Source organism: Nitrospira sp. ND1 (assembly GCF_900170025.1).
Lineage (GTDB): Bacteria > Nitrospirota > Nitrospiria > Nitrospirales > Nitrospiraceae > Nitrospira_A.
Window position 1 is genome coordinate 1025924 of sequence record NZ_FWEX01000006.1, and the last position, 57671, is coordinate 1083594.

At 56.7% G+C, this 57671-nt stretch carries 45 protein-coding genes, 2 tRNA genes and 1 pseudogene (2 of these 48 running past the window's edge); 10 read left to right on the forward strand and 38 right to left on the reverse strand.

All coding sequences use genetic code 11. The annotated features are described in order from the left end of the window. From NSND_RS09545 to NSND_RS09555, 3 genes are all read left to right on the forward strand, one after another. Positions 1-464: the 3' portion of an outer membrane protein gene (locus NSND_RS09545; RefSeq protein ID WP_080878790.1), read on the forward strand. It extends 163 nt beyond the left edge of the window; the window shows 464 of its 627 coding nt (coding positions 164-627); its start codon lies beyond the left edge, outside the window; the stop codon is at positions 462-464. 328 nt (positions 465-792) lie between these two features. After that, on the forward strand, positions 793-1563 hold the full coding sequence (locus NSND_RS09550) for an IS5 family transposase (RefSeq protein WP_080878791.1): 771 nt from the start codon (positions 793-795) through the stop codon (positions 1561-1563). Between the two features lie 272 nt (positions 1564-1835). Further along, on the forward strand, positions 1836-2324 hold the full coding sequence (locus NSND_RS09555; protein ID WP_080878792.1) for a hypothetical protein: 489 nt from the start codon (positions 1836-1838) through the stop codon (positions 2322-2324). Positions 2325-2514: 190 nt separating this feature from the next. Here NSND_RS09555 and NSND_RS09560 read toward each other — a convergent pair whose 3' ends face one another. The 8 genes from NSND_RS09560 to NSND_RS09600 form a co-directional block, all read right to left on the reverse strand. Then, entirely contained in the window at positions 2515-4260 is a 1746-nt protein-coding gene (locus tag NSND_RS09560) for a cation:proton antiporter (protein WP_080878793.1), read from the reverse strand. A gap of 544 nt (positions 4261-4804) precedes the next feature. Then, positions 4805-4890: transfer RNA gene (locus tag NSND_RS21255), tRNA-OTHER, on the reverse strand. A 202-nt stretch (positions 4891-5092) separates the two neighbouring features. Next, the gene (locus NSND_RS09565) at positions 5093-6322 is read right to left on the reverse strand and encodes a hypothetical protein (protein WP_080878794.1); all 1230 of its coding nucleotides are present in this window, start codon (positions 6320-6322) and stop codon (positions 5093-5095) included. Between the two features lie 597 nt (positions 6323-6919). After that, a complete protein-coding gene (locus NSND_RS09575) occupies positions 6920-7714 on the reverse strand; it encodes a chlorite dismutase family protein (protein WP_159450723.1) in 795 nt (264 codons plus the stop codon). Between the two features lie 151 nt (positions 7715-7865). Then, a complete protein-coding gene (locus NSND_RS09580) occupies positions 7866-9344 on the reverse strand; it encodes a sensor histidine kinase (RefSeq protein WP_080878797.1) in 1479 nt (492 codons plus the stop codon). Positions 9345-9346: 2 nt separating this feature from the next. Next, the gene (locus NSND_RS09585) at positions 9347-10066 is read right to left on the reverse strand and encodes a response regulator transcription factor (RefSeq protein ID WP_200810517.1); all 720 of its coding nucleotides are present in this window, start codon (positions 10064-10066) and stop codon (positions 9347-9349) included. Between the two features lie 432 nt (positions 10067-10498). After that, complete coding sequence (locus tag NSND_RS09595; protein WP_080878800.1) at positions 10499-11212, reverse strand: hypothetical protein; 714 nt, start codon at positions 11210-11212, stop codon at positions 10499-10501. Next, positions 11209-11418, reverse strand: a complete 210-nt coding sequence (locus NSND_RS09600) for a helix-turn-helix transcriptional regulator (protein ID WP_159450724.1) — start codon at positions 11416-11418, stop codon at positions 11209-11211. Before NSND_RS09600 ends, NSND_RS09595 begins: the two co-directional genes overlap by 4 nt. A 205-nt stretch (positions 11419-11623) precedes the next feature. On the opposite strand from NSND_RS09600, the gene NSND_RS09605 reads away from it, so the two are divergent. Next, complete coding sequence (locus NSND_RS09605) at positions 11624-12340, forward strand: hypothetical protein (protein WP_080878802.1); 717 nt, start codon at positions 11624-11626, stop codon at positions 12338-12340. A 331-nt stretch (positions 12341-12671) separates the two neighbouring features. Next, positions 12672-13298 (forward strand): annotated as a pseudogene (locus NSND_RS22120) (tyrosine-type recombinase/integrase); the annotation flags it as partial. Between the two features lie 167 nt (positions 13299-13465). Here NSND_RS22120 and NSND_RS09615 read toward each other — a convergent pair. From NSND_RS09615 to ispH, 13 genes are all read right to left on the reverse strand, one after another. Further along, positions 13466-13541 (reverse strand) — tRNA-Cys (locus tag NSND_RS09615). 105 nt (positions 13542-13646) lie between these two features. Beyond that, a complete protein-coding gene (ispG, locus tag NSND_RS09620; protein WP_080878803.1) occupies positions 13647-14852 on the reverse strand; it encodes a flavodoxin-dependent (E)-4-hydroxy-3-methylbut-2-enyl-diphosphate synthase in 1206 nt (401 codons plus the stop codon). A 44-nt stretch (positions 14853-14896) separates the two neighbouring features. Continuing rightward, on the reverse strand, positions 14897-16843 hold the full coding sequence (gene dxs / locus NSND_RS09625) for a 1-deoxy-D-xylulose-5-phosphate synthase (protein ID WP_080878804.1): 1947 nt from the start codon (positions 16841-16843) through the stop codon (positions 14897-14899). Positions 16844-17026: 183 nt separating this feature from the next. After that, on the reverse strand, positions 17027-18055 hold the full coding sequence (locus tag NSND_RS09630) for a DUF3187 family protein (RefSeq protein WP_080878805.1): 1029 nt from the start codon (positions 18053-18055) through the stop codon (positions 17027-17029). After that, positions 18056-19261, reverse strand: a complete 1206-nt coding sequence (locus NSND_RS09635; protein ID WP_080878806.1) for a BamA/TamA family outer membrane protein — start codon at positions 19259-19261, stop codon at positions 18056-18058. A gap of 34 nt (positions 19262-19295) precedes the next feature. Beyond that, complete coding sequence (locus NSND_RS09640; RefSeq protein WP_080878807.1) at positions 19296-19910, reverse strand: MlaC/ttg2D family ABC transporter substrate-binding protein; 615 nt, start codon at positions 19908-19910, stop codon at positions 19296-19298. 87 nt (positions 19911-19997) lie between these two features. Next, positions 19998-20441, reverse strand: coding sequence for an outer membrane lipid asymmetry maintenance protein MlaD (gene mlaD, locus NSND_RS09645; protein ID WP_080878808.1), 444 nt, complete (start codon positions 20439-20441; stop codon positions 19998-20000). Positions 20442-20452: 11 nt separating this feature from the next. Beyond that, entirely contained in the window at positions 20453-21214 is a 762-nt protein-coding gene (locus tag NSND_RS09650; RefSeq protein WP_080878809.1) for an ABC transporter ATP-binding protein, read from the reverse strand. Between the two features lie 75 nt (positions 21215-21289). Beyond that, positions 21290-22057, reverse strand: a complete 768-nt coding sequence (locus NSND_RS09655) for an MlaE family ABC transporter permease (protein WP_080878810.1) — start codon at positions 22055-22057, stop codon at positions 21290-21292. Between the two features lie 60 nt (positions 22058-22117). Then, positions 22118-22873, reverse strand: a complete 756-nt coding sequence (locus NSND_RS09660; RefSeq protein ID WP_159450725.1) for a 5'-methylthioadenosine/S-adenosylhomocysteine nucleosidase family protein — start codon at positions 22871-22873, stop codon at positions 22118-22120. A 54-nt stretch (positions 22874-22927) separates the two neighbouring features. Then, positions 22928-25105: a squalene--hopene cyclase gene (gene shc, locus NSND_RS09665; protein WP_080878812.1), complete on the reverse strand. Its 2178-nt coding sequence runs from the start codon at positions 25103-25105 to the stop codon at positions 22928-22930. Positions 25106-25328: 223 nt separating this feature from the next. After that, positions 25329-29009, reverse strand: a complete 3681-nt coding sequence (gene smc, locus NSND_RS09670; RefSeq protein ID WP_080878813.1) for a chromosome segregation protein SMC — start codon at positions 29007-29009, stop codon at positions 25329-25331. 189 nt (positions 29010-29198) lie between these two features. Then, complete coding sequence (ispH, locus tag NSND_RS09675; protein ID WP_080878814.1) at positions 29199-30161, reverse strand: 4-hydroxy-3-methylbut-2-enyl diphosphate reductase; 963 nt, start codon at positions 30159-30161, stop codon at positions 29199-29201. Positions 30162-30334: 173 nt separating this feature from the next. Here ispH and NSND_RS09680 point away from each other — a divergent pair, with 173 nt between their 5' ends. Together NSND_RS09680 and pnpS are read left to right on the forward strand one after the other, a co-directional pair. Continuing rightward, positions 30335-31051, forward strand: a complete 717-nt coding sequence (locus NSND_RS09680) for a response regulator transcription factor (RefSeq protein ID WP_080878815.1) — start codon at positions 30335-30337, stop codon at positions 31049-31051. Continuing rightward, entirely contained in the window at positions 31048-32907 is a 1860-nt protein-coding gene (gene pnpS / locus NSND_RS09685; RefSeq protein ID WP_080878816.1) for a two-component system histidine kinase PnpS, read from the forward strand. The genes NSND_RS09680 and pnpS overlap by 4 nt, the downstream gene beginning before the upstream one ends. Here the strand turns inward: pnpS and NSND_RS09690 are convergent. The 3 genes from NSND_RS09690 to NSND_RS09700 all read right to left on the reverse strand — a co-directional run bounded on the left by NSND_RS09690 (position 32873) and on the right by NSND_RS09700 (position 35564). Beyond that, complete coding sequence (locus tag NSND_RS09690; RefSeq protein ID WP_080878817.1) at positions 32873-33865, reverse strand: inorganic phosphate transporter; 993 nt, start codon at positions 33863-33865, stop codon at positions 32873-32875. The two genes, pnpS and NSND_RS09690, sit on opposite strands and share 35 nt — an antisense overlap. Positions 33866-33929: 64 nt before the next feature. Further along, entirely contained in the window at positions 33930-34547 is a 618-nt protein-coding gene (locus NSND_RS09695) for a DUF47 domain-containing protein (protein WP_013247447.1), read from the reverse strand. A 24-nt stretch (positions 34548-34571) separates the two neighbouring features. After that, entirely contained in the window at positions 34572-35564 is a 993-nt protein-coding gene (locus NSND_RS09700) for a 3-oxoacyl-ACP synthase III family protein (protein WP_080878818.1), read from the reverse strand. Between the two features lie 205 nt (positions 35565-35769). Here NSND_RS09700 and NSND_RS09705 point away from each other — a divergent pair, with 205 nt between their 5' ends. Next, the gene (locus NSND_RS09705; RefSeq protein WP_080878819.1) at positions 35770-36690 is read left to right on the forward strand and encodes an outer membrane protein assembly factor BamD; all 921 of its coding nucleotides are present in this window, start codon (positions 35770-35772) and stop codon (positions 36688-36690) included. A 178-nt stretch (positions 36691-36868) separates the two neighbouring features. On the opposite strand, the gene NSND_RS09710 is transcribed toward NSND_RS09705, so the two are convergent. The 6 genes from NSND_RS09710 to NSND_RS09735 form a co-directional block, all read right to left on the reverse strand. After that, positions 36869-38077, reverse strand: a complete 1209-nt coding sequence (locus NSND_RS09710) for a geranylgeranyl reductase family protein (protein ID WP_080878820.1) — start codon at positions 38075-38077, stop codon at positions 36869-36871. Positions 38078-38196: 119 nt separating this feature from the next. Beyond that, on the reverse strand, positions 38197-38943 hold the full coding sequence (locus NSND_RS09715) for a cytochrome c biogenesis CcdA family protein (RefSeq protein ID WP_013247443.1): 747 nt from the start codon (positions 38941-38943) through the stop codon (positions 38197-38199). A gap of 2 nt (positions 38944-38945) precedes the next feature. Further along, positions 38946-39467: a peroxiredoxin family protein gene (locus tag NSND_RS09720; protein WP_235000217.1), complete on the reverse strand. Its 522-nt coding sequence runs from the start codon at positions 39465-39467 to the stop codon at positions 38946-38948. A gap of 47 nt (positions 39468-39514) precedes the next feature. Continuing rightward, on the reverse strand, positions 39515-40138 hold the full coding sequence (locus tag NSND_RS09725) for a TlpA disulfide reductase family protein (RefSeq protein ID WP_080878822.1): 624 nt from the start codon (positions 40136-40138) through the stop codon (positions 39515-39517). A 3-nt stretch (positions 40139-40141) separates the two neighbouring features. Then, the gene (gene ccsB / locus NSND_RS09730; protein WP_080878823.1) at positions 40142-41056 is read right to left on the reverse strand and encodes a c-type cytochrome biogenesis protein CcsB; all 915 of its coding nucleotides are present in this window, start codon (positions 41054-41056) and stop codon (positions 40142-40144) included. Between the two features lie 83 nt (positions 41057-41139). After that, positions 41140-42570, reverse strand: coding sequence for a cytochrome c biogenesis protein ResB (locus tag NSND_RS09735; RefSeq protein ID WP_080878824.1), 1431 nt, complete (start codon positions 42568-42570; stop codon positions 41140-41142). A 399-nt stretch (positions 42571-42969) separates the two neighbouring features. Between NSND_RS09735 and metK the strand changes: the two genes are divergently transcribed. Further along, positions 42970-44118, forward strand: a complete 1149-nt coding sequence (gene metK, locus NSND_RS09740) for a methionine adenosyltransferase (protein WP_080878825.1) — start codon at positions 42970-42972, stop codon at positions 44116-44118. A 107-nt stretch (positions 44119-44225) separates the two neighbouring features. Then, positions 44226-45482 (forward strand): adenosylhomocysteinase, encoded by a 1257-nt coding sequence (gene ahcY, locus NSND_RS09745; RefSeq protein WP_080878826.1) that lies wholly within the window; start codon positions 44226-44228, stop codon positions 45480-45482. Positions 45483-45806: 324 nt separating this feature from the next. Here the strand turns inward: ahcY and NSND_RS09750 are convergent, their stop codons facing one another. From NSND_RS09750 to NSND_RS09785, 8 genes are all read right to left on the reverse strand, one after another. Then, positions 45807-47441, reverse strand: coding sequence for a B12-binding domain-containing radical SAM protein (locus NSND_RS09750; protein WP_080878827.1), 1635 nt, complete (start codon positions 47439-47441; stop codon positions 45807-45809). 289 nt (positions 47442-47730) lie between these two features. Continuing rightward, on the reverse strand, positions 47731-48603 hold the full coding sequence (sucD, locus tag NSND_RS09755; protein WP_080878828.1) for a succinate--CoA ligase subunit alpha: 873 nt from the start codon (positions 48601-48603) through the stop codon (positions 47731-47733). Between the two features lie 11 nt (positions 48604-48614). Beyond that, positions 48615-49793: an ADP-forming succinate--CoA ligase subunit beta gene (gene sucC / locus NSND_RS09760; protein WP_080878829.1), complete on the reverse strand. Its 1179-nt coding sequence runs from the start codon at positions 49791-49793 to the stop codon at positions 48615-48617. An 85-nt stretch (positions 49794-49878) separates the two neighbouring features. After that, on the reverse strand, positions 49879-51480 hold the full coding sequence (locus NSND_RS09765; RefSeq protein WP_080878830.1) for an FAD-binding protein: 1602 nt from the start codon (positions 51478-51480) through the stop codon (positions 49879-49881). 69 nt (positions 51481-51549) lie between these two features. Beyond that, a complete protein-coding gene (locus NSND_RS09770; RefSeq protein WP_080878831.1) occupies positions 51550-52260 on the reverse strand; it encodes a 2Fe-2S iron-sulfur cluster-binding protein in 711 nt (236 codons plus the stop codon). Positions 52261-52344: 84 nt separating this feature from the next. Beyond that, positions 52345-54576: an NADP-dependent isocitrate dehydrogenase gene (locus NSND_RS09775; RefSeq protein ID WP_080878832.1), complete on the reverse strand. Its 2232-nt coding sequence runs from the start codon at positions 54574-54576 to the stop codon at positions 52345-52347. A gap of 25 nt (positions 54577-54601) precedes the next feature. Then, positions 54602-56848: an aconitate hydratase gene (locus NSND_RS09780; protein ID WP_080878833.1), complete on the reverse strand. Its 2247-nt coding sequence runs from the start codon at positions 56846-56848 to the stop codon at positions 54602-54604. 114 nt (positions 56849-56962) lie between these two features. Continuing rightward, on the reverse strand, positions 56963-57671 hold the 3' end of the coding sequence (locus NSND_RS09785; RefSeq protein ID WP_080878834.1) for a citrate/2-methylcitrate synthase. 1112 nt of this gene lie beyond the right edge of the window; only the last 709 of its 1821 coding nucleotides appear in the window; its start codon lies off the right edge, out of view; its stop codon occupies positions 56963-56965.

A 57671-nucleotide genomic window follows, 5' to 3' on the forward strand; every position in this document is an offset into this window, starting at 1 on the left:
GCGCGAAATTCGGCCACTATTTCGACGATCGCGGCTTCAATTGGTTCGGCCTCGAAGTCGACATGTATCGATCGGCGCCCGACGTTAAACAGCAAAACATCCCCGCCTCCACCAATCGCTTCCTGTCGCAAAAAGTCGTCGGCGCTGACCTCTTGGTGCATTCGCTCGCGTTTAACGCACTCGTCCGCGTCACCGGCTATCAATACAAAGTTGAGCCCTATGCAGGTCTCGGCATCGGCCTCAACATGGGGAATCTTTCGGATGGAAACTTCAGGCCGGAAGCGTCGTTCGCCCCGAGCTTTAACGTGCTAGCCGGCATCAAATATTTCGTGACACCGAAGATCGCGCCCTTCATTGAATACAAGTACAATTTCGCCCATTTCAGCTTCAGTCGCAGCAACATCACGGCTGACTACCGCGCCAACCTCTTCATGTTCGGCGTTGCCTTCCATTTCGGACGATAGCCCTAGTGACTTGCCCGGTAAAACGACTCCTCCAATCTCCGGCTCGGGCATGGACCTCCACCTAACAGCCTAAGTCCAACGTGCCCTCCCACAGCACCACGCGCACAGTGGCAGACTCTGGGTCACAGCCGATCTTTGCTATTGCCGGCTAGAAGGCGTAAGGTCACAGCTGGCTATCCCCCACACTCTGCCCCCACTGCCTGCGGCCTGCCACCGCCGACAACGCTCGAAAGGCGGCTCCCCGTGTTGACGCGTCCACACAAAATCCCGGGCTAGAACCTATCTCAAAATCATTGACAGGGTGAACAGACGTCCGTATACGTGCACCATGCTGCAGTTGCGCGACGATCAATGGGAGCGAATTCGGGACCAGTTTCCTGAAGAACACATCCCGGACACTCGCCCCGGCCGCAAACCGATCCCCACCCGGGCCGTCCTGGACGCGGTGCTCTGGATTCTGAACACCGGGGCGCAATGGCACCTGCTCCCGCAGTGCTATCCCAACTACAAGACGGTGCATCGCCGGTTCCAACAGTGGTGCCAACGGGAGGTCTTGCGAGAGGTCCTCACCCAGCTGGCGAATACGTTGCGTGACGAAGGAGCCCTGGATGAACGCGAAAGTTTCATCGATGCCACATTTGCGGCGGCCAAGGGCGGCGGCGAGGCCATCGGGCTCACGAAACGCGGCAAGGGTGTGAAAATCCTGGCACTTGTGGATCGGCACGGACTGCCCCTTTCCGTGAGCACGCATGCGGCGAATCATCATGAAGTCACCCTGGTGCAACTCAGTTTCGACTTCTACATGCTCGAGGCCAAGCCCGAGCATCTCATCGGAGATCGGGCGTATGACAGCGATGGCCTCGATGCCGCCCTCCGCCACGACGGTGTGAACCTGATCGCCCCGCATCGCTCCACTCGCAAACTCAAGACCCAGGATGGGCGGCACCTACGCCGGTACCAACGCCGCTGGCTCGTGGAACGGTTCTTTGCCTGGCTCCAGTGGAAACGCCGACTCCTCATTCGCTGGGAGTACTACGCGGCCAATTTTCTCGGATTTGTGCAACTCGCCTGCATCACGATGCTCCTCAAACGATTTTGAGATAGGTTCTACTCAGGTGCCGCAACTGTCCTATTGTCATCCCCTCGAATTCAGCCACCGTTGCATCGAGTCTTTCCTTAGAGACCACCGGGCAATCTGAGCCAGACATCCGCGCCAAGCGGGACTCAGCCTGCAAGTCCTTTACATCGAATGTTGGGACTCGCCGGGCTAGCAGCGCAAAGTGGAACGCGGACAGGCTAGCCGGCGATCACCCGGCAGAACCAATGGCAAGTACACAGGCTGTCGATCCGATTACTACCTGGAGGTATCGTATGAATGGAAGAAACGTTGCGCACAGTTCACTCTGGGTACTGCTCATCAGCGGTTTCTTTGGTTGTGCCGGCGCGGGGCCGTTTGTCACGCTGCCGAGTAGCGCCTTTTTTGAGACCGACGTAAAGGAGCGAGAGGCATTGCAGGTGGTGAGCCGAACCCAGGAAGCGCGGCGGGCGAATTGCCAACAGAACGCCAGCTGTGAAGAGGTGACGTACCTCAGGGGCCTAGTCGCGCTATTCGAAAACCGCGAGGATGCGATCCACGCATTCCAAGAATTACGCACCACCGTGCCAAACGGCCGCTATGCCGCCTCCAGCACTCGCTGGCTCACCCTGCTGCAAGGCGGTCAGCCGGCATCCGTCAGGCACGAGCCGCTGTTCATGCAACTGAGACAGGAGATTCTCCATGGCCTGCTGGATCCGGACACCCTTGCCGCAAGTCGGAAACTAAAAGAACAAGAACGGCGAATTGCCGAGGTGAGCCGCTGAACGCCGGTATCAGCACGGGCTGCCGGCAGGCAGAAACAGAATGAACGAGAAGGTGATAACTAGGTTATCCCGGCACCAAGAACAATCGTAAAGGCTCCGGGTCGAGCAAGCTCTGTTTGGAAGCGCCGGGCGGGTTCGACCCACGGCATCGCAGTAAGAGATTGGATGACGCCGCAGTTAATTCAGACTTTCACGTACTTCGCCCAACACCGGCCTTCCCGGCCTCCACGTTCCCTGAATCAGGTCCCTCACCGGACGATCGAAACGCTTGGCAGGACTTAAGATAATCGAGGATGCTCGACTTCGAGACCTTCAAGGCCTGGAAGGCGTGTCGGATCAAGGTATGTGCCCCCTCGACCTCAGGCAGGATAACTTCCGTCGCTCCCACGTCCTTCAGGTCCTCAGCCTCCCTAAAGCCATGCGCTCGGGCGAGAAGGGGAGTTTTTTCGTTCAGCCCCCGGAATCGTCGAACGGTAAGCGACGTCTCGTGAATGACCGGAAGCGCCACGATCACTAACGCCGCATGTTGGGCACCGGCCGCTTTCAACAGCTCAGTTTGCGAGGCATCCCCGTAGACGCAGGAAATTCCGCGTCGGCGCAACTGTCGAACGATGTCCGGGTCGCGCTCAATCACGGTATACGGCAGTTCAAAATGATCGAGGGCGAGTCCCACCGCACTGCCCATGCGACCGAACCCACACAGCACCACATGCCCGGCTTGCTCGTCAGAAATCCCGCCTTGAATGGGCAAGGACACTCGTCCCATTTTAAAATGTAATGCAGCGATCCACCCAGGCGCATACCGAACGAGGGGCGCGTTAAGGAGAATGCTCAGCAGCGAAGCGGCCAGGGTGGCATTATACACATCCTCGCTCACATGTCCCGCCGTTTTAGCGACCTGAACCAACACGAAAGAAAATTCGCCAATCTGCGTGAGACCGACGCCCACGAGCAGGGCGGTGCCCCAAGCATAACGAAACAGCCTCACGACCAGCGTCCAAATGACGAATTTCCCCACGATAATCAATCCGAGCATGAGACCGAGCAACGGGAGATTGGCCCACACCACGCGCGGATCGATAAGGGCACCGATCGTCACAAAAAACAGGGCCACAAACGCGTCACGGAGCGACAGAAGCCGGGCTAAGGTTTCGTGACCATATTCTGAACCGCTGATGATCAATCCGGCCAGAAACGCGCCAAGCGCCAGGGACAGCCCTGCCATCTGTGTGACGGCTGCCGTGCCGATTCCCAGGGACAACGCGACCAGGAGAAAGAGTTCGGCATTTTGTGCCTTCGCAATGCGTGTCAACAACGGCGGAATGGCCTTCGCCGCGAGATAGGCGAAGGGAAGCAGAATGAGGACCGCGAGCCACAAGGCCTTTCCAATCGTGGCAAAGCGGCCTGGTTCCAGAGCACCGAGCGCCGGAAGCAGGACGGTGAGCACCACCACCGCCAGGTCTTCCACGAGTGTGATCCCGATCATCACCCGGCCATGCTTGGCACGCAAATCTCCACTGTCCAGCAGCAAGCGCGCCAGAACCATCGTGCTCGCCACGGACACCACCGACCCGATCACCACGCTTTGAATCCAACTCCATCCCACCACATGGCCCAGACCGACAGCGAGGAGAATGGAGAGGAAAATGCCGAGTGGCCCTCCCAGCAGGGCGACCCACCGGACTCGTAACAAGTCATTCAGGGAAAATTCGATCCCGATGCAGAACATCAAGAGGATCACGCCGATCTCGGCGAACAATTCGAAACTATGGACATCCGAAATGGAGGGACCGGGGGTAAACGGGCTGATCAGAATGCCGCCGAAGACATATCCCAGAATCAACGGTTGACGAAGCAGAAAGGCGGAGGCCCCGCCTATGACCGCAGCGACAAAGACATATGCGAGATCTCTGAAAAAAATCGGATCAGGGGTCATGAGTCCTCTCAGACAGAAGGTCGTCTGCTATGCTGCAGACTAGCATGAACCAACGCTGGTTGCCGCGATAAGTAAAATGCTAAAGGACTGTTTGATAAGGACGCACGTATTACATGTTCGGCAGGTGTCGGCTACGAGCGATGTGATATTGCGAAGGTTCTCCTGTTTTTATTTTCCAATAGTGCAGTTTTGCAGCTTGGCCTAGGGCTCTACGACCGATGACGGCGAAGAACGACGGATAGAGAGGTCGGCCAGACAATCAATGATCTACCGCTCGCGATTGCACCCTACTGCGACTGTCTAGGATATCGAAACGAGAGCAACACTGGGAGTGGGATCGGACGCATCACCGCCTTGTACATAAGTTGGAACGGGATCGCAGCGACAAGTCCGAACGGAACCGGCAGTAAAACCGGGAGTAGTCGGATGCAAAGGGAATGACGAGGGGCGAGGCCTAGTCAGGAGAAATTACCCAGAATGCCCTGGAGGAGTTATCCCGTCGCTAAGAACAATCGTAAGGGATCCGGGTCGAGCAAGCTTTGCTTGGAGGCGCCGGGCGGGTTCGAACCGCCGCATCGCAGTTTTGCAGCTTGCCCGAGGGCTCTACGACCCATGAAGATCAACAGCGACAGACAGAGAGTAAGGCCATTAAATAACAAGGTGTTACGACATTTTATTGGTGCCCATTTACGACTAAAGAGGACTCCCAACCGGGAGCAAAATCGGGAGTGGAACCGGGACTAAAACCGGGATCAGGGTTTGTACGTTGCCGTAGATTGGTGGGAAGCGAATCAGTTCCCAATAACACTGCCCGTCAAAACCAACATACTAATTAATTATTAATTTGCCGTAGATCCTCAATAAAATACTTCGGGTTTCGTTTCCGCACAAGATCTACAAGAAAGCTGTCTGCGATGGAGGTTACCAAGCCCAGAGCGGGGTCATACACTCCCGCCATTGTCGTAGCCAAAAGACGCAAAGTCTTGCCTTTGTGAGTCGAAACAAATGGAATATCATGCATTAATCTCCCGTATTCCTTGGCAATTACGTGAGGACTGTCACGACACTTTTCATGAAACCACGCTCTAAATTGAACAGCATCTCTAGTCCCTCGCTTAATCAAAATGTCATGCAGGCGTGCTGGTCTATCTGGAATCGAAGCATCTATTACATAACTCGCGATATCGGGAACTTCTGTAATTTCTTTCAGGGATCCAAATCTCTCAAAAGGACTAGATCTAGCACTGCCTCGCTGCTGTTTCGCCTTCAATACGTGACCAACAGGCGTTCCAGTAGCTGTATCCGTGCAACCAGTCTGTAATGCAAGCAACATTTCTAGATTGGCGCGGGCGATTCTAAGAACGGAATCAATTTCATCTCGCTCTTCGAAAGTCTGAATTTCCCCACACCTAAATTGATTGGGCTCAACACCAAACAAATGATCAAGACTGGTATTCCTGAGGCTAAAAGCAGTCCTTAAATATGGGCCATCTAAAATATCCTTGTAGGACTCCTCGCGGATCAGAGAAACCATCTTCTCCATCGGGAATGTTTGGGTGTTCTCAAGGATCATCCTACTTAAGTTCACCCTTCTCGGCTTCGTACTGAGCCCATTCAGGGCCCACTCCAAGGTTGAATCATCATCCGCAAATTGATCTACAGGGCGAGTTTGGTCGTGAAGAATGTCGTATGATGCAAGGCCACCCCCGTTCCCTATGTACGCAAGTGCCCCTTTCACACGTACAAAACTAACTGCATTATTTTCAATCAGCTCTGCAACGCCATCTTCTCCAAAAACACTTATCAAAATAACAACCGACATGAAGTCATGAGTTGGGACAATAACCTTGTCATACAGAAGCATGCTATCCAAAAAGGTCGATAGAGGATGCCGGCCCTTCCGTATGAAATTTTCATATCTTTCATTTGGAGATCCAGGATCGAAGTAACTCCACATGTTTCCAGCAAACAGTGCCATCGGATTAATCGGAGCGGGCTCACCTAAGAAACTAAGTTTCCACTTGAACCACTGAGGCGTCCCTTTTTTTAGTTTAATTCTCATGGATCCTTTTTTCGTTCAGCCTTTGCCTTTCCGGCACCCCTCTGCATTAAAGATTATCGAAATATAACCTCATTAGATCGACATTTCGAGGTTCCTCAGAGGCTCGCGCAAAATCTTTAGGCAATCGGCGAGCGCTTCCTTGAAACTGAATCCTCCCGCCCAAAAGTTAGGCTTCCGCCTGAGAACCCAAAGGAAGGGTCGTCCTACTTTGACCATATAGATCAAGTGAAGCGGGGGCTGCGCCCCCGAGCCCCCCGGCCGTCCGGCCCCGGCAGTCCGGAGCGGCCGGCGGGCCTTCGTGGTCAGCATATTTCGCGTCTAGTTGATAATCCTGGGCAGACAAAGTCTTCATCTCAACTCTGCATGGCCACTAATTCACCAAGGGGACGGCCAAGCTAGCGCATCGCCGTCACCACTTGAAAATAACCCTGCATTTCCTCCCTCTCACCCCCTGAGAAGCCAACAGGTGGTGACAGGGTGGGGCGGATATAGAGCCTATAACTAAGTATTAGAAGTAAAGATTTGTGAGTACCAGCATAGAAGTGACCACCTGTTCCCAGGTGGTCACCGTGTTCTGGAACGCGCGAGCGAAATAGACTAGCGACTGAGAATATCGAGGATTTCATCCAATGGTCGAATGGTCCCCAACAGGAGAGGATCACCGAAACGCCTATTATGACGGTTCTCCTTGACCTTGAGCAATCCAGTCACAAGATTGTTGAAATCATCCAGCTTGGATGTTTCAAAGTAGGTAATAAAATCCCAATCATCCAACCCGCTGGAGTGATAGAGCTTCCGTTTCACCGTCTTCAAGTATGCGACCGTCGCATCCGTGTGTTCCTTCATCAGGCCTGTTCGGGTGTCTTGTCCAGAAATCCACCATTCTGCGTCCTTGCGTATAGGAACCACTATAACGTATGGGCTGCCCTGAGGTGGCGGTGTCTTCAACTCCCCCTTCAGTTCTTCTGGGAAGCTAGGGACATAATTTAGGGTTTTGGTGATGCCATTGAAGGTGTCAGTATTTTTCATATCCATCCCCATAGTGGTCCCCATGAGGTCTAACAAGAAGTTCTGATTATGAACCATCTCTTTCGAGTGAATCCTGACAAGTACATCAGCTCTCTCAGACAGACCACGAAGCAAATGCGTATCGACTATTAACTTATCGGCGTGCTTTTCGAACACCTTTTTCATTTCGGAGGCCGCCTTGACACGCGCTTCATGATCCATCTGCCACCAGTGCTCCCCCATCTTGAACACAGCAAACGTTGCGTAGACACCAGGATCCTTTAAGAGCTTGTCGTGATCCATGGCCGCCTCACTCACTACAGACAACATGGGAAGGAAGCATAATAGAAGCGCAACCATCGAAATCTGACTGATTCTCTTCATAAGTCCGTTCTCCTTTTCGGTTAAAAGGGCTGGTACAACCCAATGCATGGTCAAGCATAGCCCTGCCCCTTCACATCGATCTCACGAAATTGTCACATTTTTATCACGCCTGATGTGGCGAGCGGCCCGTAACGGTCGAGAACAATAGAGACTAGAAGTGCACGGTGGGCAGTTCAAAGCTGATGATGGTTCCGATGTTAGGTATACTCTCTGCTCGAATTGTACTTCCATGTAGCTCTAGGATTCGCTTAGTAATGGCCAGCCCGAGCCCAGCTCCTCCAGGCTGATTTTGTCGATTCGCCCTATAAAAACGATCAAAAATATAAGGCAAGTCGTGATCAGCGATACCACAGCCAGTATCAGAAATTCGTATCATAACCGAGCCGGATTCGTGGCTTAACGAAATCGCAATGGTCCCTCCGCTCGGTGTATAGCGAGTAGCATTATTGATTATGTTTTCTAGCGCCCGCTCGATGAGGCCGATATCAGCCTCCACAAATGGCAGATCATCTGTAAAACTGCTCTTTAGGGCTATCCCCCTATTTGCGACGGTGAGTTGAAACTTTTGACACACATCCTGGACAAGCTCGGCTAAAGAAAATTGTTCGCATTGAATGCGAGCTTCACGCGAATCTAAGCGAGCCAATTCAAAGAGTTCCCCCACAAGCTCCCTAAGCCGTTGGCTTTGCTTGAGGGCAATGTCGAGAAACGTCCGGTATTCCTCTCGTGTAAGCGTCCCTTCTTTCATCAGTAACGTTTCCAGATACCCATGCAAGGATGCCAGGGGGGTACGCAAATCATGGGACACATTGGCCACCAACTCACGCCGAAGGATGTCCGTCTGCTTCAAAGTGGCCACTTGCTGAAGAATTCGTTCTACCATCCGATTGAATGTGGACCGGAGCCGATCAATTTCATCACTATTCCGCTCAGGAATGAAATCCTGAGGATGCAGCTCGAGCGCCTCTGAAAAATCGCTCTTTGCGAACGTTTCCATCGTCGATGCTAGTTTGGTTAACCTTCTGGTGAGCATGTTGAATAGAAAGAGACCGCCCAAAAGAGCGAACAGTAAGCCGGTAAGTGCTGCCCAGAGACTCAGCCGGAAGATGTAGCTCCGATTCAGCATATCGGCGACGGAGTCATACTCCTCTCCGCCAAGGACAATGTACAGATATCCTGTTGGTTGTCCGTGTAAGGGTATGGCTGAAACAGAAAAGACCTTCTGGCGAGTCGCATCACGGGGATCGTCACCAAGAATAGGAAATGCGTCCGCCTCGGTGAGAAAACGATGTATTGGTTCTAACGAGACAGCCGAGCGCTTGACCTTCTCAGTGGGAGCGGAGAAGTTGACTATGCCCCCATTCTCATCAAGCAAGTACATCTCAATGCTCGGATTGATAACCATAAGTAGGTGAAACAGTTCTTTCAGAGCGTACGGACTCACCTCTCCTTGGCTGCTTAGTAACTGGTCAGCAACAATGTTTCTGGCCAGAGCACGGTTCAGCTTCTGATTCACTTCCTGCTGATACATGCGCGTCGTGAAGACCGTTAGGAGAGTGTATAGAACCCCAACCGCACAAAACAGGAAGAGCAACACAAGGGCGAGTTTGCCGTAGAGTGACCGCGACATGGTCAGTCCTTTAAGCCGGATCCTTCTAGTTCACAGAATTTGTATCCGACGCCCCACACAGTCAGAATAAAGTCGGGCTTGGCCGAATCCTTTTCAATCTTGGCGCGCAATCTGTTGATATGGGAATTTACCGTGTGTTCATAGCCGTCGTGACCGTAACCCCAGACCGAATCGAGAAGCTGACTGCGCGTATAAACTCGGCCTGGATGGGATGCAAACTGCAGGAGCAAATCGAACTCTTTGGCCGTGAGATCCCTCAAGCTGCCTCTCACTGTGACCTTCCGTTTTTCAACATCGATGAAGAGGCCCTTTGCGCGGATAGTTTTCTGAAGGTCCTGCGTCTTATCTCTAAATGCTTCAGAACGGCGGAAGAGGGCCTTTACACGTGCGAGCAGTTCTCGAACACTAAATGGTTTAGTAACATAGTCGTCAGCACCAACTTCCAGCCCAAGGACCCGGTCTATTTCTGAGGATTTCGCAGTCAACATGAGGATGGGTGTATAGGTGGGGAGCGATCGAAGCTGCCGACATATCTCTAACCCGTCGATGCCAGGCAGCATCACGTCAAGAATAATAAGGTCATATCTCTTCGAGAGCACACATTGAAGGCCATCCTCTCCGGTTTTGGCGATCTCTACGGCATATGCGGTGTCGGTCAGGTGCATCTCCAAGAGCCGACCAATATCTAAGTCGTCTTCTACGACAAGAATTTGTTTAGCCATAAAAACCATATATTCGAGGCAGCAGGAATGCCTTTAGCATAGCGTCCGTCACAAATTCATCACAGCCATAGATTATAGACCCAACTGAAAAAATCCTGGCATGCTGAGGAAATGTCCGCTTTCAATGCCAAGGCCTGGTTTAATCGAGCGAATATTCCATGTGGCGGTAGCCGAGAATTTTAAGAATCGAGACTACGAGTGGTCAGCCCGCACAGTCGATACAGAGCCAGATTTCGCATGTGACGTCATGCTCCCTATAACAAAACCGCACCCACGCCCGTTCAAATTGGCAAAACTCGCAGAGCCGTTCCTTCGTATGCTCAGAACAGAGACAGGCTTTGCGCGCACGATCATACGTGGTGGCTTCCCGTCTGCAACCTGCCGGCCCAAATAGACTCGGCAGCTTCAGATCGCATCGATGCCAGATCATCCTCACACCTCCTGATAGACAAGCCCCTTCCCCAGCACGAGTTGCAGAATGGTGCCGCTAAACCAAATGGGATGCCCTGACAGCAGATCCTCCCAGGTCTTGATGAAAACGATCCTCGGGATTTCAATCTCGCCTCTGATCCGTCGGTAGGCATTCCTGGTCGACCATTGATGCCGCATCTCCTCCCACAGTCGGCTGATGGGAAAGCCCAGCGACCGCTTCCAGGACCAACACATATTCACGTAGCCACATTGATCCTGGACGTACTGGCTGATGACATAGCGGCTGAGACGGTTTCGTGAACGATGGCTAGGCTGATAGGCCTTGATCCAGACCACCGGAGCCCCGTGGAGGGCTTGCCACTGGGAGGAAAGCCATTCCTGAGAGATCCAGAAGCGGCGGGCGCGCTCCCCGTCCGGCACCCGCCAGGCCCAGAAGATATGGAGGACGCCATGCCCTTCCTCAGTCCGGACCTGGTAATACTCCAACCCCTGAAAGCCGAGCTGGCGTTCGATCCGCTGACGCAGTTGTTTATGATGGTAGGTCAGCTTCTCCGCATCCCCGCCTTCTGCCGTGGAGAGCGTGACCCAGAGCACCTGGAACTGGTGGCATTCCCAGAACCAAAGCAGCGACCGGACGCGGTGATAGCCTCGTTTCTGCTTTCGCGTCCATTCCCCGGCGACGGGCTCCCGCCGGAACTCCTTCCAGCGGCTCATCGGGCACCTTCCGCTTGAGGGATGGCAGGTCTGAGGCCGGCAGACAGAATCCGTTCGAGTTCTTCGATGGGAATCCGTACGGCGCGCACCGACGGCTTCACATAGGCGATCTGCCGTTTCAGGATGTATTTCCTGATCGTGCTTTCCTTGAGCCCTAACCGATTTGCCGCTTCTCGAATGGTGATCAATTTTGTACTCGGGACCATCGGGCACCTCCTTGGTAATGAGTGAATCATTTCTGTTATGCCTAATACTTATTAGGCATAACGCTCATTGACATGCATTACCATTGACGAGGTACACTCCCCAAGAGTTTTCAGTCCCAAGGTGCCTCGTTCACCTCCAGTTTTTTCATATGAAATGGGGTGGAGTGATGAAGCTGCCGAAGCCAGCTACAGAAGGAGAGGTCAGATGACCATAGACCGTGCCGCAATTTTTGAGCAGTTCTACGGCGAGATGAAGAAGGCCAGAGAGCGGATTCTCACCACAGCAGACGGCGAAGTCGGCTGGCTCTTGAAGTTTATCCAGACCGACCTAGAAGCTCTCACGCCAAGTGAATGGATGGTCCTGGCTTTCGAGGTGGCCAGCTTTGTGGATGACGTCGCGAATCGCCATGGGGAGGAAATCGCGACAGAAGGAGGGTGGAGCGTCCAATCTATCCCAGGAGAGAGGTTTCGTGGCACTATTCCAAGCAGCGCAGAGGCCAAGGAGGTTCAGACCATGGTCCTCCACAGCCTGGAAAACTTATGGGAAAAGGCAGTGACTGCCTTCACGTTCCCTCAATTCACCATCATTGTCACACTGCCTGGCGCGGACCACGAACGAAAAGGGAATGTGTTTGTTGCCACAAAGCGAAAAGTGAAGGAGTTTGAATATCGGTTCGCCCATTTATTGGTCGACTATTCCGGGCGAATTCGCCGTTGCCCAGAATGCCAACGGATTTACTTAGCGATTCGGTTTGATCAAACATACTGCGGTCCTCGGTGCCAGACACGAGTGGCCACTCGTAAATGGCGAGAGAAACATCTACCGAAGAAACAAAAAGCCTCAGTAGGTAGGACTGGCACAACGGCGGATTCCGACATGAAAAACCGAAAGGGAAAGCCCGATGGCAAGGCGAAACGGTAAAGACCGTGGGGTGGTGTTTAAGCAAGGCGGTTGGTGGGTCCGCCTGTATGTGAATGGCCGGGAGAAATGGTTCCGGGCGGACTCCAAGAGCCAAGCCAAGACACTGTACGGTCGGTTGCGGTCCGAGGCTCGCGAAAATCGCTACTTTCCCGAGAAGTATGCCGTCTCCAAGGAATTGACCCTCCGGGCATGGATTGCGCGGTATCTGGAAGGCGTGACTTCACCAGGTCTTCGGAATGTGCATCGCTATGGAAAGTTCTGGTCGAAGCTCCTAGGACGGAAGCTTCTGACCGAGATTACCGCCGACGACTTACGGCATATCCAAGCCAAAATGAAGCACAAGGGCACACGAACCGCCCGAACGATTAACCGCTACTTTGGAGCCCTGCGACGCATCCTGAACTTGGCGATTGCCGATGGTTTGCTTTCGGCCAATCCAGTCAAAGGCGTGAAGTTCTTTTCAGAACCAGCCGGGCGACTACGGTTCCTTAGTGATAGAGAAATCTCCAGCCTGCGCGATACCTTGCCTCCAGAGCACTGGTTGATTGTGGCCTTCGCTCTCGAAACAGGGTTACGCCTCACCGAGCAGTTTCATTCGCGCTGGGACTGCCTGAACACCGAACAGGGCATCTTGACCATTCCATTGAGTAAGTCCGGCAAGACCCGCCACGTCATTCTGACGGATGCCGCGCTGGACATCGTCAAGGGTCTCACCTCGTGGATGCACAGCCCATTCCTGTTCCCGAGTCCTCTTACCTCCGCACAACCGATGCAGGGGCGCAACTTTGTGGTGAAGATCTACGAGCCAGCCTTGAAGCGAGCTAAAATCGAAGATGTCACCTGGCACACCTTACGGCATACCTTCGCGTCTCGGGCTGTCATGGCAGGAGTGGATATCAGGACAGTGCAGGAACTGATGGGCCATTCCACGATCACGATGACAATGCGCTACGCCCATCTCTCCCCGGCCCATCTGCGAACGGCGGTAAATCGAGCGAGTTTAGGAGCGATTGCGTCGAAAAGTGCGAGTGGAACCGGGAGTAAAACCGGGAGTAACGAAAATCAGCGGGTGGAACAGGGTCCGGTCAGAATCACCGAACCCTCTGAGATATCTGCAGGAATGATTGGAGGCGCCGGGCGGGTTCGAACCGCCGCATCGCAGTTTTGCAGACTGCTCCCTTAGCCACTTGGGTACGGCGCCACGGATCGGATTATAGAAGGGGGAGCTTCAGGAACTCAACCGCGAAGAGCAGAGAAATGGAGGAATGTTCAAAACATAGTCCAACTGAGGGGGATCCGCTTCTGATCAGCGTTTCGTCGGCAAAACAGGAATATCGCGAACGATGGTGGAATGCTCATCCGGCGCATGACCGATCAATTCCCACCCAGGCTCCGCCTGCCCATCTGACGATGCTGCCGTTTCGTGAGTCCCTCCGGCGGCCTCGGCTTCTTTTTCCTTGGCCAGCAACTCGACCTCGTGGATCAGCGTGTCCATGAGTTCTTCAAGCGGCACTTTCCGCATCAATTTGCCCTTCTTGAAGAGAATCCCTTTGCCTTCACCGCCGGCGATGCCGATATCCGCTTCCTTGCCTTCCCCGATGCCGTTCACGACACAGCCGAGCACGGAGACGTTCAGCGGCGTCTTGATATGGCCGAGCTTCTTTTCCAGTTCATTCGCCATGCGCACCACATCGATCTCAACCCGGCCGCAGGTCGGACAGGCAATCACATTGATGCCACGATGGCGCAACTCCAGCGACTTGAGAATCTCGAACCCGACTTTGACTTCCTCCACCGGATCAGCCGCCAACGAGACTCGAAGGGTATCCCCGATGCCCTGCGAGAGCAGCCAACCGAGGCCGATTGCGGACTTGACCGCACCCGTCATCGCCGTGCCCGCTTCCGTAATTCCGATATGCAGGGGATAATTCGACTGGGTGGAGAACAAATAATAGGCATCGATGGCATGGTGCACGTCGGAAGCCTTGAGCGACACCTTCATATTGGTGAAGCCCTCGTCTTCCAAGGCATGGACGGCATTTAAAGCCGACTCAGACAGGGCTTCGGGAGAAGGCCAACCATACTTGTCCAACAACGGACGTTCGAGCGAGCCGCCGTTCACGCCCACGCGCAGGGGAATGCCCCGCTCATTGACGGCCTTAATGACTTCCTGCACCTTCCACCAAGCGCCGATGTTGCCTGGATTGATGCGGACGCAATCCACCACTTCCGCCGCCTTGAGGGCTAAGCGATGGTCGAAGTGAATGTCGGCGATCAGCGGAACCGTCATCGCGGCTTTGATCTGAGGAAGCGCAGCTGCCGCCGCCTCATCAGGGACGGCGACACGAATGATTTCACACCCGGCCTCTTCCAGCTGACGGATCTGAGCCACCGTGGCGTTCACATCGCGTGTATCCGTCGAGCACATCGACTGGACTGAAATCGGCGCATCTCCGCCGATCTTGACCGATCCCGCCTGAATCTGTCGCGTCTTTTTTCTCGTGATATGCATCAGCTTCTCAGCGTATGTCCTGTTTTGGTGCGCCCCGACGTCAACTAACTGCCCTGCTCATCGCCGTGCGGCAAACTCCCCACCAGCGACGCCAACCGGGCGGCATCATCCGTGGCCACACTGGCCCCGAACAAGGCCTTCACGCTGTTGTAAATTCCGTCTGCCGTCAGGCCATACCGTTCGCGAAGCAGGTCTTGCGGACCCTGCTCGATGTACCAATCAGGCAGGCCGATCATCTTCGTTCTCAAGTTCGTGATACCTTCTTCGGACAAAGCTTCCAAGACCGCGGAACCGAATCCACCCATCTTGCAGCCTTCTTCGACAGTCACCAGGCAGCGCACGTTCTTCGCCGTCTTGATGATCAATTCCGTATCCAGGGGTTTCACGAAACGGGCGTTGACCACCGCAGCGGAGATCCCCTCCTGCGCCAACCGTTCAGCCGCCTTCATGGCGGGCCAGACGGTGACTCCGATCGCCACAATCGCCACATCCGTGCCTTCCCGCAACAACTCGCCCTTGCCGATCGGCAACGCCGTCGGTTCTGGATCCATCGGCACCCCGAGACTCACGCCGCGCGCGTACCGCACCGAGGCGGGCCCGTCATGCGTCACACAGGTCTTCATCATGTGTTGCAGCTCGTTTTCGTCCTTCGGTGCTGCCACCACCATATTCGGCACATGGCGCAGGAAGGCAAAATCGAACGCGCCGTGGTGCGTCGTACCATCCTCGGCCACCAGACCGCCCCGGTCGATGCAGAAGGTCACCGGCAGGTTCTGAGTAGCCACATCGTGCACCACCTGGTCATAGGCCCGCTGCAAGAATGTGGAATAGAGCGCGACCACCGGCTTCATGCCCTGCGCAGCCATACCGGCGGCGAAGGTGACAGCATGTTGCTCGGCGATACCCACGTCATAAATCCGATCCGGGAACACCTTCTCGAACGCATTGAGGCCCGTGCCCTCGCACATGGCGGCGGTAACAGCCACGATCCGCTTGTCCTGATGAGCGACTTTGATCAGCGCATCAATCGCCATACTCGTATAGCTGGGGCGCGATGCTTTCTTGGCCGGCACACCCGTTTCACGCACAAAGGGCGGACAGGCATGGAACCAGACCGGATTATCCATGGCCGCCTGATAGCCCAAGCCCTTCTTCGTAATCACGTGCAGCAGGACCGGGCCCTTCATTTTCAGCACGTTCTCCAAGGTCGGCAGCAGGTGCTCGAAATTATGTCCATCGATCGGTCCGGCATACTGGAAGCCCAATTCCTCAAACAACAGACCGGGAAGAATCGCCCCCTTGGCCAATTCCTCAGCCCGTCGGGCGATTTTCTGCACCTCAAGGCCGATGTGGGGAATCTTCCGCAACAGTTGGCCGGTTTCCTCCCGCATACGCGCGTAGAATTCGCCGGTGAAGGTCCGGTTCAGGTAGGCCGAAATCGCCCCGACATTCTTCGAGATGGACATCTGGTTGTCGTTCAGGACGACGATGAAATCCTTGTTGGTGCCGCCGGCATGGTGCAACCCTTCGAGGGTCATCCCGGCCGTCATGGCGCCGTCACCCACCACGCAGACAACTTTGTGTTTTTCGTTCCGCTGCTCGCGCGCCTCCACCATGCCGAATGCGGCGGAGACTCCGGTGCCGGCATGCCCGGCATTGAAGGTATCATAGACACTCTCCTCGCGCTTACAGAACCCGCTCAACCCGCCGTACTGCCGGAGCGTGTGGAACTGCTCCCGTCGTCCGGTGAGCAGTTTGTGGGTATAGGCCTGATTGCTGGTATCCCACACGATTTTGTCTTTCGGCGTATCCAGGAGATATTGCAGCGCGACCGTGAGCTCCACCACACCCAGATTGGAGGCCAGGTGCCCCCCGACATTCGAAACCACCGTAAGGATCTGCTCACGGATCTCCTGGCACAGTTCCGGAAACTGCTCAGGGGAGAGGCGTTTCAAATCAGCGGGACTGTGGATATTTTTCAGCAGAGACATTGCACAATCTCCTTGTCAAATGATGACAATTGGGCGCAGGTATTCATTCAGTGGGAACAAGCCGTATAGAGAAGGTCGCGACGAAGCAGCGAAGCAGTTTCGTATAATCGGCTCATCCTCACATATGGCACTGCCTGTGTCAAGATTTCGCCTTCCCCTGCACCAAAAACTTCGCCCTCGCGACTACGACCGGAACCGGTAGGTGAGGACGGTGGAGAGGGTAAAATCCGCCGCGCTCCCGGTGATGAAATCCAGATTCTCCACTCCATACAGCTGCCAGAGCAGACCGGGAAGGATTCGATAACTCACCCCCAGCACCGACTCCGTCACGCCCTTATCCAGGACTCGCGTGCCTGTCCCGTGAAACGGCGGGGAATAATAATCGAACTGGGCTGTGATGGAAAAGTTCTCCGTCCAGAGGTATTCCACGGCGACCAACCCGCTCACCACCGGTTGAAGTCCCAACCCGGCAATCCGTCCCGTGGGAAACACTCCGTTGAGATTCGCGTACAGGATCCAGTTATCGGCGAACTTCTTATCCAGCGCCAAGCCGATGCCGGCATCAGGATGCCCGCTACCGAACACTTCGCCGGTGTCTCCGGTCGGAGCCTTGACCCCGACCCGGACTGACAGGGCTGGAAGGCTCGAGGTTTCTTTGAGAATCTGGTACTTGCCGTAGAATGAGATATCGCCCAATCCCGTCGCGCCGTCGTTTCCTTGAAACAACGTGCGGGAGCCGTTTGAAATATTGAAGGCATACCCGGTCTCCCGCAGGGCCTTGCGCGGTGGCGCCACGCCGGTCGTGCCTCGTTCCACCCCGATGATCGCCCCCTCCATGAAGCCCCGGTACCGATGATAGCCGGGAATCTCCGCGCCGAGCTCCAATCGATCGGTGAGACCATACCGGAGAAAAAGGCCGGCCCGGACCGTTTCAAACTTCATCGCCACCTCGGCCTGCGCCTCACTGTCCCTGGCGATGCTGGCCGTATTCGCCGCTTCCAGCCGCACATCGAAATCGCCCTTACGAAGCACCGTCGCCCGCTCGCCCGGCATGGCCAGGACCAATTGGTCCAGCGCTTGAAAGTTTCTGACTGGAAACGGGCCGAAACCTTCCGCTCCGGCAGCACACGGAAGGACACTCAGAAGTGCAAGGAGGCAGAAACAATGAATGGTGTACCGCAAGAGCAACCCCGGCCGTTCACTCAGTGGCACTTAGTAGGGAAAGTCTAACCCTGCGAAGACCGCTCCGCCCTCGCGACTGTAGCCGTAATCGACCCGGCCGACTACATTGGGACGAACGATGGCGCGAAACCCCAACCCCGGCGTCATCCGATAATCTTGAAAGCTGACGTCTTTGAATGAATTGAAGACCTGCCCCGTGTCGAGAAACGGCGCCACCTCGAAATCCGCGGTCACCCCGGCCAGTTTCGTCCTTAAGATATGAATTCTCTCTTCGATACTAAAGGCAATCAGATGTTTGTCGATGTACCGGTCCAAGCCGAATCCGCGCAGATTGTTCTGCCCCCCGAGCGAAGACTGTTCGAAAAACGGCACCTGAGATCCGATCGTCGCCTGCAGGTCGGCGCGAACCACCAGAATGGCGCGCTTGGACTCGCTGGGGAATAATTTTTTGACTTCGAGTTCATACCGCGAATAGACCGGGTGGTCGCCGTTTTTCACATTTTGATTCAGTTCGGCATAGGCGGTAATGGCCACGCCGTCGGTCGGGGAAACCAAGCTGTCACGGGTATCGTAATAAAACGAGGCGCGGTGGCCCACGATGATGGACTCGCCTTGAATACCGTCAACCGTGGGAAATTGTTCGACCGAAAAGGGCAGATCGATCGCTCCTCGCTGGAGCTGCACCTGCCGGACCCGCTGCCCGACAGAAATCTGCGTCACTTCATTCGCGTAGAGGCCAAGCCGCCAGTAGGCGCGCGCTTCCCTGGCCGTATAGTTGGACTCGGCGGCCTGGGTCGTCGCCTGGCCGAGGCCGAAGAACCGTGAGGTCGCGTTCTTAAAAAAGGTGCCGCCGAAATTGAGTGAATATTGCCCGTTGCCGAATGCCGGATCGACATAATCGAACAACACCTTGCGTTCGATTCGTTCGGTCAACGAGGCGATGAATCGCATCTGTCGTCCACCCGGATCGTACTTGAACAGATTGAAGACCCCGCGTGTCCCCACGATCGAGTTCTGAATGAGCATGGGCGCCATCAGATACTTCAGCTCTCCGTCCGGATCCGCAATCAGGATCGGCGCGATCAAACCGGCGTCGTTGCCGTCGTTCCGGCTGGTCGAGACGGAGGGGACCGGAAAAATCTGCGTGTCGGCGCCTGCCGCAGCCGGAAGGCTCAGGAGCAAGAGGCCGGCCAGCGCCAGACAACTTCGAATCGACGACAAATAGTGACACTGCATGGCGCTCGCCGGAATCGCTCACTCCCTACCGGACCTACGGAGCTTTGATCTTGTCGGATTTCTTGCGGAGTTGATCGACGAGTTCGGGATACGAGGAGGTGTGGAGGATCTTTGTAAATTGCCCGCGGTAGTTGTTCACCAGACTGACGCCATCGACCACGACATCGTACACATGCCAGTCGTTGCTCTTGTTCAGCAACCGGTAATCCATGGGGATTTCAGTTTTCCCCGAGAGCACCTTGGTGCGGACTTCCGCGTATTCTTTCTCGGTCCGCTCATTCAGATATTGCACACCCTCGCCTGAATAGGTCTCTACACGATCCGCGTACGTATTGGTCAACAGCGTCCGGAACAGATCGACGAACTCCTGCTTATCCTTGTCGGACAACTGATTCCACTGTGCACCCAACGACCGCCGGGACATTTCTGGATAGTCAAACCGCTGGGCCACCACTTTTTCCAAGCGCTGCCGCCGGTCCTCCAGGCGGGCCGGGGCTTTCAATTCTTTATCGTTCAAGATCCTGAGCACCTCGTCGATGGTGCCCTTAACAGAATCAGTCGCCGGTCCGGCCATGGCGGACGAAAGCCCGCCCACCACTATCTGCAGGGCCAGCAAGGCCCCGATCATCATCCAACGGCTTGTATGCATTCCAACACCTCTCCTTTGAGTGGTGAGTCCCTGACCCCACCGGCCTGGCTTGTTCACTTTCATCTCCTGACAGCTGACACGATCAGCCTAGTTGACCTTCCCGTGTACATACTGGCTGACCAATTCTTCGAGATCAAGTCCGGACTCGGTATCACGAATCTTGTCGCCGGGCTTCAACGGATCGCCCCCTCCCCCCACCGACAGAGCGAGATACTTGTCACCGATGATCCCGCGGGTCTTGATTGAGGCAATCGTATCTGAATACAACTTCACGCCGTCTTGGATGGCTAATGCCACCAGAGCACGGTCGCTACTCAGGCCGATATGCCGGACACGTCCGACCTCGACACCGGCGATTTCGACCGACGCCCCCGGCTTGAGTCCCGACGCAGACGTAAACTCCGCCTCGACCGGATAATTATGCCCACCGATGACTTCCAGCTTCCCCAACTTGATGGACAGATACCCGAGGCAGGCGATCCCGACGAGCACAAAGATTCCCACCATCAATTCCAGCTTTGCGCGTTCCATAACGTCTCCTATCAGAGGGATGCGGTCGGCAACCCCTTCGGCGTGACGGTCCCGGCGACAAAAATAAACTCTCGAATCTCTTCGTCCGTCGTCTTCACAAACTCGTTCGAGGGCGCCATTTCGGCGATCCGTCCGTTCTTGAGCATCGCCACATAGTCGGAAATCCCGAAAATCTCGGGGATCTCGTGACTGACCATGACAGCAGTAAACTTGAATTGTTGCTGCATCGCCACGATCAGATCATGAATGGCTTTCGCCATCAACGGATCGAGCCCCGTCGTCGGTTCGTCGAACAGAATGATCTCCGGCTCCATGACCAGGGCGCGCGCCAACCCGGCGCGTTTGCGCATGCCTCCGCTCAGTTCGGCGGGAAACTTATGGCCCATGCCCTTCAGTCCCACCTGTTCCAGTTTCTCCTCAACTCTCCGGGTGACGATCTCGCCCTTCAGGCGAAGCTTTTCTCGTAGGGGGAAGGCGACATTTTCAAATACCGTCATCGAGTCGAACAGGGCCGCACCCTGGAACAACATGGCGAACTTCTTGCGCACCTCATTGAGCGCCTGCCCCTTGAGACGCGCAATGTTCGTCCCGTCGATCCAGACCTCGCCGCGATCCGGCTGCATAAGGCCGATGATATGCTTCAGTAGCACGCTCTTGCCTTCGCCGCTTCGCCCGATGATCGTCGTCAACTTTCCAGTGGGAATGGTCAGGTCCACGCCCCGCAACACCGGCTGCTTGCCCAAAGTCTTTTCGACGCCGACCAGTTTAATCATGGAGCCTCGTACGGGCGGCAGCTGCCCCGTTCCGCCGTAGCCGCATTCTCCTCATGCGCTTCACGTTTCACGATGTTAGAGCAGCACCGACGTCAAAAAATAATCCCACACCAGAATCAAGACCGCCGAGAGCACCACTGCTTCGGTCGTCGCGGTCCCCAACCCTTCGGCACTTTGCCTGGTGTGAAAGCCTTTGTAACAACAGACCCAACTGATCAGCAGGCCGAAGCTGATGGATTTCAAAATGCCTCCATAGACATCCTTCCACTCGACGGCCGACTCAATCGAACTCCAGTAGGCGCCTTCATTCCCGTTCAACAGTTGCACGCCGACGACGTACCCCCCATAAATCCCGACGACGTCAAAGAGCGCGACCAGCAGCGGCACGGCGATGAGACTGGCGACGAGTTTAGGCCCGATCAGATATTGCAGTGGATTGATGGCCATCGTGTCCAGAGCATCGATCTGTTCCGTAATCCGCATGATGCCGATTTCCGCGGTCATGGCGGATCCGGCCCGGGCCGTCACCATCAACGCCGCCAGAACGGGACCCAATTCCCGGATGATGCTGAGCGCCACGGCAGAGCCGAGCACCGCTTCAGAACCGAATTTTCGGAGTGTGTAATGCCCCTGCAGGGCCAGGACCATGCCGGTAAAAACGGCAGTGAGGACGACGACAAACGTGGACTTGTAGCCGATGAAATTCAGCTGCTTGACGATTTGGTAAACGCGGAACGGCGGACGCGTCAGCCAGGCAAAGGAGGAGAGGACGAACAACATCATCCGTCCCATCTGCTCTGTCAGATCGATCGTATACCGTCCGATACGAGCAATGCCTTCCATGCCACGCTCTCCTCTCGTCCACCTACCCGAAACTCAGCGGTCGAAACACGTTGGGCCCGGTCAGGCCAGTCCCTCGCGTAACGCCTTATCCGCGCAGGCTCTGAATACCGCCGTCAATTGTGTTCCGGCGATGCGGCTTTGCACACGAAGTCGATTGAGTCCGATGAGACTCGTCGGATGAGCCAGACAAGCGGCGACACCCTTCACCCATCCAGATGGCCTGAGAAACAGATTGAAGTCAAGCGGAAGGCTTTCATCGACAAGATCCGACGCCGTACGAACAATGACAAATGGAATCTTGCGCTCCGAAGCCACAAACCCCAACGCCGCACTCTCCATGTCGAGGCCGACCCCTCCCGCTCGAGTGGCAATCTCCTGCTTGTCCTCCGCCCGGCAGAGAACCCGCGGCACCGAAACGAACTGCCCGGCCTGCACCGGGAGGCGCTGTTGCTGCACGGCCTGCCGCACCCAATCGGCTCCGGCCGCAGCACAGGGAACGGACCGCCCGTCCTCCGCGCCACCTTCCATAGTCACGTGAGTTCCGATCAACACCTCGCCGATAACGGCCTGACCCAACGCACAGGCAAACCCCGTGGACCACACAGCGGCAAATGACTGTTCCCCGAGCACCCGTCCGGCGGTCGTGGTGGCCCGCTCGGGTCCGACACCCATCGGGATGACCCACCACTCGACCTGACCCTGCCGCGCAACGGCACAACGAATCCCTCCGACGACCCGCATCTCGCTCGCGGCAAACGCCTGACACACGGCGGCCGACTCCCACCGGGTTGCCACGAAGACTCCGATCGCGGTCACAATGACTCCCGAGGGACAATGACAGGAAAAGCTGAACTCGATGAACACCCACGGTCAGCGTGGCGACCGGAATTGTCCTGATTGATAGGCCTGCAGACGCAATTCATCTGCCCTCGTCGTTCCACGAGTCTTGAGATTGCGGTACATGGCCAGCGCCCAGAGGGGGAAGTATTGGCAATACCAATGATAACGAAGGTAAAACACGCGCGGGAAACCAGTTCCGGTATGGCGCACCTCTTCCCATGACCCATCCTTCCGCTGATTCCGAATGAGGTAATGGATCCCCCTGGCCAGGCTGAAGGAGTCCGTCACTCCGCCTGCCATCAGGGCCAACAGCGCCCAGGCAGTTTGCGACGGTGTGCTGTCACCGCGACCGCTCTGCGAGACATCTCCATACGAGAGGCAGGATTCACCCCATCCGCCATCGGGGTTTTGCTTGGACTCGACCCAACTGACCGCCCGGCGGATATAGGGAGACGAGAGATCCTCACCGATCGCTCGCAGGCCGGACAGGACCGACCAGGTGCCATAAATGTAGTTCACGCCCCAACGGCCATACCAACTGCCGTCCTGCTCCTGATCGTTTTTCACAAACGTGAGCGCAGAAGCCACGGCAGGATGGGTCCAGTCGTATCCCAGCGTCGCGAGCATCTCCAGACAGCGTCCGGCAAGGTCAGCCGTGCTGGGATCGAGCAGGGCCCGATGGTCGGCGAACGGAATGTAGTTGAAAACAATCCGATTGTTATCGACGTCGTAGGCACCCCAGCCTCCATCCGATCCCTGCATAGAGGTCACCCAGCGGCAACCGCGACGAATCGCCAGACGTTGCTGGGCTTCATCGGACAGATGCACCTTCGCCAGGGCCATCAACACGACCGCGGAATCGTCCACATCGGGAAACAGTTCGTTCTCGAATTGGAAATACCATCCGCCCGGTTCGGCACCGGGAGCCGAAATAATCCAATCGCCGACGGTCTTAGTCTGCTTGGACAATAACCAGGTCGAAGCCTTCTGCAGCGCCGGATGATCTTGCGGCATACCGGCCTCGATCAAGGCATTGATGAGCAAGGCCGTGTCCCAGATCGGGGAGTGGCAGGGCTGCAAATGCATCGCATCGACGCATTGGCCGTTGTCCTGCACCGTGTCGTGTACTTCCAGTTCTTCGATCTCCCGGATGGCCTTCACCATAAGGGGATCATCGTTTTTGTAGCCGAGGCAATGCAGCGCCATCACGGAATTGGCCATGGCAGGATAAATCGCGCCGAGGCCTCCGCTGCCCTTCATGTGGTCGAGCATCCAGTTCTCAGCGCACTTGAGCGCCTTCTGTCGAACCCACTCAACGGGCGAACGATCGTAGATCTTGAGCAGCGCATCGAGATTGATGAAGAAGTTCCTGGCCGTGAACCAGGTCCGGTCCTTCTTGAACGGAGGAACCATGCCGTAATCGATCTCTGCCGGGGGCTCCGTATAGAGTTCGTCGATGCCCAGTTCCGGCGGAACATGACACAAGGGCCGTTTGGCGAATATGATCAACAGCGGAATCAGCACCGCACGAGACCAGTAGGAAATCGCGTAAATGCTGAAATAGAATCGCTTCGGCAACAGCATGATTTCCGGAGGCATGCTGGGGACACCACGCCAGTCATATTGACCGAACAGGGCCAGGGCGATTTTCGTGAAGACATTTGCCGCCACCACTCCACCCTTGTCCAGGATGCAGGTGCGGGCATTCACCATGAAGGGCTCATCGGCGGACACGCCGGAGAGCTTCAACGCAAAGTAGGCCTTCACCGAAGCACTGATCTCCGCCGGGCCACCGTGATAAATCGACCATCCGCCGTCTGGCAACTGAGCGGATTTTAAGTAGCGGACCGCTTTGCGCTCGCGCTCGGGATCGATGCAGTCCAGGAAGCGGCGCAACATCAGATACTCAGATGTCAGCGTGGTATCGGCTTCCAACTCGGCAACCCAGTACCCTTCGGACGCGTCTTGTCGCGCCAGAAACCAGGCCTGGCTTTTCCGCAGCGCCTCTTCCAGCGCTTCCACCTGGCCTGTGGAATGTGCCGGGGCTCGCTTCGCGGCACTGTCGCCGGAAGCCGGCACCGCAGACTTATTGGAGACGAGTCGGAGCACCGGAGCGGAGGCAAAGTCGCGCGCCGCCCTGATTCGGCTCGGCACCGACACCAGCAAACTATCGGACAAACGATTGAACAGGTTTTTGAGAAGTCGCATAACGTGATGCCGTGAATCTGAAAGAGACGGCGGGATTGATAGTCGAGACGGTTCCATCGATCAGGAAGCGATCACATGAAACCGCACAGTACCACTTATAACCATTAGCAGAACTGTATAACAAACTGTTTCTAGGCAGTCAAGGGAAGCGGCCCCCCTCGCGCGGCGGCATTGCCTTCACCACCCGCCGGAACAGCCCCCTACGTACTCATCTCCGCTCGGACTACGCCGGCTGGAGATCACCGAGCTTGACTGAAATCAACGTCGACACGCCCGGCTCTTCCATCGTCACCCCGAACAACGAGTCCGCCATCGCCATCGTCCGCTTATTGTGCGTGATGACCATGAACTGGGCGGTCGACGACAAGCTGCGCAACACGCTCGTGAAGCGCCCGATATTTTCTTCGTCGAGCGGCGCATCGATTTCGTCCAGGATGCAGAACGGCGTCGGGCGGATCAGGAAGCTGGCGATGAGCAGCGCCATCGCGGTCAGCGTCTTCTCTCCGCCGGACAACATGGTAATGCTCTTCAAGCGCTTCCCCGGCGGCTGGGCCACAATCTCCACACCGGGCTCGCGCGCACCGTTGTCTTCCACGCCCTCTTCCAACGGCTCTTCGACCAGTTGCAATTCAGCGCGGCCACCGGGGAAGAACTGGGAAAAGACGTCCCGGAATTTCTGCTGCAACTCGTTGAACGTCTCCACGAACATGTCCTTCGTCGTCCGGTTAATCCGGTGGATGATCTCCTTGAGCGACGCGATGGAGGTCGAGAGGTCCTGCTCCTGCGTCGTGAGGAACTGATACCGCTCTTCCAACTCACGATGCTCGTCGATGGCCGCCAGATTGATGGCGCCCATCCGGTCCAGGCGCTCACGGATTTTCTGAATCTGCTCCCGCAATTGCGGCGTTTCAAGAATCGAGACGGGGGCCGGCGGTTCTTCACCCTCCGGTACCGGCTGATCACTCGCCGGCAGGAGCAGCGTAGCCGGCTCGAGCTGATAGGTGCCGGCGAGCGTGCTCTCAATCGTGGAGAGATGCGCCTTCACTTCTGCCTTTCGCACTTCAGCCCTCATCCGTCGATCATGCAAGGCGGAGAGGCTCTGCCGCACCTGGCTAAGAGTTTCCTCTACCGCATGCAACCCGTCCATTTCCTGTGCCTGCCGCTCCTGGGCCGCCACTAACTCCGCCTTGATTCCGTCTACCTCAGCGCCCAATGCCCGACACAATGCTTCCTGCCTGGTCTGCTCTTCGCGACTATTTTCAGTCGCTTCAACCAACCCGGCCACCTGCTCTTCCAAATCGATCGCGCGGCGTTGCGCGGCATCGAGTCGTTGCGTAAACCGTGCAATGTCGTTCGTGGCATGTTCCCGACGCCCGCGCATGCTCTCCAGAGACAACCGGACTTCGGTCAACCGTTGCTGGATCGCCAGACTTTGGCTTTCGATCACCACCAACCGTTCTCGCACGTGCAGCAACCCGGTTTCCTGCCCGACCTTTTCCGCCACCCATTGCCCCAACTGCGCCTGGCTGGACTGAAACTCTTCCTGAAGCCGCGCCTGCTCGGCCAAGCCCCGCTGCAGCTCCTCCGCCAACACCTCCATCCGCCGGTGCAATTCCCCGCGCTGGCGTTCCACGCCCGCATCGTCTTTCTGCAGCGACAACTCCAGCATCTCCGCTTCGCGGATCGCCCGGCCGAGGCGCTGCTCATCTTCACGTCCGAGCCCCAACTCGGCCGCCGCGTCCTCCCGCGCCGACCGTGCCTGCTCAAGGGCTTGAACCGCTGCAGTCCTCCGGGCTTCCAACTCCAATACTTCGCGCCGACGTTGGAGCAAGCCCCCACTGGCACTGCTGCCGCCCCCGGTCATCACACCGGCGGCATCCAGCGTCTCACCCGATAACGTGACATATGTTGGCCCGGCGGGGGCAGCCCATTGATGCTGCTGCCAGAGCTGCAGCGCCACATCCAACGACTCCACAAACACAATCCCGTCGAACAAATAGCTTAATGTCGCGGCAGAGGCGCCTTCCGCACGGATCAAATCCGTCGCGCGCCCCACCACACCAGGCTGTCCGGTCAGCGTCGGCCACCACGAGGCCGATGAATCAAGCGCCGCCTGCTCGGGAGCCCATCGCAATTGCTGCGGAAGAAACGCTCCGCGCCCCAGTTCTTTGCCCTTTAGAAACTCCACCGCACGACAGGCCGCCGACGGTTCATCCACCAACCAGCCGCGCACACGTTCCCCGAGAATCGTCTCTACAGCCCGGTCCAGCCCCGGCGGAATCACGAGCCACTCGGCAAGCGCTTCGCGCACGCCGTCGCACGTTTTCAACGCCGTGCCTTCCTCCTCACCTTCCCGGCCATATCCCATTTCCTCACGCACGACACCCTGCAGGGCACCGAGGCGCGATTCCACGCCGGCGACGTCTTCGGAAAACTTCACGATATCCCGGTCCAGCCCGGTGATCTGCCCGCCCAGCCCTTCGATCCGCTCGATCGCCGCCTGCCGTTCAGCCATGAGTTCTTGAATGCGCCCGCTGGCCTCTTCCCGTTGCGCGGCCAGCAAGTCGCGCTGCTGATCCAACCCGGCCACCTGTGCCGTCAACTGTTCCTGTTCGCGCGAGACCCGTTCCGCCCGGGCGGCGGTTTCCTGCTGACGGGCCGTCACCTGCGTCAGGCTCTGCTCTGTATTGGCAACGAGGACGGCCAGGTTCAACACATCTTTCCGCGCGCGCTCTTCCTCCGCCACCGCGGAAGCGCGATGCCCGGCCAACGATTTCGCCTCGACATCCGCCTGTTGGAATTGCGCCTCCTGTTCGACGATGTCCCCCTCCAATTGAAGCAGCATCGCCCGAAGGGTCTCGATTTCCGACTGCGCCTGCTCCTGATCCGCCGCCAACCGTTCCATCTCTTGCGCGGCCTGCATGCGTTGACGTTCAAACAATTCCGTGCGGTTCCGTTCGACCTCCGCGGCCGTCAAGGCCTGCGACTGCCGCTGTTCGGTACCGGCCAACGTGTCACGTACACGCGAAATGGCCGCCGCCGCGTCGTTCATGCGCAGCCTGATCGCTTCCTGCTCAGAGTCGAGGCGGGCCTGTTCGGCCACCTGTTCCGCTTCCTGCGCTTCCACCTCGCGCGCTTCGTGATCGACGGACTCCAGGTCGGCATGCATGGTGCGATAGTCGCGGGACAGGAGTTCGATTTCGAGACCGCGGGCCTCCTGCTGCAGCGTTTGATACGAACGCGCCTGGCGAGCCTGACGCTCCAGCGAATTCAGCTGCTTTTTGACCTCGGCCACAATGTCGCGCACCCGCACCAGATTCTGCTGCGTCGCTTCAAGCTTGCGAAGGGCTTCGGCCTTTTGTTTTTTGTAGCGGACGATACCGGCGGTTTCCTCGATCAGCTCCCGGCGATCCTGGGGCGAGGCCTGCAGGATCTGCTCAATCCGCCCCTGCTCGATGACGGTATGGCCCTTGGACCCCGCCCTGGTTTCAATCAGCACGTTTCGAATGTCTTTGAGCCGGCAGGGGGTCTTATTGATGAGATACTCGCTGTCCCCGTTTCGATACAGGCGGCGGGTGATCATCAGTTCCTGATATTCACTCAGCTCGCTTGGTAGCCCGGAAATCGCATCCAGCCGTAATTCTCCCAGCCCGCCGATCACCAGCGACACCTCCACCAGCCCCAACGGTTTGCGAACCTCGGTGCCGTTGAAGATGACGTCTTCCATCTTCTCGCTTCGAAGCGTCTTCGTACTTTGCTCACCCAGCACCCAGAGGATGGAGTCCACGACATTACTTTTGCCGCTCCCGTTCGGGCCCACGATGGCCGTGATGCCTTTCGGAAATTGGATCTTCGCCTCCGCGAACGACTTGAAGCCGAGCATTTCCAATGACTTCAGATACACCGGCGACCTCCAGAGCAAGACGGTTGAGATGGGACGGATTGTGAGGAATAAAACGAAAATCTTCTATCACAGCGATAGAATCAATGCAAAGAAAAACACCTGATATGGGGGAATAATGGCGCCACTCCCCCAACATATGGAGGAGTGGCGAAAACGGTGTGGAGGAAGAGCGGACGGTAGTCGACGAAGCTAGTTCGCCGAGGCCGACACGCGCGAAGCCGATTCGATCGTGACCAATTCTTTGGGAAGGAGAAACTCGACATCTTCTTCGATGACCGTCAGTTCCTCGACCTCTTCCGAAGAGCCAAGACGCTTCAGGTAGGCCACCACTTCGGTGACCAGGACTTCGGGGGCCGAAGCCCCAGCGGACAGTCCCACACTCTTGGCATCTTTCAGCCAATCGGGATTGATGTCCGACGCCGCATCGATGAGATAGGAGGGAATGCCGCAATGCTCGCCCAATTCGCGAAGCCGATTCGAATTCGAGCTGTTCGGTGATCCGATCACGAGAATCACATCGACCAGCTTCGACAACGACTTGACCGCATTCTGGCGGTTCTGGGTGGCATAACAGATATCTTCCTGGTGCGGCCCCTTGATATTGGGGAACCGTCGATGCAACGCCTCGACAATGTCCCGGCATTCATCGACGCTCAGCGTGGTCTGGGTCACATAAGAGAGATTCTGCGTCTTCTCGACATGGAGGCTCTCCACGTCTTTGACCGAGGACACCAGGTGGAACTTATCCGGGATCTGGCCCAACGTCCCGATCACCTCCGGGTGTCCCGCATGGCCGATAAGGATCAATTCATACCCTTGCGTATAGTCGCGGTTCACTTCGTTATGCACCTTGATCACCAGCGGACAGGTGGCATCGATCACGTGCAGGCGGCGGCTCTGCGCCTCCTCCCACACCGATTTTGCCACACCGTGGGCACTGAAGATCACGACCGATCCTTCCGGCACTTCATTCAGCTCTTCCACAAACACGGCACCCTTATGCCGCAGCGAGTTCACGACATGCCGGCTGTGGACGATCTCATGGCGCACATAAATCGGGGCGCCGTATTTTTTGAGCGACAAATCGACGATATCTATGGCGCGGTCGACACCCGCGCAGAATCCACGAGGATTGGCTAAATAAATCTTCATCTGCTGATTCCCTCTCACGCTCATGAAGGGCCGCCCGGCCTGCCGGGAAAAGCGCGTAGTCTCACTAAACGATCACCTTACGTCAGACCCGCCCTTGTCGTCAACCGGATCATCTGCCCCGCTCCTCCGCAAAAGCAGTTGAGGCCGCGGAACCATTGTGGGAGAATCCTGCCATGCCTCCCCCCGCAACGACACATAAAAAAATTCTGATCGTCGAAGACGAGAAGGACATTCTCCAACTCGTCAAGCTCTATCTGGAGAAGGAAGGGTTCCGCACCGTCTCCGCGATGACCGGCACAGAGGGGCTCCGCCAGGTCAAAGCCGAGCATCCCGACCTGATCATTCTCGACCTCATGTTGCCTGAACTCGACGGGCTGGAAGTCTGCAAACGAATCCGGCTCAATCAAGAGACGGCCCTGCTTCCCATTCTCATGCTGACCGCCAAGGCGGAAGAATCCGACACGGTCATCGGCCTCGAACTGGGCGCCGACGACTACGTGACCAAACCCTTCAGCCCCAAGGCGCTGGTGGCGCGCGTCAAGGCGCTCCTCCGACGGCTGGAACGGAACGCAAACATCCCCCAGACGCAATATCACTACGGCCCCTTGACCGTGGATCTCTCCCGGCACGAGGTCCGGCTGGATGGACAGGAAGTCGCGCTCACGGCCAAAGAGTTCGGCCTGCTGGAACACCTGCTGCGCAACATCGGGCGGGTGCTCACTCGCGACGTGCTGCTCAGCGCCGTGTGGGGCTACGACTACTACGGTACCACGCGCACGGTCGATGTCCACGTGCGCCGGCTCAAACAAAAACTTCCGCTGCTGGACGACGCCATCATTTCGATCAAATCGCTCGGATACAAACTACGCGAATCCGACGTACCTGCATGAACCTCGGCATCCGGTGGAAAGTCGCCCTGGGCACCCTCGCCGCCGTCTTCGTCGGCTTGGCCGTCGCGGGGTGGCTGGTCATCCGCTCGGTGGAGCAAACTGAACTCAGCCGCATGGCGGAGACGCTGGAGACCAGCAGCGGCTTAGCCGCCATGACTCTCCGGCCGTTGTTCGATCAGTCCGGATCGACCGTACCAGGCCCCCTGCTCCACGCCACCGTTCGCGACCTGAGCCAGCAGGCCCACCTCCGCATCACCGTGATCCGGCAGGACGGCACCGTCGTCGCCGACAGCGCCGTCCCTACTGAAGGGCTGACTCACGTCGAAAACCACCTCTCGCGGCCGGAAGTCGCGCAGGCACTGCGATCGGGACGCGGGATGGATATCCGGGCCAGCCAGACCACCGGAGAACGCACGTATTATGTCGCCCGCCTGCTGTCAGCCTCGACGCCGGCGCAGCCTGGCATTTCCGTCATCAGACTCGGGCTTCCGCTGACCTCGATCGACGAGCGCGTGCGACACATTCAGCAAGACTTAGCGACGGCGTTCGGCGCGGCCTTCCTGCTGGCCATGACCCTGAGCCTCTGGGTCTCGCGCAATCTCACGAAACCGCTCTCAGAGATGGCCGCAGCCGCCCGCCAACTTGCCGGCGGGACGCCCGGCGTCCGGCTGGTGGTCTCCTCGACAGACGAAGTCGGCCTGCTCGCGCAAACCCTCAACCAGATGACCGACCAGCTGGAAACCAAAATCAAGGAGGTTTCGGACGACCGCGCGCAACTGTTAGCCATGCTGATCGCCATGGTCGAGGGCGTCATGGTGCTGGATTATCGCGGCACCGTCGTCCAGGTGAATCCGGCGCTGGAACGGATGTTCTCTCTGGAACTGACGGAATCGCGGGGCCGGCACTATGCCGAACTCATCCGGCACGAAGGGCTGACCGCCCTTGTCTCCTCCGTGCTACAGACCCGATCCGGGCAAGGCGGCGAAATTACCCTCTCGCCCAGCGGGCGATGTCTGCGGGTCGAAGCCTCGATCGCCGGAGGCAGCCGCGAGCAGGAAGCCTGCGCCGTATTTGTGTTTCACGACATCACGGAACTGCGCCGGCTGGAAAAAATCCGGAAAGATTTCGTCGCCAACGTGTCGCACGAACTGCGCACGCCGCTGACGTCCATCAAGGGCTATGTCGAGGCGCTGCTGGATGGGGGCAAAGACGAGCCGGCGACGGCGACGGCCTTCCTGGAAATCATCATGCGCCAGAGCAACCGGCTGAATCTGATTCTGGATGACCTGCTGCAGTTGTCGCAAATCGAGTCCGGGCAGGTCCTGTTCCGTCGTGAGCCGGTGGACTTACGGGCGCTGCTGGAACGAACCGTGGCGGTGATCAAACCCCTGGCGGACAAGAAACATCACACGATCGAGCTGTCACTCCCGGACGAATATTGGGTGGTCGAGGGCGATGAGGAACGGCTGGTGCAGGTCTTCATCAACCTGCTCGAAAACGCGGTGAAATACACCCCGGATCAGGGACGGATCTCCATGGCGATCCGCAACGCTACACACCTCCGGACGACCCCGCCCCGCGCGATGATCGAGATCGTCGTGGCCGACTCAGGAATCGGCATCCCTGAAGCGGACCGGCCGCGTGTCTTCGAGCGATTCTACCGGGTCGATAAAGCCCGCTCGCGCGAACTCGGCGGGACCGGGCTGGGCCTCGCCATCGTCAAGCATATCGTGGAAGCCCATAGCGGGCAGGTCTGGGTGGAAGGCAATACGCCCAGAGGGAGTCGATTCGTGGTCCACCTCCCCGTCGCGCAAGAATCGTCTACTGCAGTTTCGACAGAAACAGGTAGCAGATAGTCGACAGTAGCGCAGCCCCCGGCAAGGTGAAGAGCCATGCCGACAGGATTCGTCTGGTCACGCCCCAACGCACCGCCGAGAGCCGCTTGACCGCCCCGACACCCATGACGGTGGAGGTGATGGTATGCGTCGTGCTGACCGGCAAACCGATATGAGCCGTCGCCAGCAACACGATAGCGGCTCCGGTTTCAGCCGCGAAGCCATGGACCGGTTCCAGCTTCACGATTCGCATGCCGAGGGTTCGCACGATCCGCCACCCGCCGACCGCCGTGCCGAGCCCCATCGCCAGGGCGCAGGAACCGATCACCCAGGTGGGCACTTCCGCAGTTGGAAGCACTCCGGCGGACACCAACGCCAACGTGATGATGCCCATGGCCTTCTGCGCATCGTTCGCCCCGTGGCTGAATGCCATGAAACTGGCCGAGACCAGCTGCATGCGTGAGAACAGCCGCAAGGCCAGGGCGCGCGGCACCCGGAAAAATACCCAACTCAGGATCACCATCAGCACCAGCCCGATGGCAAACCCGAAAAACGGAGACAACACCATCGCCTCAAGCACCGAGCGCAGGCCCGAGAACTTGACGGCCGCCGTGCCGCCGTGGGTCAACGCAGCACCGACCAGCCCCCCGATCAGCGCATGAGAAGAGCTGGTCGGAAGTCCCAGTAACAGGGTCACAAAATTCCACACAATCGCCCCGGCCAAGGCCGAGGCCACCACCGCCTGCGTCACCGACTGCGGATCCACGATCCCGGTTCCGACCATCTTGGCGACGGCAGTCGACATGAACGCCCCGGCCACATTGAGCACACCCGCCACCAGCACCGCCGTCGACGGACTCACCACACGCGTCGACACCACGGTCGCAATGGCATTGGCGCTGTCGTGCCAGCCGTTGGAAAAATCAAAGAGCAATGCCAGAATCACGACGACCAACAACAACCCGCTCAGTTCAGCCATGAATGCCGATTCCTACCCTTTGAATAGTGATCAGGATTGGTGTCGAGGGAGACGCGGAGGACGCTCACGTGTGCTTTAACGCGATGCGCTCAAGAATATTGGCGACATCTTCGCACCGATCCGTCCCCGCTTCGAAGTTTTCGTAGATCTCTTTCCATTTGATCACGGCGATCGGGTCCGTCTCCTTCTCGAACAACAGAGAGATGGCATCGCGGGAAATGCGGTCGGCTTCATTCTCCAAGCTATTGACCCGCACGCTGCACTCCGTGACGGCCTGGTGCGACTTGCCCAGCAAGTCCACGGTCGCCCCGACCTCCACCGCCGCCTGATACAACACGTTCGCCAGCCGGATCGCCGACTCCGTGGGAGCCGTCACCTTGTAGAGGACAAATCGGTCGGCGATGGCCTCGACCACATCCAGGATATCGTCGAGGGCACTCGCGAGATCATGAATATCCTCTCGGTCGATGGGCGTGATGAATGTCTGGTTCAGCTTCCTGGCAATCTCATGGGTAATACCGTCCCCGACATGCTCAACGTCCTTGATGCGTTTGGCCTTTTCGACAGGATTCCGGAAATCCTCCGTCATATCTTTCAGGAGACGACTCCCCTCGATCATGTTGTGCGCCGCATTCTTGAACAAATCGAAAAATGCTTCTTCCCGAGGAATGAGACCGAACATAACGTCCTTTCTAGCCGCGAGGGGTTACCAGCGCACCAGTCCTGTCGCCCAGGTCAAGCCCCCGCCGAATGCGCCCAACAACACCAGATCCCCTGCCGCAAGTCGCTGTGTCCGAACCGCCTGATCCAGCGCGATCGGCAGGGAGGCCGACGATGTATTCCCATACTGTTCAATCACCGAGTAGACCGCCTCCTGCGAGAGGCCGAGACGACGACGCAGCTGCTCCAAAATCCGCGCATTGGCCTGATGGGCAATGACCCTTGTCACGTCGCCGGCCGCAAGCCCGAACTCCTTTAAGACATCGATCATTGCCTGCTCCAGGCGACGTACCGCCGATCGAAACACCGCGCGGCCTTGCATACGCAGCATGTGCTCACTCGCACGGACGGTGTCCACCCCGACGGGCTTCCGCGACCCCCCGGCGGGAATCGTAATCAGGCCGTGGCCCGAGCCGTCGGCATAGAGCCGCACACCAAGAATGCCCGGCGCGTCCGGTTGGGCCGAGTCCTCCTGCACAACCAGCACCGCTCCGGCTCCATCGCCGAAGAGCATGGCGGTCTCTCTGTCCCTCGCATCGAGAGACCGTGATTTCACCTCGGCGGCAATGACCAGGCAGGAGCGAACCTGCCCGCTCCGAATCATGACATCCGCCATCGATACCCCATAGAGAAACCCCGAGCAGGAAGCCGACAGGTCGAATGCCATGACCGGATTCGCACCCAGCGCACGTTGGACATGGCAGGCCGTCGAGGGAAAGGCGCTGTCGGGAGAGGTCGTTGAAACAAGAATCGCATCGACAGACTGTGGAGTTATCCCGGCGGCCTCGCACGCGCACTGCCCGGCGACTACCGCCAAGTCCGACGACGCCTGGCCCTGCTCTACCCAATACCTGGTCCGAATCCCGGTCAAAGCGACAATCTGGTCCGGGTCCAGGCCGAGCGGAGCGGCTACCTCCTGGTTGTCTACAACCCGGGAGGGCACGTACGAACCGGTTCCGACAATGCGACTGCGCTTCACGGGGTTCCTATTCACTCGCCTTTGGAGACCGTCTGGGATGACATGTCAGGCGACCTCACGAGGTGCGGCGAGATTATAGGACCCGGGCCCAGGAGGGTCAACCTCCACAAGCCGAATTCGTTGCTTTTCGCTTCCTGATCTGCTAGAAAAATTGTGTAGTTACGATCAGTCCACGTTCTCGACTATTTACCGAAGGAGTCGCTGGATGCACAGGCATTCAAGGGGGTTGTGTGTCGGTCTCACCATTGTGGTGGGAATGTTATGGTTTGCAGCTGGATGCTCCAGCAAACCGAAGACGACCGCCGACGCCAAACCCGTAAGCGGCACGGATGAGCAGATCTTCCTCGGCGACACGATCGAGAAGAACTACGATCCGAACGTGATCATGAAGCGCGGCGAGGCGTTCTTCGACAAGGAGGAGTTTGCCGAGGCCATCGTCGAATACCAGCATTTCCTGGAATTGCATCGAGCCCATCAACTGGCCGTCTATGCCCAGCTCCGTTTGGCGGAAAGCCATCTCCGGATGGCCAAGTCGATCGACCGAGACCCGGAGCCGATCCAAAAGGCCATCGCCGCGTTTGAAAAACTGCGGAAGGATTTCCCCGGCAGCAAGTATGAAGCGCAGGCGCTCCAGCGTATTGCCGATTGCCACGACTGGCTCGCTCAGACGCACCTGTTCGTCGGTCAGTTTTACTATCGTCGAGCCTCCTATCTGGCAGCCGCGCATCGATTCGATCAGATTATGAAAGACTATCCGGACAAGAAGGTGGCGCCGGAGGCCTTGTACTATTTGGCCCTCACCTATCAGGAACTCGGTGCCGATGATTGGGCCATGGAAAAACTTCAACTTCTAGCCGAGAAGTATCCGAACAGCGAGAACGCCGGCGATGGCCGCCGGCTACTGGCCAAGCTGGAGAAGAAATCGCCACCTGCGCCGACCGTCGTGGCCAAGACCGACACGCCGGCTCCGCAGAATCAACCTTCGACGACACTGCTTGCGGCCTCGGTGCCATCGTCGAGCTTTACGCCTTCCGCTACAACACCCAGCATCCCCAACCTGAAGAATTCGCCGGCCCTCTCCCTTGGGCAACCGTTCGTTTCCTGCCGGCTCGGCGCCTGGTGCTGATAGGCGTCGAACCTCCCGTTCATCCACCCATGTACAGGCCGTTCAGAACACCTCCCGCAAGACTGCAGCGAAGTCGACGTCGCGACGAATAAGGCGGGCCACGCCTGCCGACTCCGTCGGGACGGTGAGGCGCCGGTGTCATACGAGAACGCCATTGGCGGACGTCTCCACCAGCCTGTTACCGTAGATGTAATGCTTCGAGCAGCAGGTCGTTGACCGACGCCTTGAGGCGCTTCTTCGCATCGGGCAAGAATTGTACGGCTGTGGTACGTCCCTGCAGAACTTCGAAATAGGACTGCACCACATCCTGGTAGCGTCGGAGAAGCCTGAAGCCGAGTCGGGGGAAGGCATAAATGACCCGGGCGATTCTGGCCGTGACTCGAAAATCCGGGAGAATGTCACGCTCCAACGCTGCCTCGTAGGCGGCGAGCGACTCACGGGGGTCATGAACGTTCCCCAAAATCGACCGGGCTGCGAGCTGGCCTGAACGAACCGCGTAATAAATGCCTTCGCCAAACAGCGGGTCGACTAAGTGACCGGCATCACCCACCAATGCTGCTCGACCATTGACGAATCGAGAGCCTCTTCCGTCTCCATGCCCGCCTTCGGCATCTGAATAGGCGGGAATCGGATGGCCAACCGGACGAGGCACTGTCCAGCCGGACAGCCCCCGCGCTTCGCTGACAAACCGATCGAAGGTCGTGCGCAAACCGCTCGATTTGCGACGAAACTCTCCTACCCCCACAGACACGCCATTCTTTTTGGGGAAAATCCATCCGTACCCCTGACGGGCGGCCCCCACATCCACAAGGATGGTGGTCGCGCTCGGATAGTGTCGGCTATTCCCGAGCCGCACCTCGCTTTCAAGTGCCGGCGCCCGATACAGGGAGCGGTTGGGAAACAGCTGCCGCGCAACCAGACTATTGGCGCCATCCGCACCGATCACCATCTTTGCGCGATACCGTCCCTCCTGCGTCACCACCTCCACACCATCGGAATCCTGAGTGACCTCGACCACCCCCTCACCGGTCCGGAACTCGGTTCCGGCTTCAATCGCTTGTTGCACAAGGTAGTGATCGAAACGATCGCGCATGACCATGTAGGCGATCGGTTGAGAGGATTCAATGAGCAGCGGATCCTGCCCACGATAGACAAACTGGACGCCATTGACCGTCTGTTCAACAACCGATTTGAAGCCGGGCTCTAAGAGCAGGTCGATGCGCGCCGAGAGCCCACCGCCGCACACCTTGTACCGGGGATGGACGTCCTTGTCGAAACCGAGCACCGTCAAGCCCCCGCGACAGAGAGCCGCAGCAGCAACCGCTCCTGCCGGCCCCATTCCGACAATAATCACATCGTAGGTTGTGGCCAATTGCCTATCAGCCATGTCTCAGCTCCCAGTTGAAGGACACAGAGCTCCGACCTGGCCTTGGCCAAGGGTAGACCACGCACTGTAACGCAGGCGTCAGGGGGGAGCCCGATAGGAAAGGGAAAGACAGGCCGGAGTTACTGACCGAGGTACCAGCCGATCCCATAGCGTTCGAGAAAGCTCGTGATCATGGTCAGCGAATTGGCATAGATCATCACACCCACCACGATGAGCAACACCCCGCTCACCGTCGACACACCCCAGAGATATGCGCGCACTTCTTTAAAGTAACTGAGAAATCGATCGACGCCGAGCGCGGTGAGAAACAGCGGTAGGGCTAACCCCAGCGAATAAAACGTGAGCAATACCACACCACTGAGCATCGATTCTGTCGTACTGGCATAGAGCAGGATCGTCCCCAGGACAGGTCCCACGCAGGGAGTCCAGCCTGCAGCAAACGCGATGCCGATCAGGAACGAACCCAGAAACCCGGCCGGTCGGTTTCGGAATTGATACCGGTGCTCCATTTTCAAAAAGTTTAAATTCAAGATACCGAGGAGATAGAGGCCGAAGATAATCACGACGATGCCTCCGAACCGGCGCAGATGCTCCTGGTAGGTAATCAACGCCTGGCCCAAGAGGCTGGCCGATGCCCCGAACGCGACAAACACCGTCGAAAACCCAGCGATGAACAGCAGGGAATTCAAAATGATCGCTTTCCGGAAGCGATTCCGTTCAGAGACGTCCGTGAGCTGTTCGATCGAGAGCCCGGTAATGTAGGAAATGTACGAGGGGACGAGCGGCAGCACACAGGGCGACACGAACGACAGCAGCCCGGCGGAGAATGCGGCAACCAATGAAATCGATTGCACCGAATCGGTCATGGTTAGGACCCCTGCAACAGCGATTCAACCAGGCGCTTCCCCGCAGGGGCGCTCCAGTCTCTGGCCCCTGGAATCCGATTGCGAATGATGCCCTTGCGATCGATCAGAAACGTCATGGGGAGCTGGCGTGCGCCATACTGAAGCCCGATGCGAAAATCGGCGTCGTGGAGCACGGGGAAAGTAAAGCCGACTTCCCGCTGAAAGGGACGGGTCACCGCTGCGCCCTGGGCGTCGGTCGAGACCGCGAGAATCTCAAAGTCCTTGCGGCTGAAGCTTCGATACAGTCGCTCCATCGCCGGCATCTCGATTTTGCAAGGCCCGCACCAGGTCGCCCAGAAATTCAAGAGCACAACTTTCCCTCGGAACTGATCGAGCGTGACGTTGAACCCCTCGGAGTCCCGAAGGAGGAAGTTCGGAGCCTCCTCATCGACCTGAGGAATGCGCTCGACGACAAGCATCGGCACAGCCGGCGAGGAAGGCAATGCTCCGCGAGCGTCAGCAGAAAACCCTCCACAGAGCATCATGACCGCACCGGCCATAGATAATATTGAGCAGCGCGTCATCATCACCGTTACGACGTTGGCAGCGCCTGAGTAGGGGTCGCATGGGCGGCCTTCTCCGCAGGCTTGAGAAGTTGGGTCAACACCTTAAGATTATCCAGTCGTGTCCAATCCCGAGGCCCGATCACTTTTTCACGCAGGACACCCTGCTGATCAATGATGTAGGTTTCGGGGACACCCATCAATTTGTAGCGCTTGTCGGTCTGGCCCCAGGAATCAACCAGTACGGGAAACGTGAGGTTCAAGCCCTTCACGAACGGAGGTATTTCTTTCTTCGTCGTCACCCGGTCGATGCTGACCGCGAGAATCACCAACCCGTCCTTTTCAAAATTCTTGTACAAAACCTCCATCGAAGGCATTTCCTCACGGCACGGCTTGCACCAGGTCGCCCAGAAATTCAAAAAGACCACTTTGCCGCGATAGTCCGATAACCGCAGCTGCTTCTCGTTTAAGTCGGGCAATTGAAAATCCGGTGCCTCTTTTCCCACCACCAATGGTTCGTACTTGGAACTCTGTAGCCAGACTACGAGAAACATCACGCCCAGAATGGCCGCAGCGGCTATTACCACCAGGGTACGGGACGGGCCGGTTCGCGGCGCAGTGTTGGCAGGGCTCTGGTTGATTGGATCTGTCATGGTCTAGGCGTAGGCATGCAGACCGGAGAGCAGAAAATTCACTCCCCAGAAACAGAAAATGACCATGAGCAAACCAAAGATCGCGTAGATCGCCGCTTTATGGCCTTCCCACCCCCGCGTCATGCGAGCATGGATATAGGCGCCATAGATCAGCCATACGATCAACGACCAGGTCTCCTTGGGATCCCAACTCCAGTACCCGCCCCAGGCATAGTTCGCCCACATTGCTCCGAGGATGATCCCGAAGGCCAGCAGCGGAAACCCCAGCATGATCGCCTTATAGCCAAGCTCATCGATGGTTTCGAGATCGGGAAAGGCGGCATAAAACCGCGACTGACTGCCACGATTGACCGCCCGTTCTTTGAAGAGATACATCAGGCCCAATCCACCGGCCATGGCAAACGCCGCGTAGCTGGTCAACGTGACGGAGACATGGATGTAGATCCAGTAGCTGTTCAGGGCCGGAACGAGCGGCTCTGCCGTCTGGTATCGATAGGGCAAGAGCGACGCGGCGCCCATGGCAATAAACCCGATTCCCACCACAAAGGCACCGACGGCCTTAATCCTGTAGCGGAATTCGAGAAGCACGTAGCCCAAGATAATGGCCCAGGACACATAGGCCATTGCCTCGAACTGGTTTGACCAGGGCGCGAAGGTGCCTGAATGTTCCATTCGCTCAAATGCCCGCGTCGTGAGCGCCAAGGTGTTCAGCACCCACCCGAAGACGGTCACAAGGGTTGCGACCTGTCCCAATTGCGTGGCCCAAGCACCATCACGTTCTTCAAGGTCCTCAATCGGATGCCCGGCTGGAACCATCTGCATGGCAGGACGTTTTGCGAACAGATAGGCCACATACAACCCTAACGCGGCTAAATACAACCAGAACGTCATATCGAATAGGAACAGTGATCGCATCATACGGACCTCCGTCTGTCTATCCTAGCGTGCAGCGCAGACCGAATGAAACGTTGCTCTCGGTCGCGCGGCAGCGATCTTCAGGATTAGGCCTGAGCGTTAATTTTTTCCGTCAACTTCCTGAACTCTTTTTGGAAATCGATCTGGCTTTTGTGCGTTGTTCCGCCAAGATGGAGCGTCACACCGGACTCGCCGGGAATGATCTTCGCCCATAACCGCCGATGATAAATCAGCGACGACAGAGTCATGCCCACCACCAGCATCGTACACCCGATCCAGACCATATTGATGCCAGGATTTCTGGCAATCTGCAGCCCGGTGAACTTCTTCGGCTGATATCCGATGAATTCGAATTGGTATGCGGAGTCCTTGATCTCGAAGAGGTCGGGATAATGATAGAACACCCAGGGAGTGGACTGTACGCTACTCCGCTCATCAACCGCCAACCGAATCGCGGGATTGGCATGCTCCGCGGTTTTTGAAAACACCTTCTTCTCGGTCGAATTAAACGCGAAGTCGGCCACAAAATCCGTCATCTTCATCTTCAATGGAAGGCCGTCGACGGCTTTTTCCTTATTCCACTCCAGATCGACCGTAGCGATAATCTTGTCGCTGCCCTTCTCCTTAATGTTGATTCGAGCCGCCTCGATCTGATCCCACGCATCCCCATAGCTGGATTGGTAAAACCAGATCCCTTTGTAGACCAAGGGATCGTTCACCGTAATCGTCTTGGTTGTAGTGGGAGTACCCTGATCGATCACGGTCAAGGTGCTGTTGTAGGACTTTACCGATCCGTTCTCATGGTAGTCGATCCAGAACTTATCGACACGAAGATCGAAGTTGCCACGCGGGATGTGGTAGGTCTGCCCTTCGAGGCACACCCCGAACTCCTGAAATCCATAATAGCTACCCAGTAGCCCCCCGAGCACGATGACCGTGGCGCTGAGGTGGGCCACATGCGCGCCGACCCGGCCCATAATCCCCTTGGTGGCGTAGACCGTCACCTCGCCGGGATCGCTCTTGGCCAGCACCCGATAACCTTTTTCAGCGAAGAGCTTTACAAGTCGCTCAGCCACAGCGTCTCTCGATTGATTGAGTGAGAGGGTGGTCTGCTGCTTCATCCCCTGGATAAAGGCCAACGACACACTGACCTTATCCTGACGCATGGACCGCCATACACTGGGAAACCGTTTATGGAAACAAGTGAGAGAATTGACGCACAGGAGCCCCAGCAGACTGGTAAACCACCAGGTGTGATAGACATCGGTGAAACCCAATCGCAGGAACCAGCGATAGGCTTCTTCTCCATATTCCTGCACATAGGTTTCCGGGCGTTCGCCCTGCTGAATGACCGTGCCGATCGTCGCAGTCATGGCGAGCACAATGAACAGAAACATCGCCAGCTTGATCGAAGCAAAAAAATCCACGACCTCGCGTGAAAACTCCTCCCAGCCAAGGCCGGAGGTGCGCGGAGCGGATGCGCTCACATCGGATGCTGCATCGGGTTTATCGTTCATGAATCAACATACCTAGCTGCTTCGACCTGGCTGTCATACAAATCCCATCATCATACCCAATGACGAGCTGCGTGTGGAATCCTGCGCCAATGCAGGTCGGTACCACGAGGCTGGAAGTGCCGGGGCGGAGCGTTTATGATGAAAAATGTTCCAAATGCGCGAAAAGTAAGCTATCTTACAAGTCGTCTTAAAGGACTGTCAAGCAAGACGCTTGTCCGGCGCGAGACTCAACCAATTCCACCAGAACGGTGGACAAAAACAGACCGGTCAGCTACTATTGCCTTAGTTTTTTTGCGGAGTTGCCTGATCATCTTAAGCGTAGCGGCTTCCACAATCAGTCGCCGTACCACCTGACTTCAATCGCCGCATCCTCGTATCACTTCAATTCCAGGGGGAACAATGAGACATAACTACCTGTTCACGTCTGAGTCTGTCACCGAAGGGCACCCGGATAAGATTGCCGATCAGATCTCGGACGGAATTCTAGACGCCATCATCGCTCAAGACAAATTTTCGCGAGTCGCCTGCGAAACCATTCTCACGACCGGCATCGCATTCGTCGCCGGAGAAATCTCGACCAAGGCCTATGTGGAGATTCCCGATATCATTCGCGACGTGATCAAGGACGTCGGCTATACGGACGCCTCCTGGGGTTTCGATTCCAACACCTGCTCGGTCTTGACGTCGATCCACCAACAGTCCGGCGATATCGCCATGGGAGTTGATTCCGGCGGCGCCGGCGACCAGGGCCTCATGTTTGGGTATGCCACCAATGAAACGACCGAGCTCATGCCGATGCCGATCGTGCTGGCCCATCGATTGACCAAACGTTTGGCCGAAGTGCGCAAGAAAAAGATTCTCAAATGGGTGCGGCCCGACGGCAAATCGCAGGTGACCGTGGAATATAAGGGCGGCAAACCTTGCCGCGTCGATACCATCGTCGTTTCCACACAGCACAGCCCCGACGTGACCAACAAGCAAATCGAGAAGGATTTGATGGAACACGTGATCAGACCGTCCATGCCGAAGGGTCTGTACGATCCGACCAGCGTGAAACACCATATCAACCCGACCGGCCGATTCGTGGTCGGCGGACCGATGGGCGATACCGGCCTGACCGGCCGCAAGATCATCGTCGATACCTACGGCGGGCACGGCAGCCACGGCGGAGGGGCCTTCTCGGGAAAAGATCCATCGAAGGTAGATCGCTCCGCCTCGTACATGGCTCGCTATATTGCAAAGAACATCGTGGCCGCGGGCCTGGCTTCAAAATGCGAAGTCCAGCTGGCCTACGCCATTGGAGTAGCCGATCCCGTCTCCGTATTGGTCGACACCAAGGACACCGAGAAGGTAGCACCCGAAAGCTTGGACAAGCTGGTCCGGAAGCATTTCCCATTGACCCCGCGCGGGATCATCGACCATCTCAAGCTACGTCGCCCCATCTTTAGGAAGACGGCCGCCTACGGGCACTTCGGTCGCAACGAACCGGAGTTCACCTGGGAAAAAACCGACAAAGCCAAAGCGTTGCGCAAGGACGCAGGCCTCTAACCGCCTACAGCGCGTCGCACCAGCCAAGGGGGCGGGTCGCAAGCCCGCCCCTTTTTTCTGCATTCACGCATCACTCGATTATCAGTCACAACACAGGAGGACGACCAGTGGACTACGACGTGAAAGACATGGGATTAGCTGATCAGGGAAAATTGAAAATCGAATGGGCAGAAGCCACGATGCCGGTACTCCGGCTCATTCGCAAACGCTTTGAACGGGAACAGCCGTTCAAGGGCATCCGCGCCACCGCTTGCCTACACGTGACCACCGAAACGGCCAACCTGATGAAAACGCTCAAGGCCGGCGGGGCAGATGTTCGCCTCTGCGCCTCCAACCCGTTGAGCACTCAAGACGATGTCGCCGCCGCCCTGGTTCGGCACGAAGGGATCCCGACCTTTGCCGTCAAGGGAGAAGACAACAAGACCTACTACCGGCATATTGAATCGGCCATCGCCCACAAGCCGCACCTGTCCATGGACGACGGAGCCGATGTGGTCTCCCATCTACACTCCAAGCGGAAAGACTTACTCCGCAACGTGATCGGTGGAACAGAGGAAACCACCACCGGCGTCATCCGCCTTCGCAGCATGGCCGAGAAGAAAGTCCTGAAATTCCCGGTCATCTCCGTGAACGATGCGGACACGAAACACATGTTCGACAACCGGTATGGCACTGGCCAAAGCACCATGGACGGCATTGTCCGTGCCACCAATCGGCTGGTGTGCGGCTCCACGCTCGTCGTCGCCGGCTACGGCTGGTGCGGCCGCGGCATTGCCACGCGCGCACGCGGCATGGGCGCCAACGTCATCGTGACTGAAATCGATCCATTGAAGGGCCTCGAAGCCGTGATGGACGGATTCCGGGTCATGCCGATGGATGAAGCCGCTCCCCTTGGAGACTTTTTTGTCACAGTCACAGGCAACTTGAAGGTTATTCGCGGCGAGCACTTTGCGGCCATGAAGGACGGGGCAATCGTCTGCAATTCCGGACACTTCAATGTCGAGCTGGACATTCCTGCACTGGAAAAGCTCAGCAAGAAAAAACTCGCCGTGCGCTCGGGTGTGGACCAATACACTTTGAAGAACGGCCGTCGCGTCAGCCTCTTGGGCGAAGGTCGCCTTGTGAACCTAGCCACCGCTGAAGGCCACCCCTCCAGCGTCATGGACATGAGCTTCGCGAATCAGGCCTTGGGGGCCGAATATATTGTGAAGAACTACAAGAAATTGGAAAAGAAGGTCTATCCGGTTCCCGCCGACATCGATAAAGAAATTTCGCGGCTCAAACTCGCCGGCATGGGCGTGTCGATCGACAAGCTCACCAAAGAGCAGGTGAAGTACTTGGCCTCCTGGGAAATGGGAACCTAGTTTTATCGGAGAAGGCCGGAGCTGCTCTCGTGGCGGCTCCGGCCCATCCACCGAGCAGTTCTGAGCATCTGAGCGACCTCCTCATGCCACTCCGGACGCTCCTACTACTCTTTCTCTCTGCTCTCTATAACTTTCTCTCAGTCATACCGAATACCTGGCCTCTGACAAGTATTGGAGGTCGATTGTCATGAAGCGACTACACCACAGTAGGCGCAGGTGCAGCTCCGGCCAAATAGATACAGAAAACGTCAAGTCTAGACCTCCCCACGCCTCACTTGCTGAAGCACGGGGATAGCTGACAGAACATGGCAAACCTTGCGCAGACTAACGTGAATTGACCATGGGAAGTTCGCGAGATCCTTCGGCCTCCTGCTGAATCCGCTGACGCTCGGCTTTCGACTCTTCCAACACACTGTGCAGTAACTCATCGCTCAGCTGGGTCAATTGCGCTGCAGCGTCTTTCATCTCCGCATGCTCCACCGCCCGCGACAATACTTCGGCCTTTGTCGCCCCCTTCTTCTGGCCCAAGAAGGGCTTGATGATGAGATAGGCCACGTCACGGAACGGCATGAAACGCAAGAATCGGCGCAGCAGCTTGAAGGTCTGAATCGGGTATCGGGTGAGCTTATAAATAAACAGCTTCTTCAGCCCCTCTTGGCGAACTGAATTAATGACTGCCCCCGGCAAACAGGTCGGATCAATCTCCGAACACTTAAAATACTTGTACCAATCCTTGGCGTCGCTCACCAATCCACGCTTGATATATTCCTGCCACAGAGGCGTGCCCCGATAGACGCACAGCCGATTGAATCCAAACGTGTCCAAAGGCAATTTCGAGGCGAAATCAAACGTCTTCTGCATGTCCTCGACGGTTTCGTCGGGATTGCCCACCGTAAAGAAACCGTGAACGATTTCGATCCCTGCCTTCTTGGCGTTTCTAACCGCGGTCTCAACCTCGGCGAGCGTCTGCTCCTTCTGGAGGCGATCCAGAATTTTCTGGCTGCCGCTTTCGATGCCGAACATCACCGTCCTGCAATGCGCCTGAGCCATGGCAGGGAAGAGGTGCTGGGCCACGGAATCAACCCGGCCTTCGATTCCCCATTGGATTGTCAGCTTCGCATCGATGATCCCTTTACAAATCGCATCGATCCGCTTCGGCTGCAGTAAAAAGTGATCATCGACGAAATAGACAGATCCGTACCCATTCGCCTCGAGGTACTTCAGCTCATCAACGACGTGCTGCGCGCTACGCGCCCGCCACTTCCCCTCGTTGAAAATCGGGATGTCACAGAAGACACAGGGCCACGGACAGCCCCGCGAAGTCTGCATGGTCGTAAATCGCTCCATCGACAACACCGCCGGCACGTCCAACGGCATCGACTCGACAAAGTCTAATTCCAGGCTTTCCCGGTCAGGAAATGGCCACTGATCCAAGTGGCGCTCCATCGTCCTGTTGGGGTTATTGATCACCTTGCCGTCTTTCGCCCAAGTGACACCGCCCACCTCTTGCGGATCCTCAAGACGATCGAGCAAATCAAGCAACAACTGCTCCCCGTCTCCTCGACACACAAAGTCGATTTCTGGACACTGGAGCTTCACCAAACCCGCGTTGAGACTGGCAAATACTCCGCCGAAGGCCAGCTTGACGGTACTATCGGCCGCTCGAATCTGACGAGCTAGAATTTTGGCATAGGGATAGCTGGTGGTACTGAGGAAACTAAGACCAACCAAGGCCGGCTTCCGCCGTTTGATCTCCTCGATAATGAACTCATTCGGGGTCTCAGGATGCGCCTGATCGAACATCACACATTCATGGCCCGACCGCTTCAATACCGACGACAATGACATAATGCCGATGGGCGGAAACCCCATGACCCGGATACGCCCGTTCTTAGCTCGCGTCTTCGCCGGAAGGGCATAAAACTGGGGATCGCGCACATGTATCAGAAACACCAGCATAGTAATGTCCTTTCATCGGGACAGTAACCGAATTCCTCATTCTGCTCGTGGATGGAGGATCCAGGTTCTCAGTGCAGAGAGACCAAATCACTCAGGCCAATCGACCCTCGTGAGGCGTCCTACAGTACCACGTCTCGCAAGAGGGAAAAAGGGAAGATTCTGACAAAGAGAGGAGTACACCGGTGACATCGGCGATCCTCAACCGTTGACCTGCGGTATGGTTTGCGCGTCACAAACGCAAAGAGGGCGTCGGATCAGATCCGACGCCCTCTTTAGAAGAGATACCTGACTAGCGACCGAGCGCCGCCTTCACGGCATGGCCGATCTCAGCGGGATTCTTCACGACTCGTACACCAGCAGCTTCTAGCGCCTTCATTTTTTCCGTCGCCGTCCCTTTGCCGCCTGAAATGATGGCACCCGCATGCCCCATCCGACGCCCTGGCGGCGCCGTGATCCCGGCAATGAAACTAATCACTGGCTTCTTGACGTGCTTCTTAATATATTCGGCCGCCTTCTCTTCCGCATCGCCACCGATTTCGCCGATCATCACGACAGCCTGTGTTTCAGAATCCTTCTCGAACAAGGGCAAGACATCCACGAATCCCGTGCCGTTGACGGGATCACCGCCGATTCCCACACAGGTCGTTTCTCCGAGCCCCAACGTCGACAGTTGATGAACGGCCTCATACGTCAGGGTGCCGCTGCGTGATACTACGCCAACTACACCACGTTTATGGATGAAGCCGGGCATGATGCCGATCTTGGCTTCATCGACTGTGATGACGCCTGGGCAATTGGGACCGATTAATCGGACATCACGTCCATGCAGCGCACGTTTCACCTTCACCATATCGTTCACGGGAATGCCTTCGGTGATGCAGATAATCAGTTTAACACCTGCATCAGCAGCTTCCAGGATCGCATCCGCACAAAATGGCGGCGGCACAAAGATCAAAGAGGTATCGCAGTCGGTCTTCTTCACAGCATCGGCCACGGTGTTGAAGACGGGGATGCCCTCAACTTCCTGCCCGGCCTTGCCAGGTGTCACCCCGGCGACCATCTTCGTGCCATACGCTTTGCATTGCGTCGCGTGAAAGGACCCTTCCTTCCCTGTGATCCCCTGCACTACCACTCGCGTATTCTTATTGACGAGAATGCTCACGGTCTTCTCCTTTACGCCGCCTTGCCGGTCAGCTTCACAATTTTCTGCGCCGCTTCCCACAGATCATTGGCAACCTCCAACTTGAGGCCGGACTCCGCCAATAGTTTGCGGCCTTCATCTGCATTCGTACCTTGGAGACGCACCACTAATGGAACGGTAATCTTCACTTCCTTGGCAGCTTCGATCACACCATGCGCAATGCGCTCACATCGTACGATGCCACCGAAGATATTGATAAAGATGCCCTTCACGTTCGGGTCCTTGAGCAGAATCCGGAATCCGGCTGCCACCGTGTCCTTCGTGGCTCCGCCGCCCACATCCAGGAAGTTCGCCGGCTCGCTACCCGCCAGCTTGATGACGTCCATAGTGGCCATCGCAAGACCGGCGCCGTTCACCATACAGCCGATGTTGCCGTCAAGCTTGACATAATTCAGATTGTTCGCCGTCGCTTCGATTTCCAGCGGATCCTCTTCATTGAGGTCCCGCATGTTCTGAACATCGTCATGTTTAAAAATGCCGTTGTCGTCAAATGAGACCTTGCCGTCCAATGCCACCAAGGTTTTCTCCTTGGTGATAATCAACGGATTGATTTCAACGAGCGCCGCGTGTTTTTCCATGAATAGGCGATAGAGATTGCCGAGCATCTGCACGAAGGGATTGATGACAGCAGGTTCCATCGTCTGCAAGCCCAATGCAAAAGCGACGTTTCGCCCATTGTGCCCCTGAAATCCAACGGCGGGATCGACCGCTTCCTTAATAATCTTCTCCGGAGTCTTTTCAGCCACCTCTTCGATTTCCATCCCGCCTTCGGTGCTGGCGATAAACGTCGGCCAACCGGTGTCGCGATCAACAAGAATGCTCAGATATAACTCTTTCGCAATATTGGCGCCCTCTTCGAGCAACAGCCGATGAACCTTCCTCCCCTTCGGTCCAGTCTGGTGCGTGATCAAGGTCTTGCCGATCAACTCCTTGGCGATTCCTGCAACAGCCCCCTTCTCCTTCGTAATTTTGACGCCGCCGGCCTTTCCACGCCCACCCGCATGGATTTGAGCTTTCACCACGAAGACCGGCGTATTCAGTTCACTTGCCCAGGCAGTGGCGGCCTCGGGTGAGGTAATTTCCTTGCCCCGTGGCACCGGAACCCCGAACTGTGCGAACAATTGCTTGGCCTGAAATTCATGAACGTTCATTGAATCCTCATAAGAGCTAGTGGCTCATGACAAATGACGTAGAGCGTGACTCCTAGCGGGGTCGGCTTGCCCGGACCAGCCGCCATCAGCCATTCGCCGTACGCTCTGGTTCTTTTCGCGTATAGGCGGGGAGAATCATCGGAGAGATCACACCGCTGGAGCTGCCGTGCTGCTTGGCCTCCGCTCGGAATCGTCGCAGATGTTGGAGCGTGAGCTTCCCTTGTGGCATGGATCCGGCGCGCGATGCCGCTGTCAACCCTGAGCGCTTTCCAAACACCATGAGGTCCAGTAGCGAATTCCCCATCAATCGATTTCGTCCGTGCAATCCCCCAGAAGCTTCTCCGGCAACGAAGAGATTCTTCACATTGGTTTCCGAGTTTGCATCGATCTTCACTCCGCCGTTCTGATAGTGCAACGTCGGATAAATGAGGACGGGATCCTTGCTGATGTCAATACCGAATCGCTCAAACTGCATCATCATGGCAGGAAAATGCTTTTCCACCGTTCCCGGCCCATGCTCTGCATCAAGCAACGGCGTATCCAACCAAACACCGACACGACCGGACATGGTGCGAATACCACGGCCCTCCTCACACTCACGAATAATGGAGGAGGAGACGACATCACGGGTATCAAGCTCATTCACAAATCGCTCACCTTTGGCGTTCACCAGATGGCCGCCCTCCGACCTGATACCCTCTGTAACCAAGGCGCCGATCAATTGCTCGGGATAGACCGCGCCTGACGGGTGATACTGGAACGTATCGATGTGATCGAGCTTCGCGCCCATCCGGTAGGAGAGGCACAAACCGTCGCCCGTCGCGCCATAATGGTTGCTAGTGGGAAATCCTTGAATATGCAGCCGGCCGATACCACCGGTCGCGAGAATCACAGACTTCGCAGCCACAACCACCTGCCTGTGATTGTCGAGATCCTTAAAGATCGCCCCCGTGCAATGGCCGTGGTCATCACTGAGCAACTCCACTGCGGCGCAGAATTCGAGAAGTTGGATCTTTTGATTCAGCACCTCGTCTTTGAGGACTCGCATGATCTCTAGGCCAGTGTAGTCTGAGCAAGTCAGAAGACGTGGCTTAGAGCTCCCCCCCCCCTTCTTGACGTGCAGATTGCCATCGGCCTGCCGATCAAAAAGCACGCCCAGTTCAATTAACCACTTGGCTATGGAAGGCCCATCCTCGACCATGACCTTGAGTAATTCGTGGTCGTTCTGCATATGGCCACCCTTGAGTGTGTCAAGGAAATGGGTGACCGGAGAATCTTCTGGCGCAACGGAAATCTGCATCCCGCCTTGAGCCATCACACTATTGGAGTCTCCAAGTCGCAGCTTCGTGGCAAGAATCACCTTCGCGCCGGTACCGTGGGCATGCAACGCTGCCGCACACCCAGCACCGCCGCCGCCGACGACCAAAACATCCGTTGTGTAGTGTGGGGTCAGATCAATATTCTCAGCGATTGAGCTATCACCTTCGAGAAGGGCAGCGAGTTCAACGACCGTCTTGTCGTTCGCGTTCGGGCCAAATCGAATCGGACGATAGGCGCTGGTACGGTAATCAGGATGATACTTATGGATCAGCTGGTCGCGATCGGCAGGGGAGAACTTCGGGATAGTCTGTTTACGGCGAGCGTCCCGAGTCTGGTGGACAATCTGTTGGAGTGCGTGAATATCCATGGTTTCACTTTCAGCACGGAGCACAGTCTTCGGACATATCTGCCCGAGACCGGCGGACGGCACGAGGCATTACTTCACTGTCGCGCAGTGGTCGGCCAGCTCCTGTTCGTTCATTGCGAGCACTTTGTTCCATTCATCGTTGAAACGGCCGTCTTGAATTTCCTTGATACGGATATCCAGCCCCTGCGGCTTCTCTGTGAAATGAGCACCTTGCGCCCGGCTCACGTACAGGGCGACCAGATTGGGGGCGATGTCGGCAATACACACCGGTGTGCACATCCCACACATGACGCAATCCATGAACATCTCGGAGACGCTCTTGAAATCACCGAACACTGCCTTCCACACCCCTTCACGCACATCGATCTTCTGAGGGCACGCCTCCGTACAGGCATTGCAATTGCGGCAAAGCGGCGCTTCCGGATAGAGATTGAAGAGGTCTTGCTTCGGATCTTTGAGCGACTGGATGTCGTACAGAGCCTTACGAGCGGGAAACGGCGGCATGATGGTGAAAGACATGCCATCTTCTACAGCCATCTGGCAGGCCAAGCAGGTCCGGACCTTGGGATCATCCTTGGTTCGATAGTAGGTCGCGCAGGCTCCGCAGAATCCGCCGAGGCAGCCAGCTCCACGCACTACTTCCTGGCCCGTATGCCACAATGCCTTGATGACGGTGATACCTTCCGGCACTTCATACTTCTTACCGGAGATTTCAATCGTCACCATTTTGTGGCGCAACACTTCTGGCTGGTCGATCACGTTGGTGTCTTCTTGTGCCATGTTTCTCTCGTGGACGGCTGAAAGCCAGGCATGAGGAGATTCGCTTCCCCCCTCACACCTGACGTTTAATTAACGGATACGCCCTTACGCAATTGCGTCGATGATAGCATTTAGCGTGGTGCTTGGGCGCATCGCCTTGGACGACTTCGCGTCATCAGGGTGGTAGTACCCCCCTGTATCGACCGGCTTACCCTGAGCCGCAATCAGCTCCCCAGATATCTTGGCTTCGTTATCCGCCATTTCCTTAGCAACCTTGACGAAGCGCGCTGCCAAATTCTTATCCTGCGTCTGCTGGGCCAACGCCTGCGCCCAGTAGAGAGCCAGATAGAAATGGCTGCCGCGGTTATCGATTTCTCCGACTTTGCGCGCTGGCGATTTATTGCTCTCCAGGAACTTGGCATTGGCTTGATCAAGGGTATCCGCCAGCATTTTCGCCGCGGGATTGTTCGCCACTTTGGCCAGATGCTCCAGCGAGGCAGCCAGCGCCAGGAACTCTCCGAGCGAATCCCACCGCAGATAGCCTTCTTCCTGGAACTGCTGCACGTGCTTCGGCGCGGAGCCTCCCGCACCGGTCTCAAACAGACCGCCGCCGTTGAGCAACGGCACGATCGAAAGCATCTTGGCGCTGGTTCCGATTTCAAGAATCGGGAACAGGTCCGTCAGATAGTCACGCAAGACGTTCCCCGTCACGGAAATCGTGTCCTTGCCTTCCTTGATCCGCTCCAGCGAGAGACGAGTCGCATCGGCCGGCGTCATGATCCGGATATCGAGCCCGTTCGTATCGTGCTCTTTCAAATACTGATTCACCTTCGTGATCAGTTGCGCGTCATGCGCCCGGTCCTTGTTCAACCAGAAAATCGCCGGGGCGCCGGTCGCCCGCGCGCGAGTCACAGCTAGTTTCACCCAGTCGCGGATCGGGGCATCCTTCACCTGGCACATACGCCAGATGTCCCCTTCTTCGACCTTGTGCTCCAGCAAGGCTTTTCCCGACGCATCGACAACGCGAATCGTACCGTTGCCTGGCACCTTGAAGGTCTTGTCATGTGATCCGTACTCTTCCGCCGCCTGCGCCATGAGTCCGACATTGGGCACGCTGCCCATCGTCTTCGGATCAAGGGCGCCGTGCTTCTTGCAGAAATCGATCACCTCGCGATAGACCGGGGCATAGCTGGCATCGGGAATCACGCACTTGGTGTCCGCCAGCTTCCCGTCTGGTCCCCACATCTTGCCACTGTCGCGAATGACCGGCGGCATGGAGGCATCGATGATGATGTCGCTCGGCACATGGAGGTTGGTGATCCCCTTGTCGGAATTCACCATCGCCATCGGCGGACGCTGCTTGTACACAGCCTGGATATCAGCTTCGATCGCCTTGCGCTGATCCTCTGGTAAGGCCTTGATCTTTGCATAGAGATCGCCGATCCCGTTGTCCGGATCCACGCCCAGCTTCTTGAGCGTCTCACCATGCTTGGCAAAGACATCCTTGTAATAGACCGTCACAGCATGACCGAAGATCTTCGGGTCCGAGACCTTCATCATGGTGGCTTTCATGTGAAGCGAGAACAGTACGCCTTGTTTGGCCGAGTCCTGAATCTGCTCTTCGAGGAATGTGCGCAACGCCTTGACGCTCATGAAGGTGGCATCCACCACTTCGCCCGCCTGCAAGGCCACTTTCGGCTTCAGGACGGTCGCCTTGCCATCTTGGCCGACAAACTCGATCCGCACTTCAGTCGCCGCGGTCGTGGTCAGCGACTTTTCATTCGAAAAGAAATCTCCACTCTTCATGTGACTGACGTGTGACTTGGAATCTGAACTCCAGGCGCCCATCTTGTGCGGATGCTTCCTGGTGTGCGCCTTCACGGACAAGGGCGCCCGGCGATCCGAGTTGCCTTCGCGCAAGACCGGATTGACTGCACTGCCTTTGACCTTGTCGTAGCGGGACTTGATATCTTTCTCTTTGTCGTCCTTCGGATTCTCCGGATACTCGGGTAGCTTGTAGCCCTGGCTCTGCAATTCCTTAATGGCTGCCTGTAACTGGGGCAGCGAGGCGCTGATATTGGGCAACTTGATGATATTGGCTTCCGGTTTCTTGGCCAGTTCGCCCAATTCGGACAGCGCGTCCGGCTGCCGTTGTTCCGGTGTCAGATGCTCCGGAAACACCGCAAGGATTCGACCGGCCAGCGAGATATCCCGCAGTTCCACCGATACACCGGCTGCCTTGCTGAAGGCATTGATGATCGGCAAGAGCGAATAGGTCGCGAACATCGGCGCTTCATCAGTCTTGGTATATATGATCTTGTCAGCTTTCGTAGTCATGATTCTCCCTCTTATCCCCTATGAGTTAGTTCAGCGCATTCAACGCCGAACCCGCCTTGAACCAAGCGATCTGCTGCTCAGTGATGCTGTGGTTCGTTTGGATGGTCAGAGCTTTGCCATCCGCCTTGTGTATGGTGACCTGCACAGGTTTGCCTGGAGCCAGATTGTTGAGGCCCGTCACGCTGATGCGGTCTTGCTGCTCGATCTTGTCGTAGTCCTTCGGATCTGCGAAGGTCAACGCCACGATGCCCTGCTTCTTGAGATTGGTCTCATGAATCCGAGCAAAGCTTTTCGTGATCACTACCTTCACATTCAAAAATCTCGGAGACATAGCCGCATGTTCACGACTGCTGCCTTCACCGTAGTTCTCGTCACCTACTACAACTGACCCTATGCCTTTGGACTTGTAGTCGCGTGCAATCTGAGCAATCGTGAGATTTGCCTCACCCGTGAGCACATTCGTTCCTCTGCCCGGCTCTGATGTAAAGGCACTATTTGCGCCCAAAAACATGTTGTCGCTGATCTTATCGAGATGCCCACGGAACTTGAGCCATGGCCCAGCTGGAGAAATATGGTCGGTGGTGGTCTTTCCTTTTGTCTTGATCAGCAGCGGTAGCTTTTCAAAGTCTTTCCCATCCCAGCGTGGGAATGGTTGCAACAGTTGCAAGCGCTCGCTGGTAGGCGGTATGTCCACCGTCAACCCCTCACCGCTTTCAGCAGGAGCCACGAACCCCTCTTCACCTTTCGCAAAACCTTTGGCTGGAAGTTCCTCACCTTGTGGCGGCTGGAATTTGAACTCCTTGCCGTCTGCACCCTTGAGCATCTGATTCACCGGGTCAAAACCAAGATCTCCCGTAATAGCATACGCGGTCACGACCTCGGGGCTCGCCAAGAACGAGAGTGTTTCGCTGATTCCATCATTGCGACCAGGAAAGTTTCGGTTGAAGGAGCTAACGATTGAATCGGCCTTTCCCTTCACCCCGTCGGCCCGCTTCCACTGCCCGATGCAGGGACCACAGGAATTCGAGAGGACCGTTCCTCCGAGCTTTTCAAACGTATCCAAAAACCCGTCACGCTTCATCGTATGGTAAATGCGCTCGGATCCAGGAGAAACAAGAAACGATGCCTTCGCTTTTAAACCAGCTTTCAAGCCCTGCTCAGCCACATGGGCAGAGCGGCTGATGTCTTCATAGGAAGAATTGGTGCAGCTACCGATCAGTGCCGCCTTCAGCTCGACCGGATACCCCTTCGCCTTTGCCTCCGCCGCCAACTTTGAAATCGGCCGTGCAAGATCCGGCGTATGCGGGCCAACTACATGCGGTTCGAGCGTTGACAGATCAACCTCAACGATCTGATCGTAATATTTCTCCGGCGATTGATAGACTTCCGGATCCGCCACAAGCAGGTCTCTGTGAGATTGAGCAAAGGTCGCCAGATCAGCGCGATCCGTGATGGTCATGTAGGCGACCATCTTCTCGTCGAAGGGGAACACAGAGGTCGTCGCCCCAAGCTCCGCACCCATGTTACAGATAGTGCCCTTGCCTGTTGCACTGATCGTTTCGGCCCCTGGGCCAAAGTACTCCACAATCTTGTTGGTCCCGCCCTTCACTGTCAGCAGACCGCACAGGTAGAGAATGACGTCTTTCGGCGAAGCCCAGCCATTCAATTTTCCGGTCAGGCGCACGCCGATCAATTTCGGATGAAGAACCTCCCACGGCAAACCTGCCATCACTTCACCCGCATCTGCGCCGCCGACACCGATCGCCAGCCCACCCAAGCCACCACCGTTCGGCGTATGTGAGTCAGTTCCAATGATCAAACAGCCGGGGAACGCATAGTTCTCCAACACCACTTGATGGATAATCCCGGCTCCTGGCTTCCAGAACCCAATGCCGTACTTCTTTGCCGCAGAAGCGAGGAAATTGTAGACCTCTCGATTTTCGTCCATCGCGCGAAGCAGGTCCTTCTCGGAACCCATTTCAGCACGAATGAGGTGATCGCAATGGATCGTGCTCGGCACAGCCGCTTTTTCCTTATTGGCCTGCATGAACTGCAGCATGGCCATTTGGGCCGTGGCATCTTGCATGGCCACACGATCTGGCCTGAGCGCCAACATCGCCTTGCCCCGCTCCCAGATCTGCGCGTCGAAATTATCTGCGTGCGAGACCAAGATTTTGTCAGCCAGGGTGAGGCCTCGGCCGAATTGCTTTCTGGCCTTGGCAAATACTTCCGGCATCTTGGCATACAGTTTCTTGGCGAGATCCATCGACATGACTTATCTCCTTAAAATATGTCTGTCACCAAATCAGCACCATCAGCCGGCTGGGAACATGACATTCCAACGACCGGATTGACGAGTCATGTTTGACGACCGACCATTGTCGTCTTACTTCAATGGCGGAACTTCCCGCCGCTTCGGTGCCGCATAATTCACAAGGTAGTCGAATAAACGGATCAGCCGGCTATCCTGGCGTTTTTGATCAACCCAGTGGCCGATCAATCCGATCGTCCGCGAGAGAATGAAGAACCCGTTCAAGCTATCGACAGGGAATCCGATATCGACCAGTACGGCCGCCATGGTCCCATCGACGTTCAGAATCAGATTATCCTTTTTCACGGAGGTAATTTTCTCCACCTCCAGTGCGAAGTCCAGGCATGGTGTCTTAATATTCAAGCTCTTCACGTACCCAACCAATTCCTTCACTCGCTTGTCCGGGTTGCGCAAACTCTTCACGCGATGACCAATTCCTGGAACCGGCCCATGGTTTTTCTTCATGTAGGCCAAGAATTCGTCGACCGACATCTTGTTATCGACAGCATACTTAAAGAACCGCCCGGCATCAGTAACCGCACCGCCGAAGCGCGGACCAATCATAATCATGCCCGCGGCAACTGATTGCGACAGCCCGATCCCGGCACAAGCCGCAAGGATTGTCGCGTATGCTCCGCTCACACAAGGGCCGTGATCAGCGGAAAGCATCATGATGCGCTTAATGATTTCGGCTTCCTGTTTCGAGATCAGCCGCTTGTCCCACAAAAGACCGATAACATGAGGAATTTCGTAGCCTTTGTTGATGAGCTCAGAGGCAGGATAA

Bases quoted from the DNA above. Each gene is read 5' to 3' on its own strand.
- NSND_RS09550 (WP_080878791.1), top strand. From the start codon at position 793: ATGCTGCAGTTGCGCGACGATCAATGGGAGCGAATTCGGGACCAGTTT.
- NSND_RS09555 (WP_080878792.1), top strand. From the start codon at position 1,836: ATGAATGGAAGAAACGTTGCGCACAGTTCACTCTGGGTACTGCTCATC.
- NSND_RS09560 (WP_080878793.1), bottom strand. From the start codon at position 4,260: ATGACCCCTGATCCGATTTTTTTCAGAGATCTCGCATATGTCTTTGTC.
- NSND_RS09565 (WP_080878794.1), bottom strand. From the start codon at position 6,322: ATGAGAATTAAACTAAAAAAAGGGACGCCTCAGTGGTTCAAGTGGAAA.
- NSND_RS09575 (WP_159450723.1), bottom strand. From the start codon at position 7,714: ATGAAGAGAATCAGTCAGATTTCGATGGTTGCGCTTCTATTATGCTTC.
- NSND_RS09580 (WP_080878797.1), bottom strand. From the start codon at position 9,344: ATGTCGCGGTCACTCTACGGCAAACTCGCCCTTGTGTTGCTCTTCCTG.
- NSND_RS09585 (WP_200810517.1), bottom strand. From the start codon at position 10,066: ATGGCTAAACAAATTCTTGTCGTAGAAGACGACTTAGATATTGGTCGG.
- NSND_RS09595 (WP_080878800.1), bottom strand. From the start codon at position 11,212: ATGAGCCGCTGGAAGGAGTTCCGGCGGGAGCCCGTCGCCGGGGAATGG.
- NSND_RS09600 (WP_159450724.1), bottom strand. From the start codon at position 11,418: ATGGTCCCGAGTACAAAATTGATCACCATTCGAGAAGCGGCAAATCGG.
- NSND_RS09605 (WP_080878802.1), top strand. From the start codon at position 11,624: ATGACCATAGACCGTGCCGCAATTTTTGAGCAGTTCTACGGCGAGATG.
- ispG (WP_080878803.1), bottom strand. From the start codon at position 14,852: ATGCATATCACGAGAAAAAAGACGCGACAGATTCAGGCGGGATCGGTC.
- dxs (WP_080878804.1), bottom strand. From the start codon at position 16,843: ATGTCTCTGCTGAAAAATATCCACAGTCCCGCTGATTTGAAACGCCTC.
- NSND_RS09635 (WP_080878806.1), bottom strand. From the start codon at position 19,261: ATGCAGTGTCACTATTTGTCGTCGATTCGAAGTTGTCTGGCGCTGGCC.
- NSND_RS09640 (WP_080878807.1), bottom strand. From the start codon at position 19,910: ATGCATACAAGCCGTTGGATGATGATCGGGGCCTTGCTGGCCCTGCAG.
- mlaD (WP_080878808.1), bottom strand. From the start codon at position 20,441: ATGGAACGCGCAAAGCTGGAATTGATGGTGGGAATCTTTGTGCTCGTC.
- NSND_RS09650 (WP_080878809.1), bottom strand. From the start codon at position 21,214: ATGATTAAACTGGTCGGCGTCGAAAAGACTTTGGGCAAGCAGCCGGTG.
- NSND_RS09655 (WP_080878810.1), bottom strand. From the start codon at position 22,057: ATGGAAGGCATTGCTCGTATCGGACGGTATACGATCGATCTGACAGAG.
- shc (WP_080878812.1), bottom strand. From the start codon at position 25,105: ATGCGACTTCTCAAAAACCTGTTCAATCGTTTGTCCGATAGTTTGCTG.
- ispH (WP_080878814.1), bottom strand. From the start codon at position 30,161: ATGAAGATTTATTTAGCCAATCCTCGTGGATTCTGCGCGGGTGTCGAC.
- NSND_RS09680 (WP_080878815.1), top strand. From the start codon at position 30,335: ATGCCTCCCCCCGCAACGACACATAAAAAAATTCTGATCGTCGAAGAC.
- pnpS (WP_080878816.1), top strand. From the start codon at position 31,048: ATGAACCTCGGCATCCGGTGGAAAGTCGCCCTGGGCACCCTCGCCGCC.
- NSND_RS09690 (WP_080878817.1), bottom strand. From the start codon at position 33,865: ATGGCTGAACTGAGCGGGTTGTTGTTGGTCGTCGTGATTCTGGCATTG.
- NSND_RS09695 (WP_013247447.1), bottom strand. From the start codon at position 34,547: ATGTTCGGTCTCATTCCTCGGGAAGAAGCATTTTTCGATTTGTTCAAG.
- NSND_RS09705 (WP_080878819.1), top strand. From the start codon at position 35,770: ATGCACAGGCATTCAAGGGGGTTGTGTGTCGGTCTCACCATTGTGGTG.
- NSND_RS09710 (WP_080878820.1), bottom strand. From the start codon at position 38,077: ATGGCTGATAGGCAATTGGCCACAACCTACGATGTGATTATTGTCGGA.
- NSND_RS09715 (WP_013247443.1), bottom strand. From the start codon at position 38,943: ATGACCGATTCGGTGCAATCGATTTCATTGGTTGCCGCATTCTCCGCC.
- NSND_RS09720 (WP_235000217.1), bottom strand. From the start codon at position 39,467: ATGATGCTCTGTGGAGGGTTTTCTGCTGACGCTCGCGGAGCATTGCCT.
- NSND_RS09725 (WP_080878822.1), bottom strand. From the start codon at position 40,138: ATGACAGATCCAATCAACCAGAGCCCTGCCAACACTGCGCCGCGAACC.
- ccsB (WP_080878823.1), bottom strand. From the start codon at position 41,056: ATGATGCGATCACTGTTCCTATTCGATATGACGTTCTGGTTGTATTTA.
- NSND_RS09735 (WP_080878824.1), bottom strand. From the start codon at position 42,570: ATGAACGATAAACCCGATGCAGCATCCGATGTGAGCGCATCCGCTCCG.
- metK (WP_080878825.1), top strand. From the start codon at position 42,970: ATGAGACATAACTACCTGTTCACGTCTGAGTCTGTCACCGAAGGGCAC.
- NSND_RS09750 (WP_080878827.1), bottom strand. From the start codon at position 47,441: ATGCTGGTGTTTCTGATACATGTGCGCGATCCCCAGTTTTATGCCCTT.
- sucC (WP_080878829.1), bottom strand. From the start codon at position 49,793: ATGAACGTTCATGAATTTCAGGCCAAGCAATTGTTCGCACAGTTCGGG.
- NSND_RS09765 (WP_080878830.1), bottom strand. From the start codon at position 51,480: ATGGATATTCACGCACTCCAACAGATTGTCCACCAGACTCGGGACGCT.
- NSND_RS09770 (WP_080878831.1), bottom strand. From the start codon at position 52,260: ATGGCACAAGAAGACACCAACGTGATCGACCAGCCAGAAGTGTTGCGC.
- NSND_RS09775 (WP_080878832.1), bottom strand. From the start codon at position 54,576: ATGACTACGAAAGCTGACAAGATCATATATACCAAGACTGATGAAGCG.
- NSND_RS09780 (WP_080878833.1), bottom strand. From the start codon at position 56,848: ATGTCGATGGATCTCGCCAAGAAACTGTATGCCAAGATGCCGGAAGTA.